Source organism: Streptomyces sp. NPDC047525, from assembly GCF_040643025.1.
In the GTDB taxonomy this organism is placed as follows: Bacteria; Actinomycetota; Actinomycetes; order Streptomycetales; family Streptomycetaceae; genus Streptomyces; species Streptomyces durmitorensis.
This window is the reverse complement of sequence record NZ_JBEYTL010000008.1, coordinates 229,390-285,953: the sequence shown is the minus strand read 5'-3', so window position 1 is coordinate 285,953 and position 56,564 is coordinate 229,390. Positions and strand designations below refer to the sequence as shown.

Annotated in this window: 55 protein-coding genes, 1 tRNA gene and 2 pseudogenes (2 of these 58 only partly in view); 34 read left to right on the top strand and 24 right to left on the bottom strand. The window is 69.3% G+C overall.

What is annotated here, in order from left to right:
- On the bottom strand, positions 1-398 hold the beginning of the coding sequence (locus ABZ833_RS24780; protein ID WP_361050142.1) for a protein phosphatase 2C domain-containing protein. The gene continues 448 nt to the left of window position 1, outside the view; 398 of the gene's 846 nt are visible here — the first part of the coding sequence; it begins with the start codon at positions 396-398; its stop codon lies beyond the left edge, outside the window.
- A 377-nt stretch (positions 399-775) separates the two neighbouring features.
- Here ABZ833_RS24780 and ABZ833_RS24775 point away from each other — a divergent pair, with 377 nt between their 5' ends.
- The 6 genes from ABZ833_RS24775 to ABZ833_RS24750 all read left to right on the top strand — a co-directional run bounded on the left by ABZ833_RS24775 (position 776) and on the right by ABZ833_RS24750 (position 7,024).
- Positions 776-3,655: a nitrate- and nitrite sensing domain-containing protein gene (locus ABZ833_RS24775; RefSeq protein ID WP_361050803.1), complete on the top strand. Its 2,880-nt coding sequence runs from the start codon at positions 776-778 to the stop codon at positions 3,653-3,655.
- Between the two features lie 8 nt (positions 3,656-3,663).
- On the top strand, positions 3,664-4,197 hold the full coding sequence (locus ABZ833_RS24770) for a roadblock/LC7 domain-containing protein (protein WP_361050139.1): 534 nt from the start codon (positions 3,664-3,666) through the stop codon (positions 4,195-4,197).
- Positions 4,194-4,598 (top strand): DUF742 domain-containing protein, encoded by a 405-nt coding sequence (locus ABZ833_RS24765; protein ID WP_249587787.1) that lies wholly within the window; start codon positions 4,194-4,196, stop codon positions 4,596-4,598. Before ABZ833_RS24770 ends, ABZ833_RS24765 begins: the two co-directional genes overlap by 4 nt.
- Complete coding sequence (locus ABZ833_RS24760) at positions 4,579-5,208, top strand: ATP/GTP-binding protein (protein WP_249587786.1); 630 nt, start codon at positions 4,579-4,581, stop codon at positions 5,206-5,208. Before ABZ833_RS24765 ends, ABZ833_RS24760 begins: the two co-directional genes overlap by 20 nt.
- Before the next feature lie 39 nt (positions 5,209-5,247).
- A complete protein-coding gene (locus ABZ833_RS24755; protein WP_361050135.1) occupies positions 5,248-6,483 on the top strand; it encodes a styrene monooxygenase/indole monooxygenase family protein in 1,236 nt (411 codons plus the stop codon).
- A 301-nt stretch (positions 6,484-6,784) separates the two neighbouring features.
- On the top strand, positions 6,785-7,024 hold the full coding sequence (locus ABZ833_RS24750) for a hypothetical protein (RefSeq protein ID WP_361050132.1): 240 nt from the start codon (positions 6,785-6,787) through the stop codon (positions 7,022-7,024).
- Positions 7,025-7,109: 85 nt separating this feature from the next.
- Here ABZ833_RS24750 and ABZ833_RS24745 read toward each other — a convergent pair whose 3' ends face one another.
- Positions 7,110-8,648, bottom strand: a complete 1,539-nt coding sequence (locus ABZ833_RS24745) for a pentapeptide repeat-containing protein (RefSeq protein WP_361050129.1) — start codon at positions 8,646-8,648, stop codon at positions 7,110-7,112.
- Between the two features lie 141 nt (positions 8,649-8,789).
- On the opposite strand from ABZ833_RS24745, the gene ABZ833_RS24740 reads away from it, so the two are divergent.
- The 3 genes and pseudogenes from ABZ833_RS24740 to ABZ833_RS24730 form a co-directional block, all read left to right on the top strand.
- Entirely contained in the window at positions 8,790-9,521 is a 732-nt protein-coding gene (locus ABZ833_RS24740; protein WP_361050127.1) for a hypothetical protein, read from the top strand.
- A 268-nt stretch (positions 9,522-9,789) separates the two neighbouring features.
- Entirely contained in the window at positions 9,790-10,011 is a 222-nt protein-coding gene (locus ABZ833_RS24735; protein WP_361050124.1) for a helix-turn-helix transcriptional regulator, read from the top strand.
- Positions 9,969-10,402: pseudogene (locus ABZ833_RS24730) on the top strand (tyrosine-type recombinase/integrase); the annotation flags it as partial. The gene ABZ833_RS24735 and the pseudogene ABZ833_RS24730, both read left to right, overlap by 43 nt.
- Before the next feature lie 193 nt (positions 10,403-10,595).
- On the opposite strand, the gene ABZ833_RS24725 reads toward ABZ833_RS24730, so the two are convergent.
- The 4 genes from ABZ833_RS24725 to ABZ833_RS24710 form a co-directional block, all read right to left on the bottom strand.
- The gene (locus ABZ833_RS24725; RefSeq protein ID WP_361050121.1) at positions 10,596-11,762 is read right to left on the bottom strand and encodes an NlpC/P60 family protein; all 1,167 of its coding nucleotides are present in this window, start codon (positions 11,760-11,762) and stop codon (positions 10,596-10,598) included.
- A 170-nt stretch (positions 11,763-11,932) separates the two neighbouring features.
- Positions 11,933-12,211 carry a hypothetical protein gene (locus tag ABZ833_RS24720; protein WP_361050118.1) on the bottom strand — a complete coding sequence of 93 codons (279 nt, stop codon included), beginning with the start codon at positions 12,209-12,211 and terminating at the stop codon, positions 11,933-11,935.
- 56 nt (positions 12,212-12,267) lie between these two features.
- Positions 12,268-12,996: a TetR/AcrR family transcriptional regulator gene (locus ABZ833_RS24715; protein WP_249587782.1), complete on the bottom strand. Its 729-nt coding sequence runs from the start codon at positions 12,994-12,996 to the stop codon at positions 12,268-12,270.
- 59 nt (positions 12,997-13,055) lie between these two features.
- Complete coding sequence (locus ABZ833_RS24710; protein ID WP_361050115.1) at positions 13,056-13,994, bottom strand: diiron oxygenase; 939 nt, start codon at positions 13,992-13,994, stop codon at positions 13,056-13,058.
- 217 nt (positions 13,995-14,211) lie between these two features.
- Here ABZ833_RS24710 and ABZ833_RS24705 point away from each other — a divergent pair, with 217 nt between their 5' ends.
- Positions 14,212-15,324 (top strand): ferritin-like domain-containing protein, encoded by a 1,113-nt coding sequence (locus ABZ833_RS24705; protein ID WP_361050112.1) that lies wholly within the window; start codon positions 14,212-14,214, stop codon positions 15,322-15,324.
- 35 nt (positions 15,325-15,359) lie between these two features.
- Here the strand turns inward: ABZ833_RS24705 and ABZ833_RS24700 are convergent, their stop codons facing one another.
- From ABZ833_RS24700 to ABZ833_RS24670, 7 genes are all read right to left on the bottom strand, one after another.
- Entirely contained in the window at positions 15,360-16,820 is a 1,461-nt protein-coding gene (locus tag ABZ833_RS24700) for a penicillin-binding transpeptidase domain-containing protein (RefSeq protein ID WP_361050110.1), read from the bottom strand.
- Positions 16,817-18,181, bottom strand: coding sequence for an FtsW/RodA/SpoVE family cell cycle protein (locus ABZ833_RS24695; protein ID WP_361050107.1), 1,365 nt, complete (start codon positions 18,179-18,181; stop codon positions 16,817-16,819). Before ABZ833_RS24695 ends, ABZ833_RS24700 begins: the two co-directional genes overlap by 4 nt.
- A 63-nt stretch (positions 18,182-18,244) precedes the next feature.
- The gene (locus ABZ833_RS24690) at positions 18,245-18,607 is read right to left on the bottom strand and encodes an SH3 domain-containing protein (protein ID WP_361050104.1); all 363 of its coding nucleotides are present in this window, start codon (positions 18,605-18,607) and stop codon (positions 18,245-18,247) included.
- A gap of 128 nt (positions 18,608-18,735) precedes the next feature.
- Positions 18,736-20,037, bottom strand: coding sequence for a HAMP domain-containing sensor histidine kinase (locus ABZ833_RS24685; RefSeq protein ID WP_361050101.1), 1,302 nt, complete (start codon positions 20,035-20,037; stop codon positions 18,736-18,738).
- Positions 20,034-20,789 carry a hypothetical protein gene (locus tag ABZ833_RS24680; protein ID WP_361050098.1) on the bottom strand — a complete coding sequence of 252 codons (756 nt, stop codon included), beginning with the start codon at positions 20,787-20,789 and terminating at the stop codon, positions 20,034-20,036. Before ABZ833_RS24680 ends, ABZ833_RS24685 begins: the two co-directional genes overlap by 4 nt.
- Positions 20,790-20,890: 101 nt before the next feature.
- Positions 20,891-21,553, bottom strand: a complete 663-nt coding sequence (locus ABZ833_RS24675; RefSeq protein WP_361050095.1) for a class F sortase — start codon at positions 21,551-21,553, stop codon at positions 20,891-20,893.
- Positions 21,554-21,585: 32 nt separating this feature from the next.
- On the bottom strand, positions 21,586-21,879 hold the full coding sequence (locus ABZ833_RS24670) for a hypothetical protein (RefSeq protein WP_361050092.1): 294 nt from the start codon (positions 21,877-21,879) through the stop codon (positions 21,586-21,588).
- 218 nt (positions 21,880-22,097) lie between these two features.
- Here ABZ833_RS24670 and ABZ833_RS24665 point away from each other — a divergent pair, with 218 nt between their 5' ends.
- The gene (locus ABZ833_RS24665; RefSeq protein WP_361050089.1) at positions 22,098-22,901 is read left to right on the top strand and encodes a nuclease-related domain-containing protein; all 804 of its coding nucleotides are present in this window, start codon (positions 22,098-22,100) and stop codon (positions 22,899-22,901) included.
- A 22-nt stretch (positions 22,902-22,923) separates the two neighbouring features.
- Here the strand turns inward: ABZ833_RS24665 and ABZ833_RS24660 are convergent, their stop codons facing one another.
- The 3 genes from ABZ833_RS24660 to ligD form a co-directional block, all read right to left on the bottom strand.
- Positions 22,924-23,352 carry a nuclear transport factor 2 family protein gene (locus tag ABZ833_RS24660; protein ID WP_361050799.1) on the bottom strand — a complete coding sequence of 143 codons (429 nt, stop codon included), beginning with the start codon at positions 23,350-23,352 and terminating at the stop codon, positions 22,924-22,926.
- 137 nt (positions 23,353-23,489) lie between these two features.
- A complete protein-coding gene (locus ABZ833_RS24655) occupies positions 23,490-24,371 on the bottom strand; it encodes an ATP-dependent DNA ligase (RefSeq protein ID WP_361050086.1) in 882 nt (293 codons plus the stop codon).
- Positions 24,368-25,309: a non-homologous end-joining DNA ligase gene (ligD, locus tag ABZ833_RS24650; RefSeq protein WP_361050083.1), complete on the bottom strand. Its 942-nt coding sequence runs from the start codon at positions 25,307-25,309 to the stop codon at positions 24,368-24,370. Before ligD ends, ABZ833_RS24655 begins: the two co-directional genes overlap by 4 nt.
- A 92-nt stretch (positions 25,310-25,401) precedes the next feature.
- Here ligD and ABZ833_RS24645 point away from each other — a divergent pair, with 92 nt between their 5' ends.
- From ABZ833_RS24645 to ABZ833_RS24635, 3 genes are all read left to right on the top strand, one after another.
- Complete coding sequence (locus ABZ833_RS24645; protein WP_361050081.1) at positions 25,402-26,379, top strand: Ku protein; 978 nt, start codon at positions 25,402-25,404, stop codon at positions 26,377-26,379.
- Between the two features lie 129 nt (positions 26,380-26,508).
- Positions 26,509-26,781: a type B 50S ribosomal protein L31 gene (locus ABZ833_RS24640; RefSeq protein ID WP_361050078.1), complete on the top strand. Its 273-nt coding sequence runs from the start codon at positions 26,509-26,511 to the stop codon at positions 26,779-26,781.
- 206 nt (positions 26,782-26,987) lie between these two features.
- Entirely contained in the window at positions 26,988-28,334 is a 1,347-nt protein-coding gene (locus tag ABZ833_RS24635; protein ID WP_361050075.1) for a DUF1254 domain-containing protein, read from the top strand.
- On the opposite strand, the gene ABZ833_RS24630 is transcribed toward ABZ833_RS24635, so the two are convergent.
- The 4 genes from ABZ833_RS24630 to ABZ833_RS24615 all read right to left on the bottom strand — a co-directional run bounded on the left by ABZ833_RS24630 (position 28,335) and on the right by ABZ833_RS24615 (position 30,664).
- Entirely contained in the window at positions 28,335-28,976 is a 642-nt protein-coding gene (locus tag ABZ833_RS24630; protein ID WP_361050072.1) for a hypothetical protein, read from the bottom strand.
- Between the two features lie 65 nt (positions 28,977-29,041).
- On the bottom strand, positions 29,042-29,866 hold the full coding sequence (locus tag ABZ833_RS24625) for a rod shape-determining protein (protein WP_361050069.1): 825 nt from the start codon (positions 29,864-29,866) through the stop codon (positions 29,042-29,044).
- Entirely contained in the window at positions 29,863-30,252 is a 390-nt protein-coding gene (locus tag ABZ833_RS24620) for a TraR/DksA C4-type zinc finger protein (RefSeq protein ID WP_361050066.1), read from the bottom strand. The genes ABZ833_RS24625 and ABZ833_RS24620 overlap by 4 nt, the downstream gene beginning before the upstream one ends.
- A gap of 70 nt (positions 30,253-30,322) precedes the next feature.
- Complete coding sequence (locus ABZ833_RS24615; RefSeq protein ID WP_361050063.1) at positions 30,323-30,664, bottom strand: TraR/DksA C4-type zinc finger protein; 342 nt, start codon at positions 30,662-30,664, stop codon at positions 30,323-30,325.
- A 262-nt stretch (positions 30,665-30,926) separates the two neighbouring features.
- Here ABZ833_RS24615 and ABZ833_RS24610 point away from each other — a divergent pair, with 262 nt between their 5' ends.
- Both ABZ833_RS24610 and ABZ833_RS24605 read left to right on the top strand, forming a co-directional pair.
- Positions 30,927-31,889 carry a sensor histidine kinase gene (locus ABZ833_RS24610; protein WP_361050796.1) on the top strand — a complete coding sequence of 321 codons (963 nt, stop codon included), beginning with the start codon at positions 30,927-30,929 and terminating at the stop codon, positions 31,887-31,889.
- The gene (locus ABZ833_RS24605) at positions 31,886-32,569 is read left to right on the top strand and encodes a response regulator transcription factor (RefSeq protein ID WP_361050060.1); all 684 of its coding nucleotides are present in this window, start codon (positions 31,886-31,888) and stop codon (positions 32,567-32,569) included. The genes ABZ833_RS24610 and ABZ833_RS24605 overlap by 4 nt, the downstream gene beginning before the upstream one ends.
- A gap of 67 nt (positions 32,570-32,636) precedes the next feature.
- Here the strand turns inward: ABZ833_RS24605 and ABZ833_RS24600 are convergent, their stop codons facing one another.
- Entirely contained in the window at positions 32,637-34,250 is a 1,614-nt protein-coding gene (locus ABZ833_RS24600) for a hypothetical protein (protein WP_361050057.1), read from the bottom strand.
- A gap of 385 nt (positions 34,251-34,635) precedes the next feature.
- Between ABZ833_RS24600 and ABZ833_RS24595 the strand changes: the two genes are divergently transcribed.
- The gene (locus tag ABZ833_RS24595; RefSeq protein ID WP_361050054.1) at positions 34,636-34,866 is read left to right on the top strand and encodes a hypothetical protein; all 231 of its coding nucleotides are present in this window, start codon (positions 34,636-34,638) and stop codon (positions 34,864-34,866) included.
- A 261-nt stretch (positions 34,867-35,127) separates the two neighbouring features.
- Positions 35,128-36,054, top strand: a complete 927-nt coding sequence (locus tag ABZ833_RS24590) for an aminoglycoside phosphotransferase family protein (protein WP_361050051.1) — start codon at positions 35,128-35,130, stop codon at positions 36,052-36,054.
- Positions 36,055-36,062: 8 nt separating this feature from the next.
- Here the strand turns inward: ABZ833_RS24590 and ABZ833_RS24585 are convergent, their stop codons facing one another.
- On the bottom strand, positions 36,063-37,310 hold the full coding sequence (locus ABZ833_RS24585) for a hypothetical protein (protein ID WP_361050793.1): 1,248 nt from the start codon (positions 37,308-37,310) through the stop codon (positions 36,063-36,065).
- 397 nt (positions 37,311-37,707) lie between these two features.
- Between ABZ833_RS24585 and ABZ833_RS24580 the strand changes: the two genes are divergently transcribed.
- The 3 genes from ABZ833_RS24580 to ABZ833_RS24570 all read left to right on the top strand — a co-directional run bounded on the left by ABZ833_RS24580 (position 37,708) and on the right by ABZ833_RS24570 (position 39,890).
- Entirely contained in the window at positions 37,708-38,259 is a 552-nt protein-coding gene (locus ABZ833_RS24580; protein WP_361050790.1) for a bifunctional DNA primase/polymerase, read from the top strand.
- Complete coding sequence (locus ABZ833_RS24575; protein ID WP_361050048.1) at positions 38,249-38,557, top strand: hypothetical protein; 309 nt, start codon at positions 38,249-38,251, stop codon at positions 38,555-38,557. Before ABZ833_RS24580 ends, ABZ833_RS24575 begins: the two co-directional genes overlap by 11 nt.
- Positions 38,558-39,434: 877 nt before the next feature.
- On the top strand, positions 39,435-39,890 hold the full coding sequence (locus ABZ833_RS24570) for a hypothetical protein (RefSeq protein WP_361050045.1): 456 nt from the start codon (positions 39,435-39,437) through the stop codon (positions 39,888-39,890).
- A 366-nt stretch (positions 39,891-40,256) separates the two neighbouring features.
- On the opposite strand, the gene ABZ833_RS24565 is transcribed toward ABZ833_RS24570, so the two are convergent.
- Positions 40,257-41,858, bottom strand: a complete 1,602-nt coding sequence (locus ABZ833_RS24565; RefSeq protein WP_361050042.1) for a restriction endonuclease — start codon at positions 41,856-41,858, stop codon at positions 40,257-40,259.
- Positions 41,859-41,976: 118 nt separating this feature from the next.
- On the opposite strand from ABZ833_RS24565, the pseudogene ABZ833_RS24560 reads away from it, so the two are divergent.
- Positions 41,977-42,150 (top strand): annotated as a pseudogene (locus tag ABZ833_RS24560) (site-specific integrase); the annotation flags it as partial.
- A gap of 270 nt (positions 42,151-42,420) precedes the next feature.
- Here ABZ833_RS24560 and ABZ833_RS24555 read toward each other — a convergent pair.
- Positions 42,421-42,492: transfer RNA gene (locus tag ABZ833_RS24555), tRNA-Arg, on the bottom strand.
- Between the two features lie 200 nt (positions 42,493-42,692).
- Here ABZ833_RS24555 and ABZ833_RS24550 point away from each other — a divergent pair.
- From ABZ833_RS24550 to ABZ833_RS24495, 12 genes are all read left to right on the top strand, one after another.
- Positions 42,693-43,199, top strand: coding sequence for a response regulator (locus ABZ833_RS24550; protein WP_361050039.1), 507 nt, complete (start codon positions 42,693-42,695; stop codon positions 43,197-43,199).
- Between the two features lie 179 nt (positions 43,200-43,378).
- Positions 43,379-44,473 (top strand): ArgS-related anticodon-binding protein NrtL, encoded by a 1,095-nt coding sequence (gene nrtL / locus ABZ833_RS24545; protein ID WP_361050036.1) that lies wholly within the window; start codon positions 43,379-43,381, stop codon positions 44,471-44,473.
- Between the two features lie 44 nt (positions 44,474-44,517).
- Positions 44,518-45,909, top strand: coding sequence for a diaminopimelate decarboxylase (gene lysA / locus ABZ833_RS24540; protein WP_361050033.1), 1,392 nt, complete (start codon positions 44,518-44,520; stop codon positions 45,907-45,909).
- A 138-nt stretch (positions 45,910-46,047) separates the two neighbouring features.
- Positions 46,048-47,340 carry a homoserine dehydrogenase gene (locus ABZ833_RS24535; RefSeq protein ID WP_361050030.1) on the top strand — a complete coding sequence of 431 codons (1,293 nt, stop codon included), beginning with the start codon at positions 46,048-46,050 and terminating at the stop codon, positions 47,338-47,340.
- A 6-nt stretch (positions 47,341-47,346) separates the two neighbouring features.
- Positions 47,347-48,405, top strand: coding sequence for a threonine synthase (gene thrC / locus ABZ833_RS24530; protein ID WP_249587752.1), 1,059 nt, complete (start codon positions 47,347-47,349; stop codon positions 48,403-48,405).
- Between the two features lie 268 nt (positions 48,406-48,673).
- Complete coding sequence (thrB, locus tag ABZ833_RS24525) at positions 48,674-49,591, top strand: homoserine kinase (RefSeq protein ID WP_249587751.1); 918 nt, start codon at positions 48,674-48,676, stop codon at positions 49,589-49,591.
- 373 nt (positions 49,592-49,964) lie between these two features.
- Positions 49,965-52,040: a transcription termination factor Rho gene (rho, locus tag ABZ833_RS24520; RefSeq protein ID WP_361050026.1), complete on the top strand. Its 2,076-nt coding sequence runs from the start codon at positions 49,965-49,967 to the stop codon at positions 52,038-52,040.
- A gap of 343 nt (positions 52,041-52,383) precedes the next feature.
- Complete coding sequence (locus ABZ833_RS24515) at positions 52,384-53,505, top strand: LCP family protein (RefSeq protein WP_361050023.1); 1,122 nt, start codon at positions 52,384-52,386, stop codon at positions 53,503-53,505.
- Between the two features lie 148 nt (positions 53,506-53,653).
- Entirely contained in the window at positions 53,654-53,875 is a 222-nt protein-coding gene (gene rpmE / locus ABZ833_RS24510) for a 50S ribosomal protein L31 (protein WP_249587748.1), read from the top strand.
- Between the two features lie 134 nt (positions 53,876-54,009).
- The gene (prfA, locus tag ABZ833_RS24505) at positions 54,010-55,086 is read left to right on the top strand and encodes a peptide chain release factor 1 (protein ID WP_361050019.1); all 1,077 of its coding nucleotides are present in this window, start codon (positions 54,010-54,012) and stop codon (positions 55,084-55,086) included.
- A gap of 48 nt (positions 55,087-55,134) precedes the next feature.
- Positions 55,135-55,980, top strand: a complete 846-nt coding sequence (prmC, locus tag ABZ833_RS24500) for a peptide chain release factor N(5)-glutamine methyltransferase (protein ID WP_361050016.1) — start codon at positions 55,135-55,137, stop codon at positions 55,978-55,980.
- A 47-nt stretch (positions 55,981-56,027) separates the two neighbouring features.
- Positions 56,028-56,564: the 5' portion of an L-threonylcarbamoyladenylate synthase gene (locus ABZ833_RS24495; protein WP_249587745.1), read on the top strand. 111 nt of this gene lie beyond the right edge of the window; the window shows 537 of its 648 coding nt (coding positions 1-537); it begins with the start codon at positions 56,028-56,030; its stop codon lies off the right edge, out of view.

The window sequence follows — 56,564 nt, the reverse complement described above, 5'->3', positions numbered from 1 at the left end:
CCGTCCGGGCCCGCCACCAGGAGCGCGGAGTCGGACAGGACGAGATGCTCGACCCGTTCGTCGTCCCAACGCACCAGAACCACGGTGGCCTGAGGCGTACGCGGGTGAGAAAGGTCACAGGTTTGACCATGGGCGTCCGCGGTGCGCACGATCGCCGCCGCGAGGATCTCAGCGAGCGTCATATCCCGTCGCGAAACGGACAGTTCTCCCAGTGCGCCCCCGAGTCGCGCCGTGAACCAAGGGACGGAATGCAGACAGCCGTCATCTCCGGCAGGTGGAGTCACCCCGTCGAGAAGGACGAGCGATCCGCCTTGTCCGGCCGCGGGAAGCGTCACCGCGGCATAGTCCTCGTTGAGGCGGGCGGGGTCTCCGGGCTCGGTGGCGAGTTCGATACGCATTCGGCCAGTCTGCACGAGGCCTTCACAAGGTCATCCGGAGGCCGCATTTGGGCGGGGGTTGGCCGGGACCAGCAGGTCAGACGCCGGATTTCAGTCGGAATGATCGCTTCCGTCGGCGTGTGGCGGCGCATCCTGCCAAAGCCTGCGGTCGACGTCCAACCGGCGCACCGTGGCCGAGACTTTCGGGTCCGGCGGGGACTTGCTCGCCAACTCCCCGCCGATGTTCACTCCTTCGGGTGGCCAGGCATGTGATGCACGACTGCCACCCATCGGCACTGGAAGGGTCAGGAGCCGTACCGGGGGGCGCGTGTGTTGACGGATCGTCACCCGGGCCCATGGGCAGACGAAAAACAAGAATGCGAGCACCGGTGCAGAAGATGCGGCCTGGGCGCAAGGGCAAGCAGACGGCTCCCGAAGGGGCCACGCCGGGCGCGACCACCCCTACAGAGCGCTCGTCCGAGCCCACAGCGGGAGAGAACCCCGAGCACACGGCGGGAGAGCAGACGGCCCCCGGTGCGACGGCCCCCGGCGTGACGGCCCCCGGCGTGACGGCTCCTGACGGCCCGAAGCCCGCCGGTGGCGCGTCGAAGCCCGCTGACGGCGCGTCGAAGCCGGTGAAGCCCGCCGACGGACCCTCGAAGCCCGTGAAGTCGGTCAACTCCAAGCCCACCAAGCGCGTACGCAACCGGCTGATCGTCGCCGTCGCCGTCGTGGCCGCAGCGATCGCCGGGGCCGGAGCGCCCGCCATCGTCGCCGCCTCCGGTCAACTGAGTGACGCGCAGAGTCTGGTGACCCTCGCCGAGCGCACCCAGGACGCCGTCTCCCTCGGGCACTCCCTGGCCGACGAGCGCGACGAGGTCACCTCCTTCATCGCGGCGGGCCGCCCGCAGGGCAAGGGGCTCTCCGAGAGCCGCAGCGCCCGCGTGGACCGCCAGATCGAGGAGCTGCGCACGGCCGACGCGCCCGCCGGTCTGCGGGCGGACCTCGCCGACATCGGCGCCGTCCGCAGAGCGGCGCTCACCGGCAAGAGCACCGCTCTGGAAGCGCACACGGCGTACTCGGACGTCATCACCGAACTGCACGGCCTCACCCGTGAACTCGCCGAGCAGACCCCGCCCCGCGCGGGCTCCGGCGCCTACGCCCTCGCCGACCTCGACCACGCCGTCGAACAGGCGGCGAGCTCCCGCGGCCTCCTCCTGGCCGCTCTCGCCGTCCCGAGCTCCACCGAGACGAGCACCACCGTCGACCCCGTCACCGGCCTGCCCACCACCGTGGTCGACGAGTCCTCCGCCGACAGCAGGCGCCGCGACGGCCTCAGCGCCGCGGGCCAGCAGGCCCACCTCCGCGAGCAGGCCGCCATCGCCGACTTCCGGGACGCGGCCACGGACGGCGCCCGCACGACGTACGACTCGACGGTCACCGGCCACGAGGTGACGACGGCGGAGAAGTACCTCACCCGTCTCACCGACCAGCCCACGCTCTCCACCGCCGAGCGCGGATACGACCGCAAGAAGCTCGACGCCGCGCTCTCCGCCCGCATCGAGATGATGCGCGGCGCCGAGTCCGCGCTCACGGTGCAGCGCACCAAGGACCTCGCCAAGCTGCGCGACGACGACGTGACGGCCCTTGAGATCCGCGTCGCGCTCATCGGCGTCACGCTGCTCGTCGCGGTCGGCGTCTCCATGGGCATGGCCCGCAGCCTGACCCGTCCGCTCGCCGTCCTGCGCATCGGCTCGGCCCGCCTGGCCACCGAGCCCGCGCCCCAGGAACCGATCCGCTTCACGGGCCGCGACGACGAGTTCGCCCAGGTCGTACGGTCCGTCAACGCGCTGCACGAGCACGCGGCCGCCCTCACCGAGCGCCTGACCACGCTCGAAGCCGACCGCAAGCACCTCATCGGGCAGCGCCAGTCCATGGCCGACGAGCGCGAGACGCTGCGCGCCGAACTGGCCGAGGCCTCCGCCCACCTGGAGCGGGTGCGCCAGTCCATCCACGGCACGTTCGTGAACCTGGCCCTGCGCACCCTCGGCCTGGTCGAGCGGCAGCTCGCCGTCATCGAGAACCTCGAGGACCGCGAGCAGGACCCCGACCGCCTCGCCACGCTCTTCAAGCTCGACCACTTCGCCACGGTCATGCGCCGCCACAGCGAGAACCTCCTCGTCCTGGCGGGCGCCGAACACGGCCACCAGCACCCCGGCCCGGTCCCGCTGGTCGACGTCGTGCGCGCCGCCGTCTCCGAGATCGAGCGGTACGAGCGCGTGCGCATCGCCACGCTGCCGCCGCACGCGCACGTCGCGGGCTTCGCCGCGGACGACATCAGCCATCTGGTCGCCGAGCTCCTGGAGAACGCGACCTCGTTCTCGCCGCCGGACGCCTCCGTCGAGGTCTCCGGCTGGCTCCTGGAGAGCGGCGAGGTCATGCTCTCCGTGCAGGACGAGGGCATAGGGGTCACCACGGACCGCATGGACGAGCTCAACTCCCGCCTCGCGGAGTTCCGTCCGGACGACGCGTACGACCAGGAGACCGGGGACGGGCTCGGGCTCGGCCTCTATGTCGTGGCCCGGCTCGCCGCGCGGCACGGGGCCCGGGTCCGCCTGCGCGAGCAGAAGCAGGGCGGGGTCGCGGCGGTCGTGGTCCTGCCGAAGTCGATCCTCGCGGCGGCGCCGGCGGTGGGTGCGCCGCCGGTCGGCGTGCCTGTTCCCGGCGGGGCGCCCGCCCTGCACCTTCCGGGCTCGGAGGCCGAGGCCAACTCCAATGTGCTGCCGGGGCGTGCGGCGCCTGCCGCTGCCGCGTCGCCCGCCGACGCGGGGGCCGCTGTCGAGGATCCGCTGATCGCGGCTGCGGAGCATGCCGTGCGGGAGGCTGAGCCCGAGCCTGCGCCCGAGCCCGAGCCTGCGCCCGAGCCCGAGCCCGAGCCTTCGCCCGAGACGACCATGGAGCTTGCCCTTCCGGCGGTCGACGAGGCCCCGGAGGCCGAAGCCGAGCCCGCCCCCGCGCCGGAGGCCGAAGCCGCCCCCGCCCCCAAGTGGGAGCGCGTCACGGACAAGGGGCTTCCGAAGCGCACGCCCAAGATCACCGCGCCCGAGCCGACCGTGCCCAAGGCGCGCAGCTCCGTCGACGCCGAAGCGCTGCGCAAGCGTCTCGGGGGCTTCCACCAGGGGGCCATCAGCGGCCGTCGCGACGTGGAGGCCGAGCTGAACGAACGTACCGAAGAGACCGAAAACATGGGGGACACAGTCGAGGAGGCAAGTAGTTGACTGCGCCCATGCGCTCGCCCAGTTCTTCCACCGGCAGTACTTCCACCGGCAGCTCCACCGCCGGTGGTTCCGCCGCGGCGTTCGGACTGAGCAGCGAAGCACGCAACCTGCACTGGCTGCTGACGAACCTCGTCGAGGAGGTGCCGGGTCTCCTGTCGGTGGCGGTGGTCTCCTCCGACGGACTGCTCCTGCTCTCCTCGGACCCCGCGCGGAACAACGCGCCGACGGTGGACAACAGTTCGGGCCCCAAGGGGTCGAGCGCGGACCTCGCCACCATCGTCTCGGGCCTCGGCTCGCTGTGCATCGGCGCCTCCAAGCTGATGGACGCGGGACCGGTCAAGCAGACCGTCGTCGCCATGGAGGAAGGCAGCCTCTTCGTGATGTCGATCAGCGACGGCTCGCTGCTCGGCGTGCACGCCACCCCGGACTGCGACATGAGCGTCGTCGCGTACCACATGGCGCTCTTCGTCGGCCGCGCCGGGCATGTCCTCACCCCCGAACTCCGCAGTGAGCTGCGCCAGTCGATGGAGAGCGTCCGATGAGCAGTAAGCCCGGCAAGCTGCCCCAGCGCGGCGGCGACCGCAAACCCGCCCGCGTACGGCCTTACTCGCTCACCGGCGGGCGCACCCGCTTCGGCCACGTCCTGCTGGTGGAGACGTTCGTCGCCGCCCTCGAAGCCCCCGAGGAGCGCCTCGAACTGCCGCAGGGCAATGCCACCGCGCGTGTCATGCCGGAGATGCGGGCCATCGTCGAGATCTGCCGCCGTATGCGTACGGTCGCCGAGATCGCCGCGCTTCTGAAGATGCCGCTCGGCGTGGTCCGCGTCCTGCTGAGCGACCTCGCAGACCAGGGAAAGATCCGCGTGTACGGAACGGGCCACGGCCCGGGACAGCCGGACCGCGCACTGCTGGAAAGGGTGCTGAGTGGACTCCGCCGTCTCTGAACTCCGCCACCCGGGCCCCGACCCGGACGAGAACCTCCAAGCCTGGCAGACGGACCGCACCCGGGCCCCGATCGCGACGAAGATCGTGGTGGCGGGCGGCTTCGGCGTGGGCAAGACGACCCTGGTCACCGCGGTCTCCGAGATCACGCCCCTCCAGACGGAGGCGCTGATGACGCAGGCGAGCGAGGACACGGACGACCTCACGTCGACCCCGGACAAGACCACGACCACGGTCGCCATGGACTTCGGCCGGATCACGCTCGACGACGACCTCGTGCTGTACCTCTTCGGTACGCCGGGGCAGCAGCGCTTCTGGTTCATGTGGGACGACCTGGTGCGCGGCGCGATCGGCGCCGTGGTCCTCGCCGACACCCGCAGGCTCTCCGACTGCTTCCCCGCGCTCGACTACTTCGAGAGCTGCGGTCTGCCGTACATCGTCGCCGTCAACCACTTCGACGGCACCGAGGAGTTCGAGCCCGCGGACGTCCGTGAGGCGCTGACGATCCCGCCGCACATACCGGTGCTGATCATGGACGCGCGGCAGCGGATCTCGGTCATCGAGTCGCTGCTCTCGCTGGTGGGCCACGCCCTGGCAGCAACCCCCGAATAACTCTTCAGTTCTCAGTACCCCCGTAGGAGAAGCAGCCGCATGCGGAAGATACTCGTCGTCGGAGCCGGTCAGGCCGGGCTCCAGATCGCCCTCGGACTCCAGTCGCAGGGGTACGAGGTCACCCTGATGTCCAACCGCACGGCGGACGAGGTCCGGTCCGGCCGTGTGATGTCCACGCAGTGCATGTTCCACACGGCGCTGCAGCACGAGCGGGACCTGAAGGTGAACTTCTGGGAGTCCCAGGCCCCGAAGATCGAGGGCGTCGGCGTCTCGGTCGCGGGACCCGACTCGTCCCGCGTGATCGACTGGGTCGGCAAGCTGGACGGTTACGCCCAGTCCGTCGACCAGCGCGTGAAGATGGCGGGCTGGATGGAGACGTTCGCGCAGCGGGGCGGCCAGCTGGTCATCCACGGTGCGGCGGTCTCGGACCTCGACTACTTCTCCCGCACCTACGACCTGGTGCTCGTCTCCGCGGGCAAGGGCGAACTGGTCTCGATGTTCGAGCGCGACGCCGCTCGCTCCCCCTACGACACCCCGCAGCGCGCGCTGGCCGTCGCGTACGTCCACGGGATGGGCCCGCGGCCCGAGCACCCCGAGTTCGACGCGGTGCGGTGCAACCTGGTGCCGGGCGTGGGCGAACTCTTCGTCATGCCGACCCTCACCACGTCCGGGCGTGCGGACATCCTGTTCTGGGAGGGCGTGCCGGGCGGCCCGCTGGACGCGTTCCAGGGCGTCAAGGACCCCTCGGAACACCTGGCGCTGACCCTCGAACTCCTCGAGAAGTTCACGCCGTGGGAGTACGCGCGGGCGACCAAGGTCGAACTGACCGACGCGGGCGGCACGTTGTCCGGACGCTACGCGCCGACGGTGCGCAAGCCGATCGGCCAGCTGCCGGGCGGCGGCCTCGTCCTGGGCGTCGCGGACGTGGTCGTCGCGAACGACCCGATCACGGGCCAGGGGTCCAACTCGGCCTCGAAGTGCGCGGCTTCGTACCTCGACTCGATCATCACGCACGGCGACAAGCCGTTCGACGCGGACTGGATGCAGTCGACGTTCGACCGGTACTGGGAGACGGCTCAGCACGTCACCAAGTGGACGAACGCGATGCTGTCGCCGCCGCCGGAGCACGTCCTGAACCTGATCGGCGCGGCGGGCCAGCTCCAGCCGGCGGCAGACCGCTTCGCAAACGGCTTCAACGACCCGTCGGACTTCGAGAACTTCTTCTATGAGCCGGAGAAGACGGGCGCGTACCTGGGCTCGCTCTCCGGGGCCTGACGGTCGCCTGACCTGCGGTGTAGCCGTGGCTGCTGGTCGTCCTTGGTCGTTGTGGGCCGCCCTTTGACGGCCCACAGACGGCCCGGTATCGGCTCCGGTTCACCAAGAAGGGGCAGCACCCTGTGCGGGGGTGCTGCCCCTTCGGGCATTCTCTGCGGAGACTGTCAAGGTATGCCGCTGACCAGGCTAAATGGCGTTGGTTGCCGTTGAACCCGCCTGAAGGCGTTGTGCCCTCCAGGGCGGCTAGGCTGCGTCCCGCAGGTTGACGCACACCTCGTCGCCGCCCACTTAAGATCCGTTCGTGGCAGACATCTCCGATGAATTGATCAAGCCGGAACGTTCCGCCGAGGACACCCGCGCGGGGCTCGCGGGCCTGGATGCTGAGGAGTATGCGGCGCAGTGGCGTCGCTGGTACGACGCCTCCGTCACGTTCCAGGCGGCCGTTACAGCGCACGCGGAGGCGACCGGACAGCCGCGAAACGAGGTCGAGCAGGCCGTGAAGAAGGCCGTCCGGCATGGGCAGGAAGATCCGGTCGAGTAGCGTGCGCAGTCCTTGTCAGTGGATGTTCAGTGGGCGCCATTGGAGTTTGACCAGGACCGCCCGTAACGATTTTCGGGATGATCAGTCATGGTGTCGCCAGCTGCTGTCGCGCGGGCGGCAGGACGGTCTTCTCGTCGGTCTGCGCTTTTGTAAGTGGCTGAGTGAGCCCTCGAACATGCGAGAGGTCCGCCCCGTGCAGCTTGGCCCGGGTGAGTACTGCCCCGTGCAGCTTGGCCTCGGTGAGTATCGCCCCACCTAGGTCGGCCTTGGTGAGCTTCGTGTTGCGCAGGTCGGCTTCGGTGAGCTTCGTGTTGCGCAGGTCGGCTTCGGTGAGTGTCGCACCGTCCAGGTGGGCTCCGGTGAGCGTTGCACCGCGCAGGTCAGCCTTAGTGAGCTTCGCATCGCTCAGGAAGGCTGTGGCGAGCTTTGCCCCCTCCAGATGGGCCTCGGTGAGTATCGCCCCGGTCAGGTTGGCCCCGTTGAGCCTCGCACCGCGGAGATAGGCCTTGGTGAGCTTTGCCCCGTTCAAGCGGGCCTTGGTGAGCTTTGCCCCGTCCAGGTGGGCCCCGTTGAGCTCCGCCCCGGTCAGGTCGGCCCTGCTGAGCGTCGCATCGGTCAGGTCGGCATCGGTGAGGTTCGCATCGGTCAGACTGGCCCCGTTGAGCCTCGCACCGCGCAGGTCGGCATCGGTGAGGTTCGCATCGGTCAGATTGGCCCCGTTGAGCGTCGCATCGATTAGGTAAGCGTTGGCGAGCGTCGCGTAGGCCACATCAGCCTCGGTGAGGTTCGCATCGGTCAGGTCGGCCTTGGTGAGCGTCGCCCGGGTCAGGTTGGCCTCAGTGAGCGTTGCTTCGGTCAGGTTGGCCTCAGTGAGGTCGGCTTGGTGTAGTTGTGCGCCAGCGAGATGGAGTCCGTGGAGGTCTAGTACTTCGCGTGGGTCAACGTGGGTGCGTGATTCCGCGCGAGTGAGGGCGGTGAGGGCTGCCTGGACGTCGGCGTCCGGCTCTGGAGGGGGTTCTTCAGGAGTCGGGGATGCCGACGCAGGTGCGCTTCCCTCGGGGGCTGGCGCCGGGGTGACGGGTATGGCCTGTGGGGCTCGGTCGCGGATGAAGTGGCCCAGGACGCGGGCGGCGTCAGTGGCGGCTTGCTCGGGTGCGTCTTGGATGATCTGTTCCAGGGCGAGGATGCCGCCGATGCGTACGTACTGCTGCTGCGAACCGAGGCGTTCCAGAGCTTTGGTGAAGCGTTCGGTGATCTGGCCACGTCGGGTGAGGCGGTAGGTGCGGGCGGTGTAGAACAGAGCGAAACCGGCACCGAGGGCGGCGACGCAGGCGACTAACGCGGTGCGTAGGCCGGTGACCAGGGCAGCCGACCCCTTTGCTAGTTCATCATCGTCCAGGTGCTTGCTATCGAGTGTGTAGGGTCCCTGCCACACCAGCCATGGCAGACCGACGACTAAGGCCAGCGCACCGACCACGATGAGCACGACCATGCCCCACCGGCGGGCCCTGGCCTTCTGCCTCACCCTGTCTCGCCGCCGGTCAAGAAGAGACCGGGCGTTCCATTCAGCGCGGCGAAATATCAGTGCCTCGCGGGTGCGGCGGATCGGATGCGGCGTCTCCATACCCGGTACATGCCCATACCGCGGGGCATGGTTGCGCATCTGTGTACCTACTTCGTAGCCACCGACGCTCAACGGTCAACGCTCGATTGCAACCCTCGACAATTGCCGTCGCAGGCCACTCGTGTCCCTTCTCGCCGAAGGTTGAGCGATCTCATCGAAGCTTGGTGGACTGGTGGAAACGCACCTCGATCAGCTGATGAGGTCTGCGCCTATATCCGCCCGCATCGCGGCATGCGCGAGCTTCAAGGCGTCCAAGTACGTCCGCATGAGTCCACCGCCTTGGACTTCGATGTTCGTGCCCTCGACGACGACATCGCGAAGGTCCTTAGCGTGGCGATCAAGGTTTTTCGCCGGTGTCAGCACCGACTGTGGAGGATGCGAACAAGGGGGCTTGAGGCGGTTATCAGACGGCACCATGAATGTATGGGATGGGAATGGATAGCACCCCTCATTACCGGTGTATCGGGAGCCACAGGGGTGTTCTTCACATGGCTGGCTGGCGCACAAGGTAGATCGCATACGGAGCGCATGGTCGCACAATCGCAACAAGCGGAACAGTACGCGCGCCTCCGCAATGAACGGAGAGATGCCTACTTCGCGGTCATGCGAGCAGCTTATTTAGAGCTGCAACGCTTGGAGTATGAGCAGACGAATCAGACCGCCAGGCTCCACGAGTTAGAGCAGTACTGGACCACAGAAAGGCGTATCGAGATGAGCGTCGATGCATTGATTGGTCTTTTTGCGTTTGGCAGTGACGAGGCGCGAGAGTTCATCTACGAGTGGCGAGAAGCTGCTGATGGTGATGATCTAACCAGGATGAACGATCTCGCTGAAAGATTCCGAGATCTTGTGAAGTCCGAGCTAAAAATCTAGTGAATCTCAGCGGGCATTTGATGTCGGGTTCTTCCGCATCCGCATCCGCATCCGCATCCGCCTCTGCCTCGCGTCCCGCGAATACCGAGCCTCTCCCAAGCTGGCGGCGCTGACCTAGAGAGAGACCCGGATATTCCGTCCGGGTCTCTCCCGCTTGGGTCCATCAAGCTTGTAGGGACGGCGGGCATCAGGAACATCTTCCCGCCGCCTGACCGGCTCTGTACCGTGAAACACGCCCCTACCAACAGCAGGAGGCAGCACCCCATGCGTGGTCTTGGAGATCCACCTCAGCATCGGCGAGCGCATCGCGTTCTACCGGAAGCGTCGCGGCTACACGCAAGAGGTGCTGGCCGGACTAGTCGGCCGTAGCACTGACTGGCTCGCGAAGGCAGAGACCGGCCGCAGGAAGCCGCCGCGAATCGACATGCTCGCGGAATTGGCGCGCATCCTTTGCCAGGGCCCGTGGCTGACGCGCTCAAGGCCCACATGAAGCAGTTCCCGCCGCTCAAGGTCACCTTGCCCTGGAAGACCCCTGATGGGCCCAAAGTGACACTGCCCCCATCGGCAACCACGTGTGGCGCACGACCCTGAACGAAACTGCATGGAAGCCCGCTCTCGTCGAAGCCGGAGTCATCCCCGCGCCACAGACGAAGGGCGACGACTACACGGCGGCGCGCGAGCACGGCATGCACGCGCTGAGGCACGTCTACGCCTCGGCACTCCTAGGCGGTGGCGAGAACATCAAGGCCGTCAGTGAGTACCTTGGACACAGCAACGCGGCCCTGACTCTGAGGATCTACGCGCACCTCATGCCGAGCAGCCAGGAGCGGACGCGAACGGCTGTCGCGGCCGTCTACGACAGGGCGTCTCGATCGCTCTGACGGCCCATAGGCGGCCCACGGCCCGTCATGGGGCTGCCAGTTGGGGGAAACCTGCTGGTAGAGAGCCTGACGGACTGGGGGCCGTTTTCTCTGAGCCGGAGAAGACGGGCGCGTACCTGACGGGCCTGGCGGGCTAGCCCGCGCTACGGACCATTCGGGCGGGTAGGCGGGCGGAAAGTCTGTGCGGCAAAGGCTACGCAGGCGGCGCGCCCGCCCTGCCGTAGCCCTTGTCCCCGCCCTTCATCGCCCCGCGAGGCAGCTTCGGCGGGACGTAGCCCTTCATGGGATCCGCCTTGGGGTCCGGGCGTACCGCTCCCAGGAGGGGGTTCGCCGCGATGGGGGAGACCTTGATCCGGGTTCCGGGGCGCGGGGCCTGGATGACCATGCCGTCGCCCAGGTACAGCGCCACATGCGTGGCCTTGGGGAAGTAGACGACCAGGTCACCCGGCCGCAGCTTCCGCAGCGAGACCCGCCGGAGCTGTGCCCACTGCTCCTGCGAGGTGCGCGGGATCTCCTTGCCCGCCGCCGCCCACGCCTGTTGGGTGAGCCCCGAGCAGTCGAAGGACGCGGGGCCCTCCGCGCCCCACTTGTACGGCTTCCCGATCTGCCGCACGGCGTAGTCCAGCGCCTCGTCCCCTCGCCGGGACGGCGGCCGGGACGGCGCGGAGCCCGCGGAACCCGCAGCTCCGCTCAGGGAGCCCGACGCCAGGAACTTGCGCTGCGCCGCGGCCATCCCCTCCTCCTCGGCCCGCGCCAGCTCCGCAAGCTGCTCCGTGCTCAGCGAGGCCAGCAGCTCCTCGACCTCCTTGAGCTGCCCCTTGACCGTGTCGCGCGCCTCCTTCTGCCGCGCGGCGAGGGCGACTTGGGTCTCCAGGGCGCTCCTGGCGCCGGCCGCGAGCGTGGACGCCGTCTTCTCGCCGCCGACCAGACGCTCCACCGTCGCGGCCCGCTCCGCCGCCACCCGCCCGATCACATGCCCCTGGTCGAGCGCCTGCTGCGGGTTGCGGGCGAGCAGGAGGTGCACGTAGGGGGAGATGTTCGTCCTGCCCTGGTACTGCTGGCGCGCGAAGCGGCCCGCCGCGCCCCGGCTGTCGTGCACCGAGGTCCTCGCGCGGGCCAGGCTGCCGTTCAGGCGGGTGACCTCGGCGCGCTGTTCCTTCAGCTTCTCCTCGGTCGCGTTGTACGTCTCCGTCGACTCCTCGGCCTTGCGGTACAGCTCCTGAAGGTCCGTCAGGAGTTCGGAGACCGGGCGCTCCCCGGGGCCTGACGGCTCCGGCACGGCGTACGCCGGTGAAGCCGTCGTCAGCAACGCCCCGACCGCCGCCCCCGTACCCACCCACCGCAGCAGCCTGCCTGACATGCCATCACCTCCGGCGCGCGGCGGCCCCTCCGCCCCGCACCGCGAGCATCAGCCGCCCCGGCGCGGCCCGCCTCCGGAGGGTGCGCGGGTTGGCGCAATGCGGTCACTCGTCCAGGGGCCCACGGCGCGCCGCCCTTGCCCCGGCGGCGACGGGCGGGAGCCCGCAGCACTCAGCCCGCTGCCCCGCCCGGCTTCGACCACGGCCACTTCAGTCCGGACCCGGCCTTGTCGCCCTCGGGGTCGTACGTGTACGTCCAGCCCTGGTGCAGCCCGAGCCGCTTCCCGGCCTTGGCGACCCTGCGGTAGACGAGCACGGTCGGCGGGCCGCCCGCCTCGTCCGGCACCGGGACCCGGTACACCTTCGGGGGGTGGCCGGTCGGGCCGAGCAGGATGGGCAGGACGCGGCCGTCCAGGGGGCCACCCACGAAGGGGGTGTCTTCGCTCTTCACCCGGCCAGTGTCACAGCAGGCGCCCGGCGCGTGTCACAGCAGGCCGCCGCCGCGCGTCACAGCAGGTGCGCCGCGTCGCTCACCACGGGCAGCACGCGGCGGGCGAGCGAGCCCGCGGGTCCATCGGCCGTCTCCAGGGCCAGCGCGCCCCGCACCGCCTCCGCGGTCTGCGGGTCGCGCCCTGCGGAGGCCACCAGGACCGCCATGAACTGCTCGACCAGCCAGTCCCGCAGCTCGTCGAGCGGCGGCTGCTTCTCCTCGTCGAGCCAGATCAGGGACGCCGCCTCGACGGAGGTGATCCACATCCGCACGGTCATCCTCAGCCGCGGGCCCCTGGCCCCCACGACCTCGAGGTGGGCGAGTATGTGCTCGGCGGCCGTCCTGCGCACCTCGTCCACTATGGCGGTCGTGCGCGAGGTCTCCACGACGCTGCCGCCCTGGAGCAGCGCGCTGAACCCCGCGTCGTGCTGGTCGACGAAGGCGAGGTAGCGGTCGAGCGCGTTCGCGAGGCGCTGCGTGAGCGGACCCTCGGGCGGCTCGGCGAAGCACTGCTCCAGCTCGTCGGCGGCGGACCGCAGCGCGGCCTCGTACAACTGCTGCTTGCCGCCGGGGAAGTAGCGGTAGACGAGCGGCCGAGACACCCCGGCCGCCTCCGCCACGTCGTCGAGGGACACCTCGTCGGGTGCGCGCACGGCGAAGAGGGACAGGGCGGCCTCTTTGAGCTGCCGCTGCCGCTCTTCGACACTGAGCCGCCGGTACGCGCGGGTGGGAGCAGGCGAGGTCATGCCTCGCAGCGTAACCGCCCTCTCGAACAAACGCCCCGGAACCCCGCGCACCCTCTTGGCTACGCCAGCAGTCCCGAGCTCTTCCACAGCCGCCGCCCGGCGCCCCTCAGCACCCCGATGTCGTCCAGGAAGTCAGTGAGGCGCTTGGCTCCCGTCTGCATGATTTCCCGGCGGTGGGCGCTCGCCTTGACCTGGGCCATGGCCTCGCGCCTGTCCAGGCCCACGTTCGTGTAGACGTCGGGGTTGATGAAGGCGATGGAGAAGACGCGGGCGAACTCGCCGGAGGTGAGGCGGGTGAACTCCTGGGACCAGCGCGGCGCGGTCACCATCTGGCGGCGCAGCTCCTCACGGGCGTACCGCACATGGCGCGCCTCCTCCACGACGTGGATCCGCGTGACGCCGCGCACCAGGGTCTGGACGCGCTCGTCCGGGAACGTGAGGCGCTGCATCCAGTCGAGGATCTCCTCGCCGAGCAGCGTCGCCGTGAACGAACCGGGCGTCGTCGAGATGGTCTTGAAGAGGCGGCCGAGATTCCGGTGCACGGTGCTGACCGGGTAGTACGGCGTGTCCCCGCGCTGGATCAGGCGCGCGAACATCTTCGAGTGCCGGCACTCGTCCTCGATCTCCGTCAGGGCATACCGCACGTGCGCGCTCGTGGCCGGCTTGTCGTAGATGTGCCGTACGAGCAGCTGCATCAGGATCAGTTCGAACCAGATGCCCAGGGACGCGAGCGCGGCGGCCTCGTGCTGGGAGAGCGCGATGCGCTGCTCCTCGCTCATCCGCTGCCACATCGGCGTGCCGTACAGGGAGACGAGCTCCGGGGGCCAGAACCACTTGCCCTCCTCGAAGGGCGCCTCCCAGTCCAGCTCCTTGTCGGGGTCGAAGGAGTGCTTGGCTGAGGAGTCGAGCAGCCGCTCGGCCACCTGCTCCCGGTCCTTGAGCAGTCCCAGCGCGTCCCGCAGCCCTTCGATCGCCGCGTCCTCCGTGATGGTCGTCATGACTCTGCCCCTGCCTCGTGGTCACAGTTACCGGCGGTCACGACTTATGAGACTGCCTGTCAGCAAGGCAGTCAATCCCTTGCGCACGACTTGTTGACCCGGCATCTACGAACGTGTGAGCCTGCCAACTACCGACTGGTACAAGGCAGTCGAAGGCCGACGACAGCAGCACGAGGCGATTACGGAGAAGCTCAAGGCCGATTCTTAGGAGCCGTCAGTGTCCACGCACGAGCTGTACACGCACGCCCCCGACGAGACCATCTGGCAGATTCCGGCGAGCGGCGCGGCCCGCTTCAGCTGGGAGTACGACGAGGGCCGCGCCCGGCTGCTCGCCCTCTACCAGAAGGGCAAGGACAAGCAGTGGGACGGTGCCAAGCGCATCGCCTGGGACCTCGAGGTCGACCCGTACGACCCCCTCGGCACCCCCGACGAGTCCATGTCGCTCTACGGCACCCGCCACTGGGACAAGATGACCGACCGCGACAAGGGCGAGCTGCGCAAGCACTACGCCTCCTGGCAGTTCAGTCAGTTCCTGCACGGCGAGCAGGGCGCGATGGTGTGCGCGGCGCGCATCGTGGAGTCGGTCCCCGACCTGGACGCGAAGTTCTATTCGGCGACCCAGACCATGGACGAGGCGCGGCACGCGGAGGTCTACGGCCGCTTCCTGCACGACAAGATCGGCATGCTCTACCCGATCAACGACAACCTCCAGTCGCTGCTCGGCGACACCCTGCGCGACTCCCGCTGGGACATGCCCTACCTCGGCATGCAGGTCCTGATCGAGGGCCTCGCGCTCGCCGCCTTCGGCATGATCCGCGACACGACGGACAAGCCGCTGCCGAAGCAGATCCTCGCGTACGTCATGCAGGACGAGGCCCGGCACGTGGCCTTCGGCCGCATGGCCCTGCGCGACTACTACAAACAGCTCTCCGACGCGGAACTGCGCGAGCGCGAGGAATTCGTCATCGAGGGCTGCTACTTGATGCGCGACCGCCTGCGCGGCGTCGAGGTCCTGGAGAACTTCGGCATCCCCAAGGCGGAGGCAGAGGAGGCCAGCGAGAACTCCGAGTTCCTCGCCATCTTCCGGCAGCTGCTCTTCAGCCGGATCGTGCCGTGCGTCAAGGACATCGGCCTGTGGGGCAAGCGCCTTCAGGAGGCGTACGTCGACATGGGCGTCTTCGAGATGGGCAACGCCAACCTCGACCAGCTGATGGCCCAGGACGAGGAGATCGCCGAGAAGCTGGACGCGGAGCGGTTCGCGGCGGAGGAGGGCGAGCGCGTCGCGGAGGTCGAGGCCATGATCGCCTCGGGCGGTGCCCCGAACCCCTGACCCCCGGCCACGTGATGGAGACGGCTGCTGGCGCCCTACGACCCGTCGAGCACCGCCTCCATCACCGCCTTCGCGACCGGCGCCGCGCTCCCGCCGCCGCTGATGTCGCCCCGGTCCGCCGCCGCGTCCTCGACCACCACCGCCACCGCCACCGAGGGCTGCGCTTCGCCGGACTTCTGGGCCCAGGAGATGAACCAGGCATAGGGCGTACCGGAGTTGTCGATGCCGTGCTGCGCCGTGCCCGTCTTGCCGCCCACCGTCACGTCCGGGATCGCCGCGTTGGAGCCGGTGCCCTCCTCGACCACGCCGGTCATCAGCTCCCGCAGCTGCATCGCCGTGGCCGGGTTCATCGCCTGGTGGAGCGAGTGGCTGCCGGTGTTCTCCACCACGTCGCCGTCCTCCGTCGTGGTCTCGTCCACCAGGTGCGGGGACTCGACCTGGCCGCCGTTGGCCACCGCCGCCGAGACCATCGCCATCTGCAGCGGAGTCGCCCTCGTGTCGTACTGGCCGATCGAGGAGAGCGCCAGCTGTGCGTCGTCCATCGCGGTGTCGAAGTTGCTCGCCGCCACCGACGACGGGATCTTCAGACCGCTGTCGTTGAAGCCGAAGTTCCGTGCCGTGCCCAGCATGTCGCTCAGGCCGGTGTCCGCGCCCAGCTTGGCGAAGACCGTGTTGCAGGACCACTCGAAGGCATAGCGCAGGGTCGCGTTCGTACAGCCGTCGACCTCGTTCGTCAGCTGCGTGCTCGTGCCGGGCAGCGTGTAGGGGCTCGGCGACTTCGTGGCGGCGTCCAGGTCCGTGACCGTGCCCGCGTCCAGGGCCGCCGCCGCCGTCACCACCTTGAACGTGGAGCCGGGCGGGTACGTCTGGCGGATCGCACGGTTCAGCATCGGCTTGTCGGCGCTGCCGTTCAGCGCCGCCCAGGACCGCGCCACCGACCCGCTGGTGCCCGAAAGGCGCTCGGGATCGTACGAAGGGGTGCTGACCAGGGCGAGGATCTTCCCGGTCGACGGCTCGATCGCGGCCACCGCCCCCTTCTTGCCGCCGAGCCCGGCGTACGCGGCCTGCTGCGCCGCCGCCCTGATCGTGGTCCGCACCTTGCCGCCGGGGTTCTGGGCGCGGCTGATGTCGTTCCACAGGGGGAGCGGGGCGAGCATCGGGTCGGTGCCGGAGAGGATGTCGTCCTCGGCGTTCTCCAGGAAGGTCGTGCCGTAGACCTGCGAGGCGTAGCCGGTCACCGGTGCGTACAACGGGCCGTTCTTGTACGTCCGTTCATAGCGGAGCTGCTCCCCGGTGTCCTGGGAGCCGGTGACCGCGCGTCCTTCGACCATGATGTCGCCGCGCGGCTGGCCGAAGCGGGCGATGGCCTGGCGGCGGTTGGCGGGGTTGTCGTCGAAGTGCCCGGCCTGCACGACCTGGACGCGGGTCGCGTTCACGAGCAGGGCGATCAGGAGCAGCGCGCAGAACGCGGCGGCATGGCGGATGTACCGGGTCACGCGTCCTCCTGTGGTGTGCCGACCGGCTGGCCGCGCGCCGAGTCGCTGAGCCGGATGAGCAGCGCCACGATGATCCAGTTGGTGACGACCGACGAGCCGCCCTGTGCCAGGAAGGGCATCGCCATGCCGGTCAGCGGGATGAGCCCGCTCACGCCGCCCGCGATCACGAACACCTGGAGCGCGACGATCGAGGCGAGCCCGACCGCGAGCAGCCGCCCGAAGGCGTCCCGCAGCGCGAGCCCGGCGCGGTAGCCGCGCTCCACCAGGAGTGCGTAGAGAAGGAAGATCGCCGTCAGCCCCGCGAGACCCAGCTCCTCGCCCGCCGTCGCCAGGATGAAGTCGGACTTGGCAGCGAAGCCGATGAGGATGGAGTGCCCGAGGCCGAGCCCGGTGCCGAGCATCCCGCCGGCCGCGAACGCGAAGAGGGACTGGGCCAGTTGGTTGGGCCCCTCGCCCGCGTCGATGGAGGCGAAGGGGTGCAGCCAGTCCTCGACGCGGCTGTGTACGTGGGGTTCGAGCGAGCCCACCGTGTACGCCCCGACCCCGGCGAGCACCAGGCCGACGGCGATCCAGCCGATGCGCCCCGTCGCGACGTACAGCAGGATCACGAAGAGTCCGAAGAAGAGCAGCGAGGTGCCGAGGTCCCGTTCGAGGACGAGGACTCCGACGCTCAGGAGCCAGATCGCGACGATCGGCCCGAGCACGCGGCCGGTCGGCAGCTGGAGCTTGGTCAGCTTCCAGACCGTACGGCCGGTGTAGGCCAGCGCGTTGCGGTTGGCGGACAGATAGCTGGCGAAGAAGATCGCGAGCAGGATCTTCGCGAACTCACCGGGCTGGATGGAGAATCCGCCGATCCTGATCCAGATCCGGGCGCCGTTCACGGCCGGGAAGAAGATCGGCACGATCATCAGGACCAGCGCGGCGACGACGCAGATGTACGCGTACCGCTGGAGCACCCGGTGGTCGCGCAGGAGGACCACGACGCCGATGAAGAGCGCCACGCCGACGGTGGACCAGACGAGTTGCGTGGGCGCCGCCTCGTCCCCGGGGGTCTCCAGGTCGAGCCGGTAGATCAGGACGAGTCCCAGGCCGTTGAGGAGCACGGCGATCGGCAGGAGCAGCGGATCGGCGTACGGCGCGCGGAAGCGGACCGCGAGATGGGCCAGGAGCGCGAGCACGCCGAGCCCGGCGCCGTAACCTGCGGCGCCGGGCGGGACGGTGCCGTTCTTGGCGAGGCCGACGTCGCAGTAGCCGTAGACCGAGAGAAGGACGGCCACGACGATCAGGGCGACTTCGGTGCCACGGCGCCGGGGTACGCGAACAGCGGGGACGGACGGGGGCGCCGCTGCTGTTCGGGTCATGCCCGGAACGTAGCAAGCGATAGGCCCCAATGTCCGTTTATGTCACCGTGTGCTGGTGAAGCGTCAGCACCAGCGCGGGGCGGGCCCGATGTTCGCGATGTAGTGCGCGGCACCCCATGCCCAGGTGCCGTTGGTGAGCAGGTACCAGCGGTTGTTGCCCTGCACATGGTCGCCGGTCGTCTTGCAGTAGATCGAGACGATCTTGCCGTACGGCACGCTGCGGATCACGTGGCTGCCCCGGGTGGGGGCGGTGCGCAGCAGCAGTCCCGTCTTGGCCGTGACGCGGCCCTTGTAGATGTGCGGGTGGCTGCCCGCGCTCGCGTCGTCGGCCGCGAAGGCGGGGCCGGTGACGGTGAGGGCTGCGAGCGCGCCGCCGGCGGCGAGTATGCCGAGCCGGGTCCTGGTCGCGGTGGGCCGAAGGGACATGGGGCCTCCTCTGGAGAAGGGCGGGTGTGGTGCGACCCGCCGTCCCTGAAACCTGGGGCGTAGGCCGCAATTCACACTAAAATCGGCACGCTGCGCGCGCAAAAGCTCACGCGGCGTCAAACCGCCCGTCAAGCCGCCCCGTCGGAGCCTCGCGCGCCGTTCCCCGCGGTCTCCTCGTAGGGCAGCGTCAGTGTCGCCACCGCCCCGCCGTCCGCCGCGTTCGCGAACGTGAGCCGCGCGCCGAGCACCGCCGTCTGGCCCAGCGCGATGGTCAGGCCGAGCCCGTGCCCCCGGGTCGTGCCCTCCGTGCGGAACCGCTGCGGCCCGTGTTCCACCAGGTAGTCCGGGTATCCGTCGCCGTGGTCGCGCACCGAGACCACGGGCCCGTCGACGGTCAGCACGATGGGCAGCCGCCCGTGCTTGTCCGCGTTGGCGATGAGATTCCCGAGCACCCGCTCCAGGCGCCGCCGGTCGGTCACCACACAGACGTCGCGTACGACGACGAGTTCGGCACCGACTCCCGAACCCCGCACCGCGCGCTCGGCCAGTGGGGCGAGATGGTGGTCGTCCAGGTCGACACGCTCGCTCTTGGCGTCGAGCCGGGAGATCTCCAGGAGGTCCTCGGTGAGGGTGCGAAGGGCGGCGACCCGGTCGCGCACCAGCTCCGTGGGGCGGCCCGGCTCAAGGAGCTCGGCCGCCGCGTGCAGACCGGTCAGCGGCGTGCGCAGCTCGTGCGCCACGTCCGCGGTGAACCGCTGCTCGCTCTGGAGCTTGCCCTGCAGCGAGGACGCCATGGTGTCGAGTGCGCCGGCCACCGCTGCCACCTCGTCCTGGCGGCGCGAGGGATCGCGGGTGCGCGGGTCGTTCACGCGGGCGTCGAGGTCACCCGCGCTGATCCGGCGCGCCACCGTCGCCGTCTGGTGCAGGCGCCGCGTCACGCGCGTCACGGCGAACGCCCCGACCAGGAGCGTCGCCCCGATCGCGAGCACGGACGAGCCGAGGATCGCCCGGTCGAGTCCGTCGATGGTGCGGGCGCCCTGGGCGTAGTCGACCCGCACGGCGATGGCGCGCCCGTCCGTGGCGGGCCCCGCGGCCCACATCGTCGGCCGGGAGTCCTGCGTGTCGACCATCGTCCCGCGCTCCCCGCCCACCGCGAGCTTCCGCAGCCGCTCGGGAAGGCCCGCCGGGTCGACGCCCGCGCCGGGGCCGAGGTCGTCGCCCGCCTCGAACGCCTCGGTGGCGTCGTCGAGCCGGGTGAGGGCGTGGTCGCGGGCCTGGCCCACGGTCTGGTTGGTCACCGAGACATGGACGAGCGCGCCGAGCAGCGCGGCGAGCGCGCAGCACATGACGGTGATGAAGACCGCTGCCTTCCAGGTCAGCGTCGCCGTCCAGGAGGGAAGCCGCGGCCCGCGCGGCAGCCGGTGGCTCATCGGCTCTCGTCCGGCGACGGCGTGGCGCGGGCACTGGCCGCCGGCTCGGGCTTGCGCTCGGGCTTCCTCGACGGCGCGTCCGGGGAGCGCACGATCTCGTCGGTCGTCGGCAGCATGACCTTCTGGTGGGAGTCCCAGGACCACACGGTGCGGTACTCGTACCCCGGCATGCCGGAGACGGCGCGGACGACCACCTCGTGGCCGGCGAGTTCGACGCCGAGCACCGCGTCCCCCATCTCCATGATCTGCGTCAAGCGCTGCTTCTCCACGGCGTAGGCGCGGATGTCGAGGTTCTCGGCGTGCCCCCGGGGCAGCCGGATGCCGACGATGAGGTCGTCCTTGCCGTCGCCGGTGAGATCCCGGTAGTAGGCGTCGAGGACGGGGCACTTGTCGTCGCCCGCGTGGCTGGTGCCGCAGGTGGCCAGCTGCTGGACCGTCTCCTTGTAGACGTCGTCCGAACGGCTGTACATCCCCGGATTCTCGTCGAAATCGGCCTTGGCGACGCTGACCGGATTCACCTTGCGCAGGTTGCCGCCCGGGACGTCCACGCCCTTGACCGGCACGCTCTCTATCGTCCCGTAGTCCTCGGCGGGCGCCGACGGAGGCGGCAGCTTCGGCCACAGGCGCGTGGGCGCCTCGGCGGTGGGTGTCGATCCCGCGCCGCGCAGGTCGCCCGGGTCGCCGCAGCCGCCGGCCAGCAGCCCTGCGGACAGGACGAGGCCCGCGGCGAGCGCGAGACGGCTGCGGTGCACTGCACTCCTGCCTGCCGGGGGAGCGGCCCGTGGGCTGCTCGACTGCGGCGCGAGGTTCGGTTGCGGCGCCGCAGGGTCCGGGTCCCGTTGCCCGGGTCCGGCTACGGCGCGAGGTCGGCGTAGAGAATGATGTTGTCGGTGCGGTGACCGTCCTTGATCGGGCCGCCACAGGTCAGCAGGCGCAGCTCGGGCCGGTCGGTCGCCCCATACACCTTATGGGTGGGGAAGTTCTTTTTGTCCACCTGCTCGATCTCGCGCACCTTGAACGTCGCGGTACTCCCGTCCGCTCGCGGCACCTCGATCTCGTCCCCCATTCTCACCTTCGCCACGTTCTTCATCAGCGCGGGCCCCTTCGCGGTGTCGTAGTGCGCCACCAGAACGGCCGCCCCCTTCTCGCCCGGCGTGACACCTCCGGTCCACCAGCCGGGCTCCTCCGCCTTGTCCGCGGGCGGCACCTCAAGGGCGTCGTCCGCGCCCACGCCGAGGTCGAGCATCGACGTGGCGTCGACGCCGGCCGCCGGGATCCGCAGGCCGGTGGGCCGGGACTTCTCCAGCGGGGCGTGGGGCTCGGCGGCCGGTGCGGCGGCGGCGTTGTGGACCTTGACGTCGGGCGCCGGGTCGCCGGAGCCCTGGCCGCAGGCGATCAGGCCGACGCCGAGGGCGGCGGTCAGCGTGGCGGCGGCCGCGATGCGGGTGGTGTGGCGGCGCCTGGCGGGGGCGGGAGTGGATGCGGGGACGGGGGCTTCTTCGGTGGGGGTGCTCACGGCGACTCCTGCGGGTGCGTGGGGGCGGGGGCTCAGGCGTCGGTGCGGCCGCGGCGCAGCATCGCGTACCCGAGACCGGCCGCACCGGCCGCCGCCATGGCCCCGCCCGCGGCGATGAAGACGGGATCCCCGCTGTGGAATCCCTCGGTGCCTGCCTTGACGCCGCCCTTGGGCGCGACGGGGGCGACGGTCCGCGTGCCCTCGGAGTGCGCGGGCCGCGCGGGTGAGTCCGCGACCGCGGCGACGGCCGGCGTGAGGAGCGCGCCGCCCGCGACGGCGGTCACGGCGGCGGTGCGGAGGAGGGAGCGGCGGCGACGGGTGCTCACGGGCGGTCCTTACGGATGGCGGCTGATCGCTTCGAGGAAGCGAAAGGGGCACCCCTCAACCTAGATGTCCGCCATTGCGGCAATTCATCGACTATGTAACAGCGGGCCATACCTGCGGAGGCGGTGCCGTTACGAGTGGCTCAACTTCCTTCCGCGTCGCCCAGGTTCTTGCCGTAGGCATGTCCTTGCTGCTCCCATGGTCGGTGGGGTGATGGTGCATGACCGGACTGCGCGTCATACCGGCCTGGCGGCACGGGCAGGAGCGGCTGTACGTCTGTCTCACGGACGGCAGGAACGTGGCGTGGTACGAGAGGGAGTCGTCCCGCGTGAACCTGCTCAGCGAAGATCACAGGGAAGCCGTCCTGCGGGCCCTCGCACCCTTCCTGACCGGCGGTTTCTCGGTCGGCCCACCGCCCGTCCCGACCCCCGCCGAGCTGGCGCGCCTCGCCCTCCACCCGGACGACGACCTCGCGCCGAACCGCCCCGGCGAGGCCCTCCTGATCGCCCTGGACCGCGACCCGGCGCCCGCCCGCAGGCTGCGCGCCGACCCCAGGCAGCGGGCGCTCGCCGCCGAGCAGGCCATCGGCGCGGTGCTCGACGGACTCGAAGGCGCCGGCTGGCACACCCTGCACTCGGTGCCGCTGCCGGGCGGCGCCCGCATCCACCACCTCCTGATCGGCCCCGGCGGTCTCTTCAGCGTCCACACGCTCGCCGCCCGCAAGCAGCGGGTCCGCGTCGCCGACCCGATGGTCACGGTCGGCCGCGCGGACCCGCGTCCACTCCTGAGGGAGATCCGCGCCGACGCCGACCGGGCGTCCTTCGCGCTGACGGCCGAGATCCGCCCGGTGCTCGCCCTCTGCGGCCCGACGGACCTCGACGTGACCGCCCCGCCGCGCGAGGTGCGGATCGTGCGCGACGGGGAGGTGTCGGCCGTCGCGGGCATCGGCGGCGTACTGAAACCGGCCGATGTGGAGGCGCTGCACGCGATGGCGCGCGACCGGCGCACGTGGCTGCGGGTGTAGTCCGCTCCCTGGGCGCCGCCTCTCAGAGGTTGTCGCCCCAGCCGCCCTGGATCATGGTCTGGAACGCCCAGGCCCCGCCGCGCCTCAGCAGGATGTCGGCGTACCGCAGCTGCTGGGTCTCGCCGTTCGCGGTCATCACCGAGTCGGTGAAGACCACGGCCATGGCGGGGGAGAGGAAGACGGGCGTGCGCGTGGACTCGAAGGTGATGTCCTCGCTGCCGTCCCCCATCACGTGCGTCATGGTCGTGACGAACTGCTCCCGGTCCCACTGTGCGGAGCGTCCGTCGCCCGCGGAGTCGTCGCTGACCAGGTTGAGCGGGAACACGGCCAGATCGGCCATGCGCTCCACATCGCGCTTCGCGCTGTGCGCGTCGTACTCGGCGAACCAGGCGGCCAGGCTCGCGCGGTCCTCGTCGGTCGGGGCGTATCCGGTTGCGGGCAGTACGGTCACGTCGGCCACGTGGGCTCCTAATCAAGTTTGACTATCGGGTGTGCGTAGAGAAGGTATGCTCGATTGGCTCGCTAGTCAAACTTGATTAGATGTGATGCCGGTCACGCTGTGGACGGGGGCTGGTCGTCGGTCAGGGGTCAGCGGAAGCGGACGACCACCGCGGTCGCGTGCCGGGTCGTGTTCTGCCGCACCTCCACCGTGACGGGCGGCGCGGCCGGCAGGGCGGCATAGGTGACCTCGCCGATCCCGATGGCGATAGCGGTCCCTTCCCCCTTGGCCTCCGGCAGCGCGGCCCCGGCCGCTGTGCGCAGCGCCGGGGTGAGCGGCGACGACACCACGGGCGTGCCGTCCCCCGGCAGGACGAGCACGAGCGCCTGCGGGCGAGCCCTGCCCCCGGTGAACCCGACGACCACCGCGTCCCGGGTGTCGCTGTGCCGCAGCTTCAGCCACGCGCGCGCGGCGCCCCGGTAGGCCCCGTCGAGCCGCTTGACCACCAGTCCTTCGATGCCGGTGGCGGGCAGGGTCTCGTACCAGGTCAGGGCGAGTTCGCGGTCGGTCGTCATCGGTACGGCCTGGAGCGGCGGGCCGAGCGGTTCGAGGATGCGTACGAGGCGGGCGCGCCGTTCCTCGTAGGGCAGGGCGCGGCAGTCCTCGCCCCGGTCGGCGAGCAGATCGAAGGCGGCGTACGAAGCGGGGAGCGTGCGCGCGAGGTGCGTGGCGTGCGCGCGGGTGGCGGCGGCGCGCTGCTGGACCGCGCTGAAGTCGATGCGGCCGTCGGCCCAGACGACGACCTCGCCGTCGAGCACGGTCCCGTCGGGCAGCTGCCGCGCGGCCTCCGCGAGATCGGGGAAGGCGGTGGTGACGAGGCGGCCGGAGCGGGCCTGCAGCCTCACGCGGTGGCCGTCGGCGAAGAGGATCAGGCGGTGTCCGTCGAACTTCGGCTCGTAGGCCCAGCCGGTGCCCTGCGGCAGTGCGGTGACGGATTCGGCGAGGGCGACCCGGAGGGGCGGGCCGATCACGGGCGGCCCTTGCGCTCGTCGTCGGGCTCGGGCTCGTCCTTGCGGGGGAGGCGGGGGCGGGCGTGGCTCCGGTCGGTGAGCGGGCCCAGGAGGTCGCCGTACCGCTGGAGGCGGGGCGCGATGTCGGTGGCGAGGAAGGCGAGCTGTGACGGCTCGCTGCACGCTTCGACCTCCTCCCAGGTCACGGGCGTGGAGGCCGTCGGTTCCCGGCGGGCGCGGAGGGTGTAGGGGGTGGCGGTCGTCTTGGCTGCGGCGTTCTGGCTGAAGTCGACGAAGACCTTGCCGGGGCGCAGGCTGCGCGTCATCCGGTGGACGACCAGGGCGGGCAGCTCGGCCTCGGCCTCCTGGGCAAGCTCCTTCGCGTACGCGGTGACCTGCTCGGAGGGCGTCGGTTCCAGGGGGCAGAGCAGGTGCAGGCCCTTGGAGCCCGAGGTCTTCGCGTAGGCGTGCAGGCCGTCCGCCTGGAGGCGCTCGCGCAGCCAGAGGCCTGCCCGGCAGCACTCGACGATGGTGGCGGGGTCGCCGGGGTCCAGGTCGAGCACGAGCTGATCGGCCATGGCGGGGGCGTCGGCCTGCCACTGGGGGGTGTGGAACTCGGTCACGAGATTGGCCGCCCACATCAGGCTGGCCAGGTCGTCCACGACGATCTGCCGGGCGCTTCCGTCGGAGTGGGGCACGTCGGTGGTGTGCACCCAGTCGGGGGTGCCCGGGGGCACGTTCTTGGCGAAGAAGCGCTGGCCGTCGGGCCCGTCGGGGAAGCGGAGGAAGGAGACGGGCCGGTTGCGGAGATGGGGGAGGAGGGCTTCGGCCGTACTGGCGTAGTAGTGCAGCATCTCGCCCTTGGTGAAGCCGGGGGTGGATGCGGATGCGGTGTAGAGGACCTTGTCGAGGTTGCTGAGGGTCAGCCGCCGCCCCTCCACCTCGGTGATCGGCGTCATACGATGAGAATCCCACGAATGCGGACGAACCACCTGAAACGGGTTGGGCCGGTAGCGGTCACCCGAGGTGTGGCTGCTGAGAGGTGCCTGACGTGCGATCCATATGGAACGGTGCGATCTCCTTCGGCTTGGTCAGCATCCCGATCAAGCTCATGAACGCCACCGAGAACCACTCGGTCTCCTTCCGGCAGATCCATACGGAGGACGGGGGCCGGGTCCGCTATCGCAAGGTGTGCGAGCTGGAGGAGCGGGAAGTGACGTCCGCCGAGATCGGCAAGGGGTACGAGGACGCGGACGGCTCGACGATCCCGATCACGGACGAGGACCTGGCGGCCCTGCCGATTCCGACGGCCAAGACGATCGAGATCGTCGCCTTCGTGCCGGCGGACGGGATCGACCCGATGCAGATGGACACGGCGTACTACTTGTCGGCCAACGGAGTGCCCGCGGCGAAGCCGTACACGCTGCTGCGGGAGGCGCTGAAGCGGAGCCAGAAGGTGGCGATCGCCCGGTTCGCGCTGCGGGGGCGGGAGCGGCTGGGGATGCTGCGGGTGGTGGACGACGTGATCGCGATGCACGGGTTGCTCTGGCCGGACGAGATCCGTACGTCGGAGGGGGTGGCCCCGGATTCCCAGGTCAAGGTGCGGGAGGCGGAGCTCGACCTCGCGGACGCGCTGATGGACACGCTGGGGGAGGTCGACATCACCTCCCTCCACGACGACTACCGCAAGGCGGTGGAGGAACTCATCGCGGCCAAGGCCGAGGGCAAGGGCCCCGCGGAGCCGGCGGCGGAGGCGGATTCGGGTGGGGGCAAGGTGATCGACCTGATGGCGGCGTTGGAGAGCAGTGTGCGGGCGGCGAAGTCGGGGCGGGGCGGGGGGAAGGTTGCGGAGGTGACGCCGCTGGGGCGGGGCGGTGGCCGGAAGCGGGCTGCGGCGAAGACGACTTCGAAGACGACTTCGAAGACGACGCCGAAGGAGGTGGGGGGCAAGAAGTCGACGGCGAAGAAGGCGACAGCAAAGAAGACCCCGGCAAAGAAGACACCCGCAAAGAAGCGGACTTCGGCGTAGGCCACGGGAGGCCACGAGGGATCTCCCGCGGGGCAATCGGGTGGGTGGGAGAGCCCCGTCCAAGGGCCAGGCCCCCCGCCTGGCGCCCCCAGGCTCGCCGGAGGGCATCTCTCCGGTGAACCTGGGGGAATGACCCAGGACAAGAACAAGGACAGCGACTACCGCCCCGTGGTCTTCCGGGACCGCTCGGCGGGCTACGCCTTCCTCACGCGTTCCACCGCCGAGAGCGACCAGACCATCGAGTGGGACGACGGCGAGACGTACCCCCTGGTCGAAGTGGAGATCTCCTCCGAGAGTCACCCCTTCTACACGGGCCGCGCCCGCGTCGTGGACTCCGAGGGCCAGGTGGCCAAGTTCGAGCGCCGCTACGGCGATCAGGAGCCCCCGGCCGCACCGGAGTGACCGCGCCACGCCGCGTGAGCGGCAGGAGTGGCAGGAGGGCCACGGCGGCCCGACGATGTCCGTAGAACCTTGATCACCAACGACGCACGGCGAACGATGCACGGCGCACGAGGCACGACGCACGAGGCACGACGCACGAGGCACGACGCACGGCGAACGACGATCGACGATCGACGAACGAGCTTGATCACGAGAAGGCGGCGGGCATGACCGACGGCACGACCGATCTCCAGGCGCTGGCGGCCGAGGCGTACATCTACGGCTACCCGATGGTGTTCAACCTCGACGAAGTCGACCGCTTCTCCCGCAAGGGCATGGGCTCCCTGGCCCCCGCCCCCTTCAACGAGTTCAGCCACGCGAGCAAGCTGGCGGGCCCCGACGACCCCTTCGTGAGCATCAACAACGACACCATCTACTCGGTGGCCCAGCTCGACCTCTCCGGCGGCGCCCTGCTCCTGACGGTGCCGGACACGGACGGCCGCTACTACGTCCTGCAGTTCGTGGACGCGTGGACCAACAACTTCGCGTACGTGGGCCGCCGCGCAACCGGCACAGGCGCCGCCAGCTACCTCCTTACCCCACCTGGCTGGGACGAGGAGGTCCCGCTGGGCGCCACCCGGATCGCCGTGCCGACGGACGTGGCGTCGATCGTCGGCCGCTGGGCCTGCGCGGGACCGGACGACGTGGAAGCGGTGCGCGCGCTCCAGGAGGACACGCACCTGGAGCCCTACTGGACGGCATCCGGCGAGCCCCGCGGGCTGCCGACCCACACGTACATCCCCGACGACGAACCGGAGCTCCTCTTCTACGAGAAGCTGCGGGCGAGGATGGCCGCCTTCCCGCCCGCGCCGGCGGACCTGACGTACCAACAACAATTCGCCCCGCTCGGGTTGTCGGACCTCCAGACCCCCTACGCCCAGCCGGAGCCCGAGCTCGCCGCAGCCCTGCGCGCGGGATTCGCCGCGGGCAAGGAGAAGGTCGAGCACGAGTCGACCCACGGCGACAGCCCGGAGCAGAACGGCTGGAAGCTGACGTACCACGCCTTCGACTACAACGCCGACCACTTCGAGGTCGGCACGCTCAAGGATCCCCAATGGATCTACACGGACCGGGAGTTGGGCCGCATGGTCCGCGCGACCTCGGCCCGCACCGGGCTCTGGGGCAACCACGCCTACGAAGCGGCGTACGCGATGGCGTGGAACGACGGCGACGGACAGCCCCTGGAGGGCGAGCAGTCGTACACCCTGCGCTTCGAGAAGCCGCCGCCGGTGGACGCGTTCTGGTCGATCACGATGTACGACCTGCCGGACTACTACCTCGTCCCCAACCCCATCGACCGCTACTCCATCGGCGACCGCACCCCGGGCCTTAGCTACGACGACGACGGCTCCCTCACCCTCCGCCTCCAGGCGCAGCGCCCCACCGACGACAAGACGGCAGCGAACTGGCTGCCCACCCCCGGCGGCCGCTTCCGCCCGGTCCTGCGGATGTACACGCCCCACGCCGCGGTCTTCGACGGGACGTACGAGTTGCCGCCGATCCGCCGGAGTTAGTCAGGGAGAGGTGGACCACCGAGGGGCGGTACGGGCCCAAGCCGCTCCCCATTGGGCGAGGTTGTGCCGCTCGATCCTGCGGTGGGCGCAGGCGTAGGCGGCGGCGCCCGCGAGGGGAACCGCGATGGCGGCCAGGACGGCGTAGCCCTTGGTGTGATCGCGTACCTCCTCCTTGGTGAGAGGCGGGCCGGTGAGCTCTCCCTCGTCGCTGACCCATACGGGGATGGTGTTCCCGGCGGTCAGGGCGGGTTCGACGTCCGCTTCCGCGGTGCGGGTGTGTCCGCGGCGGTCGGTGAAGCGGACGGCGACCGGGTACAGGGACTTCTTCGCCTCGACCGACCCGGGCTCGGGGTGGCGTGGGGCGTCGTGGACGAGGACCGCGGTGGTGCGGTGCCGGGTGTCGGCCTGGTGCCGGGCGCTCTGTTCGAAGTGGCGGTGGGCCGCGTCGCCGACCAGGACGACGGCGGCCGGGGTGGCGGTCAGGACGGCCAGGAACAGACCGACGGCGATCCATGCCTGTACGAGGTCGGTGCGGCGGCGCAGGGGATTGCGGCGCCAGCGCCACAGCAGGGGAGGGGGATGGTGCGGATTGCGCGCGGGTTCTTCGGGGGGCGGCTGCGCCGGGGGTATGGGGCCGGCCACGGGGGCTCTCCTTGGGAGTTGATGGTGGGGGCGCGGGGGCGCGGGGGCACGGGGGCTGGCGGGGCCTAGCGAGGGGTGGAGGGGTGGCCGTGGGCGGCCCGGAGAAGCTTCGCGGCGCCGCGGACCGCCGCGGTGTGCGGGGCGGGTACGAGCTGGACGGGAGCGTGCAGTTGCGCGGCGAGGCCGCAGCTGATGTCGGGGAACAGTGCGCCGCCTCCGGCGAGGAGAGCACCCCGCCGGAGGGCTACGCGGGTCCGGGGCGTGCGGTCCTGTTCGAGCATGGCGGTCACCATCGCGACGACGCAGTCGGTGATGTGGGCTCCGGGATCCGGGGACAGGGGCGGGGACGGGTCCGGGGACGGGGACGGGGACGCGGGCACAGTCGTCGGCGAGATGCGGCGGTCCAGGTCGCTCGTGCCCAGGGCGGTGTGCCGGGCATCGACCACCGCGCCTTCGGCGAGGAGGGCGACCTCGGTGAGATGGGCCCCGATGTCCACGACGAGCAGGGGACGGGCCAGATCGGCGTCCGCCGCCGAGGCCACGGCTCGCGCGGTGGGGACGGTCAGCACGGCGCGCGGGCGGAGGACCTCGACGGCGACGCGGGCCTCGGCCCGGTAGGCGACTCCGCCCAGCACGGGCGCCGTCAGGATGAGCAGGGGACGGCCGAAGCGGGGCAGACGGTGGCCGAGCAGCCGGTCGAGCATCCGGGCCGTTCCGGGGGTGTCGACGATGGCACCGCGTCGGATGGGGTACACGGCGCCGCCCCCGTGGAAGGTCACCGTGGGGACGTCGAGGATCATGCGGCGCCCGGACGTCCAGGCACGGCTCCGGGCGCTGCCCAGGTCGAGGGCGACGCCCGCGAAGAGTCGGCGAGGCGGTGTCGGGATCATCGGTCGGCCCCCTGGACCTGCTGGCAGCGGGCGCAGTAGCGGGCCTGCGGCACGATCGTCAGGCGCTCGCGGTCGATGGGCCGCCGGCACAGGTGGCAGGCGCCGTAGCCGCCGAGATCCATGCGCCTCAGCGCGGCCTCGACGTCGGCGAGGACCATGCGGGCCGAGGCGGCGAGCTTGACGCGGACCTCGGTCCGGGCGGCGCTCTGCCGGTCGAGGAGCGCGTCGGCGCGGGTCATCGCGGGGGCGGAGAGCTGCTGCAGCTGTTCCCGGCGGAAGAGGAACTGCTCGTGCAGGTTCGCGCGCAGGGCGGCGAGGTCTTCGGAGGACAGACGTGCGCTGTCCGTGGCGCTGCGATCGTCGATGATCTGCTGCTGGTTCACCACTTCACCCCTAAGGCAGGGCGGGAGACGGAGGAGGAAGAAGAAGGGAGGAGAGAGGGCGGGCGGGCGGCGATCAGTCGGCCTTGCGCTGACAGGGAACGCAGAACTGCGTGTAGGGCAGGATCTCCAGGCGCTCGACCGGGATGGGCCTTGAGCAGCCGGGGCAGGTTCCGTAACTGCCGTCCCGGACACGGTCGAGGGCGGCCCCGATCTCTTTGAGGACCCGTCCAAGGGTGTCCTTCTGCGCCGCCATCACCTGCTCGTCCGCCTCATGCCCGGCCTCACCGATGGCCTGCAACTGCGCCAGCCGGGAGCCACGCTCGTGCTCCAGGCGGCGACGGGCCTCGCGCGGGGTCAGACGTCCGGCGTGGGCTTCGGCCGGGGGAGTGTGGGTGGAGACGATGGGGAGCGACATGGTGGCGGGTCCTTCTTCAGGGGGCGGGCGGGTCTTGTACGGCAACACCCCCACCGTCGCCGGTGGGCCGCACGAAACCCATCGGGCGCGATACCCATCTGCGCCGGGGCAAGGACCCCATCGCGGAAATGGGCATTGGACCCCATAGACGGACGGAAGGGGAGAGGGCAGGCTGGCCGGGAGGCCGATCAAGCCGATCAAGCCGATCAAGCTTCGGCAAGTGGCCGACCAGGCCCAGCAACAAGAGGAAGGCATCACCCCGTTGTCCCTGTTCTGGCGGATCTTCGCGCTCAACGCGGTGGTGCTGGGGAGCGCCACCGCCCTGCTGCTGTGGGCGCCGGTGACCGTCTCCGTGCCGGTGGTGCTGACCGAGGCGGTCATCCTCATTGCAGGCCTGGCCGTGATGCTGGTCGCCAACGCGGCGCTGCTGCGGATCGGCCTGGCCCCGCTCGACCGCCTCACCCGCCTGATGACGACGGTGGACCTGCTGCGCCCGGGACACCGCCTGCCGGAACAGGGTTACGGCGAGACCGCCGAGCTGATCCGCACCTTCAACGCGATGCTCGAACGGCTGGAGCAGGAACGGGCCGCGAGCACCGCCCGAGTCCTGCTCGCCCAGGAATCCGAACGGCGCCGCATCGCCCAGGAACTCCACGACGAGGTCGGCCAGACCATGACCGCGGTCCTGCTGTCCCTGAAGCGGGCGTCGGACGAGGCGGACGAACCCCTGCGCGGCGAGCTGCAACAGGCGCAGGAGATCACCAGGGGGAGCCTGGACGAAGTACGCCGCCTGGTGCGCAGGCTGCGCCCGGGAGTCCTGGACGACCTGGGCCTGATCAGCGCGCTCACCTCCCTGACCACGGAGTTCGCGACGCACGCGGGACTGCGCGTGGTGCGCGGCTTCGACCCCGACCTGCCACCGCTGGACCCACAGGCGGAGTTGGTCCTGTACCGGGTGGCCCAGGAGGCCCTGACCAACGCGGCCCGCCACGCCGAGGCCGACCGGGTCGAACTGAGCCTGCGCCGGTCCGAAGGCGCGGTGGTGCTGTCGGTCGTGGACGACGGCCGCGGTACGGGGGTGGCCCACGAGGGCGCGGGAATCCGCGGAATGCGCGAACGGGCCCTGTTCATAGGGGCAACGCTCGACGTCACCTCAAGCCCACGGACAGGCACACAGATCAGCCTCCAGCTACCTCCACCCTCAACCCCGGAACCCAACAAATGAGTACGACCACAACGATCAGCGAGAAGCCAACGCCCAGGATCCGCATACTCCTGGCGGACGACCACGCACTGGTGCGTCGCGGGGTGCGGCTGATCCTCGACGGCGAACAGGACCTGGAGGTCGTGGCCGAGGCGGGCGACGGCGCGGAGGCGATAGCCCTGGCCCGCACCCACGAGGTCGACCTGGCGGTCCTGGACATAGCGATGCCCCGCATGACGGGCTTGCAGGCCGCACGCGAACTGGCAGCACTGAAGCCAGGCGTACGCGTACTGATGCTGACGATGCACGACAACGAGCAGTACTTCTTCCAGGCACTGAAGGCAGGCGCCAGCGGCTACGTACTGAAGTCAGTGGCAGACCGCGACCTGGTAGCCGCGTGCAGAGCGGCAATGCGGGACGAGCCCTTCCTCTACCCGGGCGCGGTGACAGCCCTGATCCGCAACTACTTGGACCGGGTCCACCACGGCGAGGAACCACCCGACCAGGTACTGACGGCACGCGAGGAGGAGGTCCTCAAACTGGTGGCGGAGGCCCACTCGTCAAAGGAAATAGCCGAGATGCTCTTCATCAGCATAAAAACGGTCCACAGACACCGAGCGAACCTGCTCCACAAACTGGGCCTACGAAACCGCCTGGAACTCACGCGCTACGCAATAAGGGCGGGCCTGATCGAGCCCTGATTCCGGGCAGGTTCGAAGAGCTGGACCAAGGCGTTCGGGAGTCCCTGCTGCCGCCAAGGGCCCTCGGTCAGGTCTGTGGCCAACCTTGTTTCAGTGCCTGTGCGGCAATGGTCGGCAGCTTCCTCTCCTTGTCGTGGCAAAGGCGGACGACGGCCTCGCGCGCGACGGGGTCACCCCTCCATCCGTCCGGCAGCGACATCGCAGCACTGAGCCGGGTGAGGTAGCTGCTGTCCCGCGCGAGCGCGACGACGAGGTCCCGGGCGACGGGATCTCCGGTCCATCCACTCGCCAGCGTCCCAGGGAGGGTGTCCCGGACGTCCGCATCGGGATCATGCCCGAGAGCGGTCACTGCATCACGCGCGACCGTGTCCCGCGCCCACCCCATGGCAAGGCGGCCGGCGGCCCGAGCCCGCAACGGCTGACGCCAGGTGTTTTCCTCATATGGCCACTCGCTGTGGTCACCCGCCAGAACGATCACGGCGTCCCGGGCGACGACATCCCCCGCCCACCCGTCGGCGAGTGCCTCCGCTACTGCACAGCGGACGCGCAGATCGATGTCGTGGATAAGGCCGATGAGGGCATCCCGTGCCCCGGCATGACCCGCCCACCCCTGGGCAGTCACCTTGGCGGCTATTGCACGCACCCCTTCGTCGCTGTCCAGGAAGAGTGCCAAGACGGCGGTCAACGCGGTGAGATCTCCTGCCCAATGAACGGCCAGCGCTTCGGCGGCCGTCTGCCGGAGGTCCCGCTCCGGGTCAGCCGTGAGACGGATCACGACACCCTGGGCTTCCGGGCGGTGCAGCCACGTGGCGAGCAAGGTGGTCAGGGCGGACCGCCTGTTGTCCGGATCGGTGAGGTGAGTGGCCGCCACCAGCACAGTGAACTCGCCTCCCGCCGGAGCCATGCCCGCAGGTGTGACGTCGTGCTCGAAGCCGACGACGGCGAGTTCTTCTTGAGCGTTGACCATATGGACGCGATGCAACGCGGCAGCGATGTCGTCAAGGGCCGGCTGGGCGAGGAGCTCGTGCGGGATGACGATCCGCGACGGCCGGGACGGCTGGGGCGGATCGTCGGACGGTGCGGGCAGACCGGCTGCCTCGGGGTGGAGGGAGAGACGGCGCAACTCGGTGCCGGCCTGCTCCCAGAGTGTCTCCAGCGTGCGGATACGGGACTCGACCCTGGTGGCTTCGGCGTCTGCGGACTGCTTGTGGCTGATGGCCAGTCGGGTCTCGTCGTGCAGCCGTGCGCGTTCGCCGGGACCGGCACCGTCGCGCTGTGCACAGGCGGCAAGCACCGCATGGTCGGAAATGATGTCCCGCAGCGCACTGATGATGGACCACAAGGTGGCCATCAGGAACTGAGCGTCCCGCAGCGCGTAGCGCAACCGGGTCTCGGTGTGGCGGGCACGCTCCAGTTCGACTTCGAGACGCAGGGCCGCGACCGCTGCCTCACGTTCGCTCTCGGCGGGCGTGGCGCCGTCGTGTACGAGTTCGGAGGAGCGGGCGTTCTCGACGTCCCGGACAAGGACTTTCGCCGCGGTGAGGCGTTCGCGGTGCTCCTCAGCCGTCAGCCCGGCGGCCCTGCTGGTGATCATCAGGAACTGCTGGGTGAACGGCCAGACCGGCGCAGGCAGGGTCTGCGCCTTGAGTACCCGGTCGATGTGGGACTTGGAGTGGGGCATACCGCTGACCGGACATCCGTCCGCCCTCCGTGACCGGTTCCCCCCGTGCCGGTCCTGCTCCTGCTGTGCCTGCGCGAAGCGCACAGCCAGCTCCCTGGCTCCCAGACCAGCGTTGTGAGCCTGTTGCCGCAGGAATCGTGCGTACGTCTGACGCGAGTCGACCTCCGCCGTCATCCCCCGGCCTTCCGTCGTACGAAGTCCCGCAGGAGCCCACCACGTCCCGCGGTCCGTGCTCACCCCGGTACCGGCGAACAGCAGAGCGTCCCCCTGCGTCCCAGGCTGTCCCGCGCCTGCTGGGCCACCGCCCCCGGGCAGCCCATTGTCTCCGCGACGACCACCTGAAAACAGGCCGGGACCGAAAGACCGAAAAGGGGAGAGGACCGTCATGGCACGACAGCCCAACTTTGGAGCACCATCACTCGACACTGCCGCCGCTCTCGACGTGCCGAGCACGGTGCTCGACACCCTGGAAGCCGCGCTGCCCGAGTTCTGTGGCTCGGTGGCCGCGGCGCTCGTGGTCGGCCTCATCAGGTGGGCGGTCCGGCGCGGTTGGGGCCACCCACGAACGGGAGAACCAGCCCGCACCACCGACCGCTCACAGCCCGATGAACAGTGAACGGACAATAGCCTGCACATACGCCAAGACCCCGCCCTCAGCGAAAGCGCTGAGGGCGGGGTCTTTGGGCACCGACTACAAGGTGCCCCGGAAGGATTCGAACCTGCGCACACGGCTCCGGAGCCCAGATGAGACGGTGATCGTGTTGCGGTCCTGACCTGAGCGGGAGCGTCTGGGACGGGTCTCGCTGAGCAAGGTCATTACGCCCCTATTACGTGGGCGGCCTGTCGAGCCGTGAGTGTCCGCCGTAAGGTCGGAGACATGATCTCGGGCAGCGACGAGGGCCAGGACGGCGGTACGGAGTTCACGGCGGAGGGCGTCGAGATCGTTCTCCGCGAGGCGTGCGAGAAGGCCGAACTGGACCCGACAGGCGCCGAGTTGCTGCGCTTGGGGTCCAATGCTGTCTACCGCTTGGCGTCGTTGCCGCTCATCGTGCGTGTCGCTCGCGACCCGGCGGCTCTCCCGGAGATGGAGCGGGTCGTGGAAGTGGCTCGATGGCTGGAGAGGGAGAACTTCCCGGCCACGCGAGTGCCAGCCCGGATTGAGCAGCCGCTGACCGTAGGCGGCCGGGTGGTGACCTTCTGGGAGAGTGCGCAGGAGCAGGAGGAGTACGCCACGGTTGGCGAGCTTGCTGATCTGCTGCGTCGCCTGCACTGGCTAGAGGAACCTGAAACGCTGGGCCTCCCGTACTTCAATCCGCTGGCAAAGCTGCGGGCCTCGTTCGAGGGCCTCGACGGGGTCACGACGGAGGACCACGCGTTCTTGCGGGATCGAGCCGGGAAGCTCGCGAAGGAGTACGACCGGCTGGACTTCGTCCTCCCCTTCGGGATGATCCACGGAGACGCGAACATCGGAAATGTGCTTCGTCACCGTGACGGGCACGCCGTGTTGATCGACCTCGATGGCTTCGCGCTCGCCCCGCGCGAGTGGGACCTGATCCTGACCGCGATCTATTACGAACGGTATGGCTGGCACACGAAAGCCGAGTACGCCGAGTTCGTCCACCGGTACGGCTTCGACCTGATGAACTGGCCGGGGTACGAGGTCCTGGCCGACCTGCGTGAGCTGATGATGGTGGTCTGGCTCGGCCACCAGGCGGCCACGAATGAACGGTCCGCCGCGGAGTTCGCCCGGCGAGTGCAGTCGCTGCGTACCGGTGAGGGCCGTGATCAGTGGCAGCCCTTCTGAACTCGCGGTCAGTGGCCAGCCTCTGCGCCGGCGGCCACCCACAGCCTGTGCTCGCGGGCTTGGCCATGGAGGTCGCGTACGGTCGCACCGCCGTCGACCCGCTCAAGATCCCGTCGAAACTCTGCCAGGTAGCTCACGCACCTAGCTGACTTGAGCTGTTCGCCGAGGTCGAGCGCGTCCAGGGCTACGCGGCAGGCTTCCTCAACATCCCCGGCTCGTAAGTGGGCATCCGCGAGAACCATGGTCGCGAAGAAATCGCTGCGCACGTGGCTGCCACTCATCGCGTTCTCGGCATGCGCGACGGCCTGGCGAGCGCTGTTCACGTCGCGGAAGCAGTGGGCGGCCTCGGCGGCGAGTTCGGCCTCGTCGAAGTAGCTGATCCACTCCGGCTCGTCGTCGTGGTTGCGGCTCTCCAGCGCCTTGGTCGCGGCAGTGAGCGCGGCCTCGCAGGCGCGGACATCGCCGGTTCGTGCCAGCGCGCGAGCTTCCATGGCGTGGAACTGGGCGCGAAGCGTTGGCGTGGCGACGGGGGAGATACCCATGAGGGCGGCGCGGGCGAGAGTCGCGGCCTGAGTGAAGCGACCGAGGAACGTGGCCTGGTGGCTCATCGCCGACAGGATGCTCCCGGCGAGCCGGCGGTCATTGGCGTCTTGCGCCAGGCGTAGGGCCTGGAGGAAGTACCGCTGAGCGAGGCCGTGATGGCATGCGTCATACGACATCCATCCGGTGAGGAGCGTGGCCTCGGCGACGGTGGAGAACAAGGACCGGCCGACGGGTTCGGTGTACTGGCCGCGCAGGAGCGGAACCACTTCACGGCTGAGGTACTGCACGACGGCATGCCTCGCGTGATCCCCACCAAAGCGGTCGTCAAGCTGAGCGAACATGTCTGCGGTGGTCTTGATGGCGGCAACGTCTCCCAGACCGACCCGCACGCTGTTTCGAGGTTGCTGGGCAGCCGATGGCTCAGGGGCCACCAACCACCGCAACGACGCCTCGCTCCACGCTGGCTCGGACGGCTCGGCCTGGAGCAGAGGGTCGTAGCCGTTGAGGTCAGCGCGCCACAACTGCCCCACGGCCGTGATTGCCGCATCGGGACTGGCTGGGTAGCTCGCGTCCAGGAGAGCCACATCGTGGCTAGTTCCGTGGTTGAGCCCGAGCTCTGCAGCGCTCATGCCGTAGGCGTCGCACAGCAGAGGCCCATAAAAATCGTCCGGCGAGCTGTGCCCGTTCTCCCAGCTGGCGATCCGCCGCTTCACGCTTGCATCGGAGGGGAGTTGGTGTCCCCGGCGCGTGGCGACCTGGCGTATCTCGCGTACCAAGCGCGGCTGACTCCAGCCCAGTCTGGCCCGGGCCTCACGCAGGCGGATGCTGGTCGACTGCATCGATGACGTGGCCGTTCCCTCCCCGCGCGTGCGCCGGTACGACACTCAGGCTCACCACCGAATTTACGCGCAGGTAGTCCCCTCGCGCTGGAAGTGGCAGGAGATCCTTTCTGCTTTGGGGACGACAGGGGGTGACGGTCCGGCGTATCCCTCGTCATCCCCTGTCCCCTCTCGTCATCTGTCCTGGTCAGGGCCCTGGCCAGGAGTCTGGACGCACGGCAGCACCGAAGCTGCTGACCCAGTCAGACCGAGGTGAGATGACGTGCAGAGGATGACCAGGAGGGGCGTCGAGTGGCTCTCCGCCGCTGCTGACGATCCGGTGATGTGCCGGGCGGTCTGGGAGGACGACCCGCGCACCCCGTGTCTGCTGCCGACCGGTCGTCTCTTCGACGTGGTGACGATAGAGCAGAACACGGGCTTGGAGACTTTCGACCAACTCTTCCGCCGATGCATGCCGTTCGGCCCTGTCATCGCCGACCACAAGGCCCGACGTGTGGGCTTCCTGCTCAACTCCCGTAGCGAGGAGGCCTTCGCGGAATTCCTAGCACGGGAGACTCAGACGCCGCCCGACTACCGCTACTTGAGCCTCGGCTCAGCCGTCGTCGTCCCCGGCCCCATGCCCCTGTCGGGAGACCGCTACCAGTGGCTCCACGCACCGGTACGCCGCCCTGAGGCCAATCCGCTACGTCCGATCGCTCTGGCAACCATGCTCGTCGCCGCCTCTGAACTGCTGGCACGGGTCGACCGGTACGGCGAGAAGTACCCCTCGCCGGCTGCCGTGCACATGGCCGCTCCCGAGAGGTCGGCGACCGATGCGGGATGAACCACGCGACCACCAGGACGCCGCCCAGTGGTCCCCCTTGGACAGCGACGGTTGGTACGCGGCCCGCAACGCGACGACTGCTCTGCGGGACATCCTGACGGCTGCGGGGATGGAAAAGGACTTCCCCTACCTTCGAGCTGACCTCAACGCCTTCGGCCACGGCCTGATCGAACTCGGGAGAGTGTCACCGGCAACGGCGGAACGCCTGGCTGAACTCCTCCGACTCGCGCTGGCGAGCGGGAGGAGCAGCAACAGCGGATCCGACGAAAGCACCGAACAACGGACACGAGAGGACTGACACTAGGACCGACCGGCGAGGAGTCGTTGCCGAGCCTGCCGAGGACTTGAGGCCAGGCGTCCCCTAGGTCCGAGGATGGACGCAGGCCAGGCACAGCGCCGACCTGCTGGCTTCGCAACTCACAGAATTGGGACTGGAATCCGACTTCCCAGGCCTCGCGGCCGACGTGAACGTCTTCGGCGACAGCCTGGTACGCCTCAGCACCATACGTCCAGAGGCTGCGCTACTCCTGGCCCCGTACAGCACCGCTTCTCGGCGGACTGTCGAACGGGGCCACTGTTCTGCACGGCGCTTGCGCCGCAGCCCGGACGAGCGGCAGAGCCAACCGAGAGGCTGGACGAGCTGAACGTCAGAAGACAGCTGACCACCGCTTCAGGAGTTCGATCCGAGCCTGCTCCGGCTCCAGCCGACGACTGCGGCGGCAGTCGGACAGAGACGCTGGTGTATGCCTCCGTCCGACGTCGTTGATGTCAGCCGTGATGCCAGAAGCCTTCGGGTCCCTAGCTCTAGAGAGATCGGTCGCTGACGGTCATGCCGATTGCGTCCCCGTCATACGGGGACGCTACGGGACGGCGTCAGTTGCTGAACTTCGCTGCTATACCGCAGACGGCGGCATAGAGAGTTGCAAGCGCGCCGAGCGGTTGCCAGTGCCGAAGGCTAGGGCGGGTCGTACCCGGCTGAGGCCTGTGCTGATCAATTAGGCGGTGGGTGCTGAAGCGAAATGCCAATAGGTGCAGGTAGCTCGGACTGGCGTCCTCCGCACTACCTGACCCGCGAGTGCGCTGTTGCACGCCTGTCCGCCCCCACCGACAGGCGTCGGGTAGCCCAGCAGCGGGAAGGTGAGCGACTAGCAGGAGAATCTCTCACGGGGGAATAGTTGGCAGCGCTCATATTTGGCCTGATCGCCTCACTTGCTGCAGTGCTCTCCATACTCTTTGCTGCGCGACAAACCCGAGAACTGGCCAGGCAGACTAACATAAACAACGGAATATCTGCCGCATCTGCTGTTCACAATAGCCTGGATAGACTTCACGGTATTGGTAGCGCGCTATTCGAAAACCCGCAATATATACCTTACTTCTATGCGGGAAGTTCGTTGCCTCAGGAAGAAGCCGAAAGGCTTCGGATTCTAGTGCTGGCAGAAATGTTCGCCGACTCCCTTGACTATGGCCTTCTTATTAAGTCGCTAGCGCCTGAAACTGACAACTACGATTGCTGGGATGAGTATGTCGCAGGAATGCTGGAGAGTGCTCCCGCGATTCGGTTTGTTGTAAGTCAGCACCCCACGTGGTGGCCTACGCTTACCCAGCGCTTTCCCAACATCACGTCCTGACATCACCTGAAGACCCGCTAAGCTCTTCCTGATCGGTGAGGGCGCCCCCCAAGCCAGCAATCCTCCTTGTTCTTGAACATCGTGCTCTAGCTTAAGGGTCACAAAGGGGTTTTGGTTTGTCGACCTCCATTGCGTCTCGGGTGGAATGGGAAGCGCCGGGGCGGTGGAGTCTCAATGGGCGACTTATGACGTGTCTTCTTGCCCTGGGTCTTGTCGGGGACCTTGGGGAGCTGGGTTCTTGCTGATCAGGGCGGCGGGCGCATGTGCCTGAGAGGTTGTCATTGGTCGTTGTCGGCTGTTGCCGAGCGGCCTCGGACGGCCCAGGGGCGGCCTCATGGCCCCGCCCCTGAAAGGGCAGGCGTCCCCTCAGCGTGAGGGGCGCCTCTTTGGGGGAACCGGGCCAGGAATCACGTCCTTGCCAAGGTGCTCCTTGATCAAGTACTTGAGCTCTGGTCCTTCGATGAGCTGTAGTCGGCCATGCTGGCGAGCAAAGTCGTGGCTAGCCCTGCCGAACCACGACGTGGTGATGAGGACCCCCTTGGCGGCGCGCTTGTGCTCGACCACTCCGGCGAGTGCCTGGACGGACTCGACGCCCACCAGCCTGGTGTAGCGCTTGGCCTGGATGATGCACTCACCGTTGAAGACGGGGTCCTTGCTGACAGCAATCGCGTCAACGCCCTCGTCCTTCGACGCCTGAGTGTTCCAGGCCTCCATACCGATCGCCTCAAACAGTTGGCGGATCAAGTGCTCGAACTCAGTGGGCGTCAACTTCACCAGCACGGACCTGCTGTCCAGATCAGCCACCACGTCCATGCTGTCCATCAAGCGATACTTCGACAGATCGAACTCGATGATGGGCCGGATCGGTTCGAGGTCGTATGGGTTGGGAGACACCAGCGCGTTGAGTCCCTTGAGGCAGTGCACGGGATCAACCTGGCTGAGTCGGAGCTTCCCGAACTGCTCTCTGCTGGCGCTGAGCGTGACCAGGCAGGGTGATACCTCTTGGCCGGTGGCGCGGTTGATGGTTTTCACGTGGCCGTTCAAGATGACGCCATTGATGATCCGGTCCGGATCGCCTGTCAAGATCTCATGGACCGTCCGCAGAGCGACTTGCGCCAGGACGGAGGCGTAGAGCTCTTTACGCTCTTTCTCCGGCCGAGGCAGCACGGTCGTCTCATCTCGACTCTTCACATACCGATAGCCCCGCGCAGCCGGAACGATCCCCTCCGGGGGCAGGTGGACCTCAACAAGTACGTCACCGGTAGCAGGGCGGAAGGCGATTCGATGCTCGTGCGGGAAGCCCAAGGGGTAACTCGACGCATCCAGCACGGCACCTAGGTGCGCCTCCACTGCCGCGGGCTCCCCGGCTCTGTACGCCTCGCGTTCCTCATCCAACTGCCGGTTGGAGGCGCCAATTTCCTCAAGGGCACGCTCTTCGGCTTGACGGTACTCGGCCTGCTTCCGCTCCAGCGTTGCCAGCCGTTCGTCCTCGGCTCGTCTATGGCGTTCTTGCGCACCGCCGAAGCGCACGCGGGCCTCAGCGACTTCAGCCTCGTAGCGCTTCCTGCCAAGACCCAGAACAGCAGCCAGACCGCCGGGCTCAGGCGGCGCGAACTCCTCCCAGCGCGGGGAGGGTTCCGGTCGAGACCAGGGACGCTCGTCCCACACTCTTGGCTTGTGCGTCCTCCGTCGGCGTTCAAAGGTCGTTGGCGGATCACCGACCAACGCGTCACGGAGCAACTGCCCCAGTTGCTCAACCTCGTGCTCGATCCCGATCGTGCGCACCTGCGCCTGCTCGGCCTGCCGCTCCTGATATGCGGCCTTCCGCTCACGCTCCTGCCGCTTGCTGGCCGTCTCAGCTGCTTTCCGCTCCCGCTCCACCTGACGTGCCTGCTTATCCTGGGCCCGACGTAAGGCTTGCTGTTGCCGCTGGTACTCATTGCCGCGGCTGCTACCACGCTGCGCCACCTGCTAGCCCCTCCCTTGGCTTGGCTCCCCCAGAGCTGCATTCCCCTCTCACCTCGCAGAATCACGCACCGGAGACATCACCTCATCCGGACTTCGGGCACGAGGCGCGGCGACGCCGGGCGTCTCCCAGTGGCTCAACTCCGGTGTACCCGCGCCGGAGGTCGCCGCTCGCGCGGGCCACTCGGTGGACGTCCTTCTGAAGAACTACGCCAAGTGCATCGACGGCCAGGAGCAAGAGATGAACGACCGGATCATGCACGGACTGGGGGAGGAGGACGACACCGAAGACTGACCAACCGCACGACTGGCGAATGCGAGCCCCGGGCTGGGAACGGTCCGGGGCTCGCGCCTGTCCACGTATGGTCCAAAGGGCTATGTTCGGAGGCGGTCGTATGCCTTGTGACGTGCCATGAAGGCCCACAAGATCAACACGCTATTACAGCGTGATCACTGGCAAACGGCTGCTTTCGACGGCATCTGCCTGCACGCGCCTGTAGATACGCGAAGACCCCGGCCTCAGCGTTTCCGCTGGTGACGGGGTCTTCGGGCACCTAATACAAGGTGCCCCCGGCAGGATTCGAACCTGCGCACCCGGCTCCGGAGGCCGATGCTCTATCCCCTGAGCTACGGGGGCGTGTCAGCGCGGTGTTCGCGACGACAAGTAGAACCCTACCAGCTCCTAACGGCTCCCCATGAACAGGTATTTCCCCACCTCCGTGCCGTACTCCGTAGCCGTAGCGCCGCCGCATCCGCACCCTGCGTCCCAGAGGTCACCCTTGGTCCGCCGGACGCTCTGCGTCCGCCCCGCCGCACAGTCCCCCGCACGGGGCGGGAGTGGGGAAAACCCGGACGCGGTGGCGGGCGCGGACCTACTCTCGAGTTGTGTCAGGCGTGTCCGGCCGCGTGCTTGTTGTGGACGACAACAAGGTCATCCGGCAACTGATCAGGGTCAACCTCGAGCTGGAGGGCTTCGAGGTCGTGACCGCGGCCGATGGTGCCGAGTGCCTGGATGTGGTGAACCAGGTCAGGCCCGATGTCGTCACGCTCGACGTGGTGATGCCCCGCCTCGACGGGCTGCGTACCGCCGCTCGGCTGCGCTCCGATCCGCGGACCCGGGATCTGCCCATCGTCATCGTCAGTGCCTGCACCCAGTACGAGGTGGAGAGCGGGCTTGAGGTGGGGGTGGACGCCTTCCTTGCCAAGCCCTTCGAACCTGCCGAACTGCTGGGAATCGTACGGCAGTTGATGGAACGCGGCAGCGAGCGTGGCGGGCGTGGTGCCCTCGGCAATGAGTGCGGGGCCGCCGGGGAGGCCTCCCGCGTCGGCCGTTCCGGCGGCTGACCCAGCGACCGTTCCGGTGGTTGACCCGGCGGCTGTCCCGACGCGCCGCTGCCGATCCGCGAGTCAGCCTCGCCGACCTCGCCTGCGTAGGGGCCACATAGCCCCCTCCCCGTCCACATCCCGGACCATCCGGGAAACCGGGTCGCGTCTCCACCCCCCTCCTCCCATACGCTTGTCCCGTGACCCCCGTCGAGCTCTCCCGCACCGTGCTGCGCGCCATGCGCCGTGCCGTCGATGACGGGGAGCTCAGCGGCCTGGACGACCTCGATGACGTGGGCACGGCCGGGAGGGTCCTCGTCGAGCGGCCCCGGCCCGGCGGCTGCGGGGATTACGCCACCAACGTCGCCCTACAGGTCGCCCGCGCCGCAGGGCGCTCGCCGCTCCAGGTGGCCGAAGTGTTGTCCCCGCGCCTCGCCCGGGAGCCCGGCATCGCGGCCATCGACATCACCGGGCCCGGTTTCCTCAACATCACTCTCGACCAGAGCGGTGACAAGAGCGGCAAGAGTGGCAGCGCCTCCGCCGGTTTCGTAAGGGACGTACTCACCCGCGGCGTCTCCTACGGGCACGTCGAGGCCACCGGCGAAGCCCGACAGCTCCGCTTCCCCCGCGAAGTCCGCGCCGCCGTGCTCGCCGACTCGCTGCGCCGGATCCTCGTATCCCAGGGCGTTCTCGCACGCCTCACCTGCGACGAAGCGCCCGACCCCGGCTGGGGCTCCCTGGGTGTCCACCTCGACGCCCAGGCAGAGCCGACCGCGCAGACGGAGACCCTCCGCCCCGTCCCCGCCCCGCAGGACCCCACCCCCCTCGGCCGCGACGCCGCCCGGTGGGCCCTCCTGTACCCCGCCGCCCACGACCGGCCCCGCATCGGCGACGAGCACGAACATCTGGTCCAGCGCGCCGCCAACCCCCTCTTCCGCGTGCGGTACGCCCACTCCCGCACCCGCGCCCTGACCCGCAACGCCGCCGCCCTCGGCTTCGCCGCCGCCCCCGGCGAGACACATGACGGCGGAGAAGCCCAAGCCCTCCTCGACGCCCTCGCCGACCACCCCCGCGTCCTCGCCGCAGCCGCCCGCCACCGCGCCCCCGACCGCCTCGCCCGGCATCTCGTCACCACCGCCGATGCCTTCCTCGCCTTCAAGCCCGCCGTCCTGCCGCTTGGTGACGAGAAACCCTCGGCCGCCCACCGCGCCCGGCTCGCGCTCGCCGAAGCCGCCGGGACGGTGCTCGCAGGCGGCCTGTCCCTGCTCGGCATCAGTGCCCCCGAGTACTTGTGACACGTGAAGACAGACGTGAATGAAGTGAGAGAGACGACCGCGACATGAGCCGTTCCGCACACCCCGCCGGGCCCCGCCACGCCGACGTACTGCCCGAGGGGCACTACACCGCCCCGGCCGCCGACCTGAACTCCCTCGACCCGAAGGTCTGGTCGCAGACCGTCGGGCGGAGCGCCGACGGCGTCGTCACCGTCGGCGGGATCGAAGTGACCCGGCTCGCCGAGGAGTTCGGCACGCCCGCCTACTTCCTCGACGAGGCCGACTTCCGTGCCCGCTGCCACGCCTGGCGCGGTGCCTTCGGCTCCGACGCCGATGTCTTCTACGCGGGGAAGGCCTTCCTCTCGCGCGCCATCGTGCGGTGGCTGCACGAGGAGGGGCTCAACCTCGATGTGTGCAGCGGCGGCGAGCTCGCCACCGCCCTCGCCGCCGGGATGCCCGCCGACCGCATCGCCTTCCACGGCAACAACAAGACCGAGGACGAGATCGAGCGGGCCGTCGAAGCCGGCGTGGGACGCATCGTGCTCGACTCCTTCCAGGAGATCGCGCGCGTCGCGCACATCGCCGAGCGGCTCGGTGTCCGTCAGCGCGTGCAGATCCGCGTGACCGTCGGCGTCGAGGCCCACACCCACGAGTTCATCGCCACCGCCCACGAGGACCAGAAGTTCGGCATCGCCCTCGCCGGGGGACAGGCCGCCGAGGCTGTGCGGCGGGCGCTCCAGCTCGACGGGCTCGAGCTCATCGGCGTGCACTCGCACATCGGGTCGCAGATCTTCGACATGGCCGGGTTCGAGGTCTCCGCGCGGCGCGTGGTGCAGCTGCTCGCCGAGATCCGTGACGAGCACGGCGTCGAGCTTCCCGAGATCGACCTCGGCGGCGGGCTCGGCATCGCCTACACCTCCGAGGACGACCCCCGCGAGCCGCACGAGATCGCCAAGGCGCTCGGCGAGATCGTCACGCGCGAGTGCGAGGCCGCCGATCTGCGGACCCCTCGTATCTCCGTCGAGCCGGGGCGCGCCATCGTCGGGCCCACCGCCTTCACCCTCTATGAGGTCGGCACCGTCAAGCCGCTCGAAGGACTGCGTACGTACGTCTCCGTCGACGGCGGCATGTCCGACAACATCCGTACCGCTCTCTACGACGCCGAGTACAGCGTCGCGCTCGTCTCGCGCGAGTCCGACGCCGAGCCCATGCTCGTCCGCGTCGTCGGCAAGCACTGCGAGAGCGGGGACATCGTGGTGAAGGACGCGTTCCTGCCGGCCGACCTCGCTCCCGGCGACCTGATCGCCGTGCCCGCGACCGGTGCGTACTGCCGTTCCATGGCGAGCAACTACAACCACGCCCTCCGTCCGCCGGTCGTCGCCGTGCGGGATGGTGAGGCGCGGGTCATCGTCCGGCGCGAGACGGAGGAAGATCTCCTGCGTCTGGATGTCGGCTGAGGAAAAATCGGCCGAGAGGCACTGGCCGGCCAAGTATCGGCCAGTGAAATAGATGTCTCACGATCCGGACCGTGGATAGAAACTGCGATCCGGTGGGTGAGACTGGTCCCACTGTAGATGTATGAGAAGTGAGGTCGGATGATGCGTACGCGTCCGCTGAAGGTGGCGCTGCTGGGCTGTGGGGTTGTCGGCTCAGAGGTGGCGCGCATCATGACGACGCATGCCGACGACCTCACGGCCCGGATCGGTGCCCCGGTCGAGCTCGCCGGGGTCGCCGTCCGCCGCCCGTCGAAGGTGCGGGACGGGATCGACCCCTCGCTGGTCACCACGGACGCGACCGCGCTGGTCAAACGCGGTGACATTGATGTCGTCGTCGAGGTCATCGGGGGCATCGAGCCTGCCAGGACCCTCATCACCACCGCTTTCGAGCACGGCGCGTCCGTCGTCTCCGCGAACAAGGCGCTCATCGCCCAGGACGGCGCCGCGCTGCACGCCGCCGCCCAGGAGCACGGCCGGGATCTGTACTACGAGGCCGCCGTCGCCGGTGCCATTCCGCTGATCCGGCCGCTGCGCGAGTCCCTCGTCGGTGACAAGGTCAACCGCGTCCTGGGCATCGTGAACGGCACGACCAACTTCATCCTCGATGCCATGGACACCACCGGTGCCGGCTATCAGGAAGCCCTCGACGAGGCCACCGCTCTCGGGTACGCCGAGGCCGACCCGACCGCCGACGTCGAAGGCTTCGACGCCGCCGCCAAGGCCGCGATCCTCGCCGGCATCGCCTTCCACACGCGCGTGCGTCTCGACGACGTCTACCGCGAGGGCATGACCGAGGTGACCGCCGCCGACTTCGCGTCCGCGAAGCGCATGGGCTGCACCATCAAGCTGCTCGCCATCTGCGAGCGGGCCGCCGACGGCGGCTCCGTCACCGCGCGCGTGCACCCCGCGATGATTCCGCTCAGCCATCCGCTCGCGTCGGTCCGCGAGGCGTACAACGCGGTCTTCGTGGAAGCGGAGGCCGCGGGCCAGCTCATGTTCTACGGGCCCGGCGCGGGCGGCGCGCCCACCGCGTCGGCCGTCCTCGGCGACCTCGTCGCCGTCTGCCGGAACAAGCTCGGCGAAGCCACCGGGCCCGGCGAATCCGCGTACACCCAGCTGCCCGTGAGCTCCATGGGCGAGGTCGTCACGCGCTACCACATCAGCCTCGACGTAGCCGACAAGCCGGGTGTACTCGCCCAGGTCGCGACGGTCTTCGCCGAGCACGGCGTATCGATCGATACGGTCCGTCAGACGGGCAAGGACGGCGAGGCCTCCCTCGTCGTCGTCACCCACCGCGCGCCCGACGCAGCCCTCACCGGCACCGTCGAGGCGCTGCGGAATCTCGACACCGTGCGTGGTGTCGCCAGCATCATGCGGGTTGAAGGGGAGTAAGCAGCAATGACCCACCAATGGCGCGGAATCATCGAGGAGTACCGGGACCGTCTTCCCGTCTCCGACACGACGCCGGTCGTGACGCTCCGCGAGGGCGGCACGCCGCTCGTACCCGCGCAGGTGCTCTCCGAGCGCACGGGCTGCGAGGTGCATCTCAAGGTCGAGGGCGCCAACCCGACCGGGTCCTTCAAGGACCGCGGCATGACGATGGCGATCACGAAGGCCAAGGAGGAGGGCGCGAAGGCCGTCATCTGCGCCTCCACCGGCAACACGTCGGCCTCGGCCGCCGCCTATGCCGTACGCGCGGGAATGGTCTGCGCGGTCCTCGTGCCGCAGGGCAAGATCGCGCTCGGCAAGATGGGCCAGGCGCTCGTCTACGGCTCGAAGATCCTCCAGGTCGACGGGAACTTCGACGACTGCCTGAACCTCGCCCGCGCGCTCTCCGAGAACTACCCGGTGGCGCTGGTCAATTCGGTCAACCCGTTCCGCATCGAGGGCCAGAAGACCGCGTCCTTCGAGATCGTGGACGCGCTCGGCGACGCCCCCGACATCCACGTCCTGCCGGTCGGCAACGCGGGCAACATCACGGCCTACTGGAAGGGCTACAAGGAGTACGCCGCCGACTCGATCTCGACGCGCACTCCCCGTATGTGGGGCTTCCAGGCTTCCGGTTCCGCGCCCATCGTGCGCGGCGAGATCGTCAAGGACCCGTCGACGATCGCCACCGCGATTCGCATCGGCAACCCCGCGTCGTGGCAATTCGCCCTCGACGCGCGCGACGAGTCGGACGGCTTCATCGACGAGGTGACGGACCGTGAGATCCTGCGCGCCTACAAGCTGTTGGCGTCCCAGGAGGGTGTCTTCGTCGAGCCGGCGTCGGCCGCCTCGGTCGCCGGTCTGCTGAAGGCCGCCGAGCAGGGCAAGGTCGACAAGGGGCAGCGCATCGTCTGCACCGTCACCGGAAACGGCCTCAAGGACCCGGACTGGGCCGTCGCCGGCGCGCCGCAGCCGGTCACGGTCCCGGTCGACTCGGCCGCCGCGGCCGAGCGACTCGGTCTGGCCTGATCACGCCGGTCGCCGTTATCGCAGGCGGCAGGGCGGGCATATCCGTCCGGAAAACCCGCAACTCCGCATAGGGGGTGCACAGGGGGCTTACGACACGCATCGTGCGCCTCCTGTGCGCCCTATGTCGCCACAGAACCTTCCTTCGATAGGCTGTACCTAACCCGCCCCGCCGCATATGCCGCGGTGCTGCCGCAGAGCGGCCTTCGGGTAGTGCCTCATCACGTGGCAAGTCCTCAAAAGATCGCAGCTCAAGGAGAGTCATCGAGCGATGGCCGGTCCCGCGTTCCGCGCCGCCGCCGTCCGGGTGCGCGTCCCCGCCACCAGCGCCAACCTCGGCCCGGGCTTCGACGCCCTCGGGCTGTCGCTGGGTCTGTACGACGACGTCGTCGTGCGGGTGGCCGACACCGGACTGAACATCGACATCGCAGGTGAGGGCAGCGAGACGCTCCCGCGCGACGAGTCGCATCTGCTTGTACGTTCCCTGCGTACCGCCTTCGACCTGCTCGGCGGACAGCCGCGCGGGCTCGAAATCGTCTGCGCCAACCGCATTCCGCACGGCCGGGGCCTCGGTTCCTCGTCCGCCGCCATCTGCGCGGGCATCGTCGCCGCGCGCGCCGTGACGATAGGCGGGGACGCCCGTCTCGACGACAACGCCCTGCTGGAGCTCGCCACCGAGATCGAGGGCCACCCGGACAACGTCGCCGCCTGTCTGCTCGGCGGGTTCACGCTCTCCTGGATGGACGGCGGATCTGCGCGGGCGATCAGGATGGAGCCCGCCGGTTCCATCGTTCCGGTGGTTTTCGTACCGGGAAAGCCCGTCCTCACCGAGACCGCGCGCGGACTGCTCCCGCGCACCGTCCCGCACGTCGACGCGGCCGCCAACGCGGGCCGGGCCGCACTGCTCGTCGAGGCCCTGACCAGGCGCCCCGAGCTGCTGCTTCCCGCAACCGAGGACCGGCTCCACCAGGAGTACCGCGCGCCCGCCATGCCGGAGAGCGCCGCCCTGGTGGAACGCCTGCGCGCGGACGGTGTCCCGGCAATGATCTCCGGCGCGGGACCCACGGTCCTCGCGCTGGCCGATGAGAGTGCGGCGGACAAGGTCGCACGCCTTGCGGGAGAGGGCTGGGCGGCCAATCGTCTGGCGCTCGACGCGACCGGCGCGAGCGTGCTGCCGCTTGCGCCCTGACAGCTGGTAGCCGGATGAGAAGAGGGGGAATGTTTGTTGGATCCGGTAGTGTTAACCTCAAGTCTGCACCCGACCCCACCATGGCGAGGTGCTTTGTGTCCCCGTCCGGGACATCCATCCTTCCGGGAGCCTCCCAAACTGCTCTGTGTCTCGCATTGAGCAGCGCCGAGCACGCTCCGGAACCGGCGTGACCGAGCCGAGTGACACCGCACCTCAGTGGCACCTCACCGGGACTCGCCATCACCAGTGAATTCTTCCGCCGCGCGTTGGCGGACCACCGCCCCGGCACGGTCCACACACCAGAGGACCTCCGGACAGCACAACCGGTCGCCGAGCCAGACAGGCCGACGTCCGCTCCAGGGAAGGACCCTTCGTGAGCGACACCACCGATCTGATGGGCGTGACTGCCGACACGCCCGCCACGGACGCCTCTGCGGCGCCTGCCACCGGTGCTTCGGCCGGGTCCCGGCGGCGCCGCGGCACCGGCCTCGATGGCATGGTGCTGGCGGAACTGCAGCAGGTCGCATCCGGCCTCGGTATCAAGGGCACCGCGCGGATGCGCAAGAGCCAGCTGATCGAGGTCATCAAGGAGGCGCAGGCCGGGGGCGGTGCCCCCGCCAAGAGTGCCGCGCCGTCCGCGTCCGCCACGGACGCCGAGACCAAGCCCAAGCGACGCGCAACCTCGAAGGCCCGGACGGGCGAGGACACCGCAGCGAGCACGGACAAGGGCACCAAGGCGAGCAAGGCCGACAAGGCCGAGCAGACCGCAGGCGCCAAGGCCGAAGAGGCCACCGCCCAGCAGCAGATCGACATCCCGGGCCAGCCCGCGGGTGCCGACAAGGGCGAGCGTCGCGGCCGTCGCCGTGCCACCGCCGACGCGGGCAGCCCCGAGACGGTCACCGCCGAGGCGAAGAGCGAGCCGAAGAACGACGCCAAGAACGAGGCCAGGACGGACGGTTCGTCCGAGGCCAAGGGCGACGGCTCGGGTGACAACGCCGACGGCCGCCGTGAGCGCCGTGACCGCGACCGTCAGGGCCGTGGCCGCGACCGTGACCGCCGTGGCAACAAGGGCGACGACCAGCAGCAGGGGGGCAACCGCCAGCAGGGCGGCGGCCGTCAGGACCGCCAGGACCGTGGCGACCGCCAGGACCGTCAGCAGCGCGACCAGCGGGACAACGGCCCGCAGGACGACTTCGACGACGAGGCGGGTGGCCGTCGCGGCCGCCGTGGCCGCTACCGCGACCGCCGTGGCCGTCGTGGCCGCGACGAGTTCGGCGGCGCCAACGAGCCGCAGGTCGCCGACGACGACGTACTGATCCCCGTCGCGGGCATCCTGGACATCCTCGACAACTACGCGTTCATCCGGACCTCGGGTTACCTCCCGGGCCCGAACGACGTGTACGTGTCGCTCGCCCAGGTCCGCAAGAACGGCCTGCGCAAGGGTGACCACGTCACCGGCGCCGTCCGTCAGCCCAAGGACGGCGAGCGCCGCGAGAAGTTCAACGCGCTCGTCCGCCTCGACTCGGCCAACGGCATGGCGGCCGAATCCGGGCGCGGGCGACCGGAGTTCAACAAGCTGACGCCCCTTTACCCGCAGGACCGGCTCCGTCTGGAGACCGACCCGGGCGTGCTCACCACCCGCATCATCGACCTCGTGTCGCCGATCGGTAAGGGCCAGCGCGGTCTGATCGTGGCTCCGCCGAAGACCGGCAAGACCATGATCATGCAGGCGGTCGCGAACGCGATCACCACGAACAGCCCCGAGTGCCACCTGATGGTCGTCCTGGTCGACGAGCGTCCGGAAGAGGTCACCGACATGCAGCGGTCGGTGAAGGGCGAGGTCATCTCCTCGACCTTCGACCGTCCCGCCGAGGACCACACCACGGTCGCCGAGCTGGCCATCGAGCGCGCCAAGCGTCTCGTGGAGCTGGGTCACGACGTGGTCGTGCTCCTCGACTCGATCACCCGCCTGGGCCGTGCGTACAACCTGGCGGCCCCGGCCTCCGGCCGCATCCTGTCCGGTGGTGTCGACTCGACCGCGCTCTACCCGCCGAAGCGCTTCTTCGGTGCGGCGCGCAACATCGAGGACGGCGGCTCGCTGACCATCCTCGCCACCGCGCTCGTCGACACCGGTTCGCGCATGGACGAGGTGATCTTCGAGGAGTTCAAGGGCACCGGCAACATGGAGCTCAAGCTCGACCGGAAGCTCTCGGACAAGCGCATCTTCCCGGCGGTGGACGTCGACGCGTCCTCCACCCGCAAGGAAGAGATCCTCCTCAACGCGGAGGAGCTCGCGATCGTCTGGAAGCTGCGCCGGGTGCTGCACGCGCTCGACTCGCAGCAGGCCATCGAGCTGCTTCTCGACAAGATGAAGCAGACGAAGTCGAACGCCGAGTTCCTCATGCAGATCGCGAAGACGACCCCGACGCCGGGCAACGGCAACGACTAGTCCTCGTGTAGTCCTCGCGCGAATCGCGCACGCAAAGGGCCGCTCCCGTCATCCGGCGGGGGCGGCCCTTTGCGCTGAATGACCTTGGCCACACACCTAAGAGATTCTTACGGTCACGGGCAGTAGCCCCATGACGGAAAAAACCGCAGGTGAGAAGCTGGAAGGGCGGGGCGGGAGTGCACGATGCGTCACGAGCGCGCGCCGGGGCGCCCACAAAGCGCTGTGCAACCCTTCTTTCGGTTTCCACGTCTGACTAGTGACGACAGAACGCTGACTACTGACGACAAACCGTGCCTGACCCTGAAAGCAGGGGGTAACCGACCCGACGAGGACTGAGGAGCACATGACCGACGAGAGCGCACCCGCGGATACGGCACCGAAGCGCCCCAAGGGCGGTGGCGGTCGGCGTCGCAAGCCGCGCGACAAGCGCCGGAAGGTCCTCGTCGTCACCGCGTGGACCGCGGCATCGGTGGTCGTCCTCGGCGGTGCTGGCCTCGGCTTCGTGTACTTCAAGCTCAACGGCAACATCAAGGGCGTCGACATCAACGCGGCGCTCGGCACGGACCGCCCCGAGAACGTCGACAACGGCTCGCAGGACATCCTCGTCCTCGGCTCCGACTCCCGCTCCGGCGACAACGCCAAGTACGGCAAGGACGAGGGCGCCGCCCGCTCGGACACGGCGATGGTCGTGCACGTGAACAAGGGCCACAAGACGGCCAGCGTCGTCTCGATACCCCGCGACACCCTCATATCCCGCCCCGAGTGCAAGACGGACGACGGCGAGACGGATCCCGGTGGCCAGCGGCAGATGTTCAACACGGCGTACGAGGTCGGCGGCCCCGCCTGTGCCGTCAAGACCGTGGAGAAAATGTCCGGCATCCGGATGGATCACTATGTGGAAGTCGACTTCACGGGCTTCAAGAAGCTGATCAACACCCTCGGTGGCGTCGAGATCACCACCAAGAAGGCCATCCGCGACAAGGACAGCCATCTGAACCTCGACGCGGGCACGCACCAGCTCACCGGCGAGCAGGCCCTCGGCCTGGTCCGCACCCGGCACGGCGTGGGCGACGGCAGCGACCTCGGCCGCATCCAGCTGCAGCAGGCCTTCATCAAGGCCCTGATCCACCAGGTCAACGACGTCGGCGTCTTCAGCAACCCGAAGAAGCTCTACGACCTGGCGAACGACGCGACCAGCGCCATCACCACCGACTCGGACCTGAACGACGTCAAGAGCCTGGCGGGCTTCGCCGGCGGCCTCAAGGGCATCGGCGCGGGCGACATGAAGATGGTGACCCTGCCCATCCAGTACGACCCCGCCGACCCCAACCGCGTCCTTCCCCTGGAGAAGGCCGACCGGCAGGTCTGGGCGGCGCTCAAGGCCGACAAGCCGATCCCCAAGTCCGCCACCGAGAAGTCCGCGGGCGACAAGGGCGACGCGAGCGACGTCGTGACCAGCAACTAGCGGAGTTAGTAGCCCGCCGGGAATAGAACAGCTCCCACCCCGGTTTGGGCAGATGCGGCCGGTCCTGGCAGACTGGTACGTCGGCCCCGGTTCACGTACGAGCAATCCGCGCGTACGACCCGGCGCCCTCCCGAAACTAGGAGACACCTTGAAGCGCGAGATCCACCCCGAGTACGTCGAGACCCAGGTCAGCTGCACCTGTGGCGCCGAATTCACCACCCGCAGCACGATCTCCAGCGGCACCGTCCGCGCCGAGGTCTGCTCCGAGTGCCACCCGTTCTACACGGGCAAGCAGAAGATCCTCGACACCGGTGGCCGCGTGGCCCGCTTCGAGGCCCGCTTCGGCAAGGCTGCCGCCGCCAACAAGTAGCGAGCCACTGCGCCGGTCTTCGGCCGCCCCCGGGAGGGGGCGGTTGGGACCGGCGCTTTGCCGTCTGATCGCAGCAGCCATGCCGCGTCGCCATGTCGCGCAGAACCTTCGCGTAGAAAACTCAGGAGACCCCGATGTTCGAGGCGGTCGAGGAACTGATCGGCGAGCACGCCGATCTGGAGACAAAGCTCGCGGACCCCTCGGTCCACGCCGACCAGGCCAACGCGCGCAAGCTCAACAAGCGCTACGCCGAGCTGACCCCGATCGTCTCGACGTACCGCGCCTGGAAGCAGACCGGCGAGGACATCACGACGGCCCGTGAACTGGCCGCGGAGGACCCTGAGTTCGCCGCCGAGGTCAAGGACATGGAGAAGCAGCGCGAGGAGATCACCGAGAAGCTGCGGCTCCTCCTGGTGCCCCGGGACCCCAACGACGACAAGGACGTCATCCTCGAGGTCAAGGCGGGCGCGGGCGGCGACGAGTCGGCGCTCTTCGCCGGCGACCTCCTTCGCATGTACCTGCGGTACGCGGAGCGCGTCGGCTGGAAGACCGAGATCATCGACGCCACCGAGTCCGAGCTCGGCGGCTACAAGGACGTCCAGGTCGCCGTGAAGACCAAGGGCGGCAACGGCGCGACCGAGCCCGGCCAGGGTGTCTGGGCGCGCCTGAAGTACGAGGGCGGCGTGCACCGCGTGCAGCGCGTGCCCTCGACCGAGTCGCAGGGCCGGATCCACACCTCCGCGGCCGGCGTCCTGGTGACGCCCGAGGCCGAGGAGGTCGACGTGGAGATCCACGCCAACGACCTGCGCATCGACGTCTACCGCTCGTCGGGCCCCGGCGGCCAGTCGGTCAACACCACCGACTCCGCGGTGCGCATCACGCACCTGCCCACCGGCGTCGTGGCGTCCTGCCAGAACGAGAAGAGCCAGCTGCAGAACAAGGAGCAGGCGATGCGTATCCTGCGCTCCAGGCTCCTTGCCGCGGCTCAGGAGGAAGCGGAGAAGGAGGCGGCGGACGCCCGTCGCAGCCAGGTCCGCACCGTCGACCGCTCCGAGAAGATCCGGACGTACAACTTCCCGGAAAACCGGATCTCGGACCACCGCGTCGGCTTCAAGGCGTACAACTTGGACCAGGTGCTCGACGGAGACCTCGACGCGGTCATCCAGGCCTGCGTCGACGCGGACTCCGCAGCCAAGCTCGCGGCAGCCTGAGCCACGCCCGCACCCGCCCATCGCTCAGCTCAGCCCCGGAGGACCAGCGTGAACCTGCTGCTCGCGGAAGTGGCCCAGGCCACCCAGCGGCTGGCCGACGCCGGCGTGCCCTCGCCGCGCAACGACGCGGAGGAGCTCGCCGCCTTCGTGCACGGCGTGAAGCGGGGCGAGCTGCACTCCGTCAAGGACTCCGACTTCGACGCCCGCTACTGGGAGACGATCGCGCGCCGTGAGGCCCGTGAGCCGCTCCAGCACATCACCGGGCGCGCCTTCTTCCGCTATCTCGAACTGCAGGTGGGCCCCGGTGTCTTCGTGCCGCGCCCCGAGACCGAGTCGGTCGTCGGCTGGGCCATAGACGCCGTGCGCGCGATGGACGTGGTCGAGCCGCTCATCGTCGATCTGTGTACGGGCTCCGGTGCCATCGCCCTGGCCATGGCGCAGGAGGTCCCGCGCTCGCGTGTGCACGCCGTGGAGCTGTCCGAGGACGCCCTGAAGTGGACGCGCAAGAACGTCGAGGGGTCCAGGGTCAAGCTCTCCCAGGGCGATGCGCGCGACGCCCTGCCGGAGCTCGACGGCCAGGTCGACCTCCTCATCTCGAACCCGCCGTACATCCCGCTCACGGAGTGGGAGTACGTCGCTCCGGAAGCCCGGGACTACGACCCGGAACTGTCGCTCTTCTCCGGCGAGGACGGCCTCGACCTGATCCGCGGCATCGAGCGCACCGCACACCGCCTCCTGCGGCCCGGCGGAGTCGTCGTCATCGAGCACGCCGACACCCAGGGCGGCCAGGTGCCGTGGATCTTCACCGAGGAGCGGGGCTGGGCCGACGCGGCCGACCACCCCGACCTCAACAACCGGCCGAGGTTCGCGACCGCCCGCAAGGCGATGCCGTGAGCACACCCACTTCAAGCCAGCAGTACGTGTACGAGGAGGCCAGCTAGATGGCACGGCGATACGACACCAATGACGCGACCGACCGTACGACCGGTCTGCGCGAGGCCGCGTCGGCCGTCCGCCGTGGCGAGCTGGTCGTCCTGCCCACCGACACCGTCTACGGCATCGGTGCCGACGCCTTCACGCCGGAGGCATGCGCCGACCTGCTCGACGCCAAGGGCCGTGGCCGCAATATGCCCACTCCTGTCCTCATCGGCTCCCCGAACACGCTGCACGGCCTGGTCACCGACTTCTCCGAGTCGGCCTGGGAGCTCGTCGACGCCTTCTGGCCCGGTGCGCTGACCCTGGTCGCCAAGCAGCAGCCCTCGCTCCAGTGGGACCTCGGGGACACCCGTGGGACCGTCGCGATCCGGATGCCGCTGCACCCCGTCGCCATCGAACTGCTCACCGAGGTCGGCCCCATGGCGGTCTCGTCGGCGAACCTCACCGGGCACCCCGCCCCGGAGGACTGTGACGCCGCGCAGGAGATGCTCGGCGACTCCGTCTCCGTGTACCTGGACGGCGGCCCGACGCCGGGCATCGTC

Coding starts and splice junctions, on each gene's coding strand:
- ligD (WP_361050083.1), bottom strand. CDS start 25,309: ATGACGCCGATCACCGAGGTGGAGGGGCGGCGGCTGACCCTCAGCAAC.
- ABZ833_RS24725 (WP_361050121.1), bottom strand. CDS start 11,762: ATGTCAGGCAGGCTGCTGCGGTGGGTGGGTACGGGGGCGGCGGTCGGG.
- ABZ833_RS24690 (WP_361050104.1), bottom strand. CDS start 18,607: ATGTCCCTTCGGCCCACCGCGACCAGGACCCGGCTCGGCATACTCGCC.
- ABZ833_RS24765 (WP_249587787.1), top strand. CDS start 4,194: ATGAGCAGTAAGCCCGGCAAGCTGCCCCAGCGCGGCGGCGACCGCAAA.
- ABZ833_RS24710 (WP_361050115.1), bottom strand. CDS start 13,994: ATGACGACCATCACGGAGGACGCGGCGATCGAAGGGCTGCGGGACGCG.
- ABZ833_RS24755 (WP_361050135.1), top strand. CDS start 5,248: ATGCGGAAGATACTCGTCGTCGGAGCCGGTCAGGCCGGGCTCCAGATC.
- ABZ833_RS24615 (WP_361050063.1), bottom strand. CDS start 30,664: ATGTCGCTCCCCATCGTCTCCACCCACACTCCCCCGGCCGAAGCCCAC.
- prfA (WP_361050019.1), top strand. CDS start 54,010: ATGTTCGAGGCGGTCGAGGAACTGATCGGCGAGCACGCCGATCTGGAG.
- ABZ833_RS24745 (WP_361050129.1), bottom strand. CDS start 8,648: ATGGAGACGCCGCATCCGATCCGCCGCACCCGCGAGGCACTGATATTT.
- thrB (WP_249587751.1), top strand. CDS start 48,674: ATGGCCGGTCCCGCGTTCCGCGCCGCCGCCGTCCGGGTGCGCGTCCCC.
- ABZ833_RS24575 (WP_361050048.1), top strand. CDS start 38,249: ATGCGGGATGAACCACGCGACCACCAGGACGCCGCCCAGTGGTCCCCC.
- ABZ833_RS24535 (WP_361050030.1), top strand. CDS start 46,048: ATGATGCGTACGCGTCCGCTGAAGGTGGCGCTGCTGGGCTGTGGGGTT.
- ABZ833_RS24635 (WP_361050075.1), top strand. CDS start 26,988: ATGACCGACGGCACGACCGATCTCCAGGCGCTGGCGGCCGAGGCGTAC.
- ABZ833_RS24605 (WP_361050060.1), top strand. CDS start 31,886: ATGAGTACGACCACAACGATCAGCGAGAAGCCAACGCCCAGGATCCGC.
- ABZ833_RS24695 (WP_361050107.1), bottom strand. CDS start 18,181: ATGACCCGAACAGCAGCGGCGCCCCCGTCCGTCCCCGCTGTTCGCGTA.
- ABZ833_RS24640 (WP_361050078.1), top strand. CDS start 26,509: ATGACCCAGGACAAGAACAAGGACAGCGACTACCGCCCCGTGGTCTTC.
- ABZ833_RS24770 (WP_361050139.1), top strand. CDS start 3,664: ATGCGCTCGCCCAGTTCTTCCACCGGCAGTACTTCCACCGGCAGCTCC.
- thrC (WP_249587752.1), top strand. CDS start 47,347: ATGACCCACCAATGGCGCGGAATCATCGAGGAGTACCGGGACCGTCTT.
- ABZ833_RS24515 (WP_361050023.1), top strand. CDS start 52,384: ATGACCGACGAGAGCGCACCCGCGGATACGGCACCGAAGCGCCCCAAG.
- lysA (WP_361050033.1), top strand. CDS start 44,518: ATGAGCCGTTCCGCACACCCCGCCGGGCCCCGCCACGCCGACGTACTG.
- ABZ833_RS24665 (WP_361050089.1), top strand. CDS start 22,098: ATGACCGGACTGCGCGTCATACCGGCCTGGCGGCACGGGCAGGAGCGG.
- ABZ833_RS24595 (WP_361050054.1), top strand. CDS start 34,636: ATGGCACGACAGCCCAACTTTGGAGCACCATCACTCGACACTGCCGCC.
- ABZ833_RS24715 (WP_249587782.1), bottom strand. CDS start 12,996: ATGACCTCGCCTGCTCCCACCCGCGCGTACCGGCGGCTCAGTGTCGAA.
- ABZ833_RS24580 (WP_361050790.1), top strand. CDS start 37,708: ATGACCAGGAGGGGCGTCGAGTGGCTCTCCGCCGCTGCTGACGATCCG.
- ABZ833_RS24625 (WP_361050069.1), bottom strand. CDS start 29,866: ATGATCCCGACACCGCCTCGCCGACTCTTCGCGGGCGTCGCCCTCGAC.
- ABZ833_RS24600 (WP_361050057.1), bottom strand. CDS start 34,250: ATGCCCCACTCCAAGTCCCACATCGACCGGGTACTCAAGGCGCAGACC.
- ABZ833_RS24775 (WP_361050803.1), top strand. CDS start 776: ATGCGGCCTGGGCGCAAGGGCAAGCAGACGGCTCCCGAAGGGGCCACG.
- ABZ833_RS24590 (WP_361050051.1), top strand. CDS start 35,128: ATGATCTCGGGCAGCGACGAGGGCCAGGACGGCGGTACGGAGTTCACG.
- ABZ833_RS24685 (WP_361050101.1), bottom strand. CDS start 20,037: ATGAGCCACCGGCTGCCGCGCGGGCCGCGGCTTCCCTCCTGGACGGCG.